50 protein-coding genes (1 of these 50 cut by a window edge) are annotated in these 57,671 nt (G+C 69.0%); 37 read left to right on the forward strand and 13 right to left on the reverse strand.

Annotation, left to right across the window (positions count from 1 at the left end; all coding sequences use genetic code 11):
- The first annotated feature begins 1,260 nt into the window (after positions 1-1,260).
- Positions 1,261-2,664 carry an FAD-binding oxidoreductase gene (locus tag ABD260_RS04230; RefSeq protein ID WP_344231968.1) on the forward strand — a complete coding sequence of 468 codons (1,404 nt, stop codon included), beginning with the start codon at positions 1,261-1,263 and terminating at the stop codon, positions 2,662-2,664.
- Here ABD260_RS04230 and ABD260_RS04235 read toward each other — a convergent pair.
- Entirely contained in the window at positions 2,628-3,896 is a 1,269-nt protein-coding gene (locus tag ABD260_RS04235) for an RNA polymerase sigma factor (protein WP_344231969.1), read from the reverse strand. The two genes, ABD260_RS04230 and ABD260_RS04235, sit on opposite strands and share 37 nt — an antisense overlap.
- Positions 3,893-4,282, reverse strand: coding sequence for a YciI family protein (locus tag ABD260_RS04240; RefSeq protein WP_344231970.1), 390 nt, complete (start codon positions 4,280-4,282; stop codon positions 3,893-3,895). Before ABD260_RS04240 ends, ABD260_RS04235 begins: the two co-directional genes overlap by 4 nt.
- Before the next feature lie 104 nt (positions 4,283-4,386).
- Here ABD260_RS04240 and ABD260_RS04245 point away from each other — a divergent pair, with 104 nt between their 5' ends.
- Positions 4,387-5,166, forward strand: a complete 780-nt coding sequence (locus ABD260_RS04245; RefSeq protein ID WP_344231971.1) for a sulfite exporter TauE/SafE family protein — start codon at positions 4,387-4,389, stop codon at positions 5,164-5,166.
- 116 nt (positions 5,167-5,282) lie between these two features.
- On the forward strand, positions 5,283-6,041 hold the full coding sequence (locus ABD260_RS04250; protein WP_344231972.1) for a class I SAM-dependent methyltransferase: 759 nt from the start codon (positions 5,283-5,285) through the stop codon (positions 6,039-6,041).
- Positions 6,042-6,071: 30 nt separating this feature from the next.
- On the opposite strand, the gene ABD260_RS04255 is transcribed toward ABD260_RS04250, so the two are convergent.
- Positions 6,072-7,232, reverse strand: coding sequence for a cytochrome P450 (locus ABD260_RS04255; RefSeq protein ID WP_344231973.1), 1,161 nt, complete (start codon positions 7,230-7,232; stop codon positions 6,072-6,074).
- A gap of 121 nt (positions 7,233-7,353) precedes the next feature.
- On the opposite strand from ABD260_RS04255, the gene priA reads away from it, so the two are divergent.
- From priA to ABD260_RS04305, 10 genes are all read left to right on the forward strand, one after another.
- Positions 7,354-8,118 carry a bifunctional 1-(5-phosphoribosyl)-5-((5-phosphoribosylamino)methylideneamino)imidazole-4-carboxamide isomerase/phosphoribosylanthranilate isomerase PriA gene (gene priA / locus ABD260_RS04260; protein ID WP_344231974.1) on the forward strand — a complete coding sequence of 255 codons (765 nt, stop codon included), beginning with the start codon at positions 7,354-7,356 and terminating at the stop codon, positions 8,116-8,118.
- The gene (locus tag ABD260_RS04265) at positions 8,115-10,418 is read left to right on the forward strand and encodes an HAD-IB family hydrolase (protein ID WP_344231975.1); all 2,304 of its coding nucleotides are present in this window, start codon (positions 8,115-8,117) and stop codon (positions 10,416-10,418) included. The genes priA and ABD260_RS04265 overlap by 4 nt, the downstream gene beginning before the upstream one ends.
- A complete protein-coding gene (locus ABD260_RS04270) occupies positions 10,415-11,611 on the forward strand; it encodes a zinc-dependent alcohol dehydrogenase (protein ID WP_344231976.1) in 1,197 nt (398 codons plus the stop codon). Before ABD260_RS04265 ends, ABD260_RS04270 begins: the two co-directional genes overlap by 4 nt.
- Before the next feature lie 42 nt (positions 11,612-11,653).
- Positions 11,654-13,234, forward strand: a complete 1,581-nt coding sequence (gene larAH, locus ABD260_RS04275; protein WP_344231977.1) for an NPN-dependent hydroxyacid isomerase, LarAH14/15/16 family — start codon at positions 11,654-11,656, stop codon at positions 13,232-13,234.
- A complete protein-coding gene (locus ABD260_RS04280; protein ID WP_344231978.1) occupies positions 13,234-14,166 on the forward strand; it encodes a lysophospholipid acyltransferase family protein in 933 nt (310 codons plus the stop codon). Before larAH ends, ABD260_RS04280 begins: the two co-directional genes overlap by 1 nt.
- A gap of 97 nt (positions 14,167-14,263) precedes the next feature.
- Entirely contained in the window at positions 14,264-14,821 is a 558-nt protein-coding gene (locus ABD260_RS04285; RefSeq protein WP_344231979.1) for a hypothetical protein, read from the forward strand.
- A gap of 17 nt (positions 14,822-14,838) precedes the next feature.
- Positions 14,839-15,600, forward strand: a complete 762-nt coding sequence (gene hisF, locus ABD260_RS04290; protein ID WP_344231980.1) for an imidazole glycerol phosphate synthase subunit HisF — start codon at positions 14,839-14,841, stop codon at positions 15,598-15,600.
- Complete coding sequence (locus ABD260_RS04295; protein ID WP_344231981.1) at positions 15,597-16,235, forward strand: MarR family winged helix-turn-helix transcriptional regulator; 639 nt, start codon at positions 15,597-15,599, stop codon at positions 16,233-16,235. The genes hisF and ABD260_RS04295 overlap by 4 nt, the downstream gene beginning before the upstream one ends.
- 185 nt (positions 16,236-16,420) lie before the next feature.
- The gene (locus tag ABD260_RS04300) at positions 16,421-16,921 is read left to right on the forward strand and encodes a MarR family winged helix-turn-helix transcriptional regulator (RefSeq protein WP_344231982.1); all 501 of its coding nucleotides are present in this window, start codon (positions 16,421-16,423) and stop codon (positions 16,919-16,921) included.
- Positions 16,921-18,510 carry an MDR family MFS transporter gene (locus ABD260_RS04305; RefSeq protein WP_344231983.1) on the forward strand — a complete coding sequence of 530 codons (1,590 nt, stop codon included), beginning with the start codon at positions 16,921-16,923 and terminating at the stop codon, positions 18,508-18,510. The genes ABD260_RS04300 and ABD260_RS04305 overlap by 1 nt, the downstream gene beginning before the upstream one ends.
- On the opposite strand, the gene ABD260_RS04310 is transcribed toward ABD260_RS04305, so the two are convergent.
- The 5 genes from ABD260_RS04310 to dacB form a co-directional block, all read right to left on the reverse strand.
- A complete protein-coding gene (locus ABD260_RS04310; RefSeq protein WP_344231984.1) occupies positions 18,507-19,754 on the reverse strand; it encodes an MFS transporter in 1,248 nt (415 codons plus the stop codon). The two genes, ABD260_RS04305 and ABD260_RS04310, sit on opposite strands and share 4 nt — an antisense overlap.
- A gap of 9 nt (positions 19,755-19,763) precedes the next feature.
- Complete coding sequence (locus ABD260_RS04315; RefSeq protein ID WP_344231985.1) at positions 19,764-20,351, reverse strand: ArsR family transcriptional regulator; 588 nt, start codon at positions 20,349-20,351, stop codon at positions 19,764-19,766.
- A gap of 468 nt (positions 20,352-20,819) precedes the next feature.
- Positions 20,820-21,743 carry a GNAT family N-acetyltransferase gene (locus ABD260_RS04320; protein WP_344231986.1) on the reverse strand — a complete coding sequence of 308 codons (924 nt, stop codon included), beginning with the start codon at positions 21,741-21,743 and terminating at the stop codon, positions 20,820-20,822.
- A gap of 30 nt (positions 21,744-21,773) precedes the next feature.
- Positions 21,774-22,727, reverse strand: a complete 954-nt coding sequence (locus ABD260_RS04325; RefSeq protein ID WP_344231987.1) for a GNAT family N-acetyltransferase — start codon at positions 22,725-22,727, stop codon at positions 21,774-21,776.
- Between the two features lie 84 nt (positions 22,728-22,811).
- The gene (dacB, locus tag ABD260_RS04330; RefSeq protein ID WP_344231988.1) at positions 22,812-24,407 is read right to left on the reverse strand and encodes a D-alanyl-D-alanine carboxypeptidase/D-alanyl-D-alanine endopeptidase; all 1,596 of its coding nucleotides are present in this window, start codon (positions 24,405-24,407) and stop codon (positions 22,812-22,814) included.
- Positions 24,408-24,562: 155 nt separating this feature from the next.
- Between dacB and ABD260_RS04335 the strand changes: the two genes are divergently transcribed.
- The 4 genes from ABD260_RS04335 (at position 24,563) to ABD260_RS04350 (ending at position 29,429) form a co-directional block, all read left to right on the forward strand.
- Complete coding sequence (locus ABD260_RS04335) at positions 24,563-25,864, forward strand: family 43 glycosylhydrolase (RefSeq protein ID WP_344231989.1); 1,302 nt, start codon at positions 24,563-24,565, stop codon at positions 25,862-25,864.
- A gap of 83 nt (positions 25,865-25,947) precedes the next feature.
- Entirely contained in the window at positions 25,948-28,056 is a 2,109-nt protein-coding gene (locus ABD260_RS04340) for an alkaline phosphatase family protein (protein ID WP_344231990.1), read from the forward strand.
- Positions 28,057-28,059: 3 nt separating this feature from the next.
- Positions 28,060-28,824 (forward strand): MBL fold metallo-hydrolase, encoded by a 765-nt coding sequence (locus ABD260_RS04345; RefSeq protein ID WP_344231991.1) that lies wholly within the window; start codon positions 28,060-28,062, stop codon positions 28,822-28,824.
- Positions 28,821-29,429: a DedA family protein gene (locus tag ABD260_RS04350; protein ID WP_344231992.1), complete on the forward strand. Its 609-nt coding sequence runs from the start codon at positions 28,821-28,823 to the stop codon at positions 29,427-29,429. Before ABD260_RS04345 ends, ABD260_RS04350 begins: the two co-directional genes overlap by 4 nt.
- A gap of 9 nt (positions 29,430-29,438) precedes the next feature.
- Here the strand turns inward: ABD260_RS04350 and ABD260_RS04355 are convergent, their stop codons facing one another.
- The gene (locus ABD260_RS04355; protein WP_344231993.1) at positions 29,439-30,080 is read right to left on the reverse strand and encodes a TIGR03085 family metal-binding protein; all 642 of its coding nucleotides are present in this window, start codon (positions 30,078-30,080) and stop codon (positions 29,439-29,441) included.
- Positions 30,081-30,174: 94 nt separating this feature from the next.
- On the opposite strand from ABD260_RS04355, the gene ABD260_RS04360 reads away from it, so the two are divergent.
- Complete coding sequence (locus ABD260_RS04360; protein WP_344231994.1) at positions 30,175-32,022, forward strand: ABC transporter ATP-binding protein; 1,848 nt, start codon at positions 30,175-30,177, stop codon at positions 32,020-32,022.
- Positions 32,019-33,815 carry an ABC transporter ATP-binding protein gene (locus tag ABD260_RS04365; protein WP_344231995.1) on the forward strand — a complete coding sequence of 599 codons (1,797 nt, stop codon included), beginning with the start codon at positions 32,019-32,021 and terminating at the stop codon, positions 33,813-33,815. The genes ABD260_RS04360 and ABD260_RS04365 overlap by 4 nt, the downstream gene beginning before the upstream one ends.
- Before the next feature lie 141 nt (positions 33,816-33,956).
- Here ABD260_RS04365 and ABD260_RS04370 read toward each other — a convergent pair whose 3' ends face one another.
- Positions 33,957-34,277 carry a Fe-S cluster assembly protein HesB gene (locus ABD260_RS04370; protein WP_134098608.1) on the reverse strand — a complete coding sequence of 107 codons (321 nt, stop codon included), beginning with the start codon at positions 34,275-34,277 and terminating at the stop codon, positions 33,957-33,959.
- A gap of 142 nt (positions 34,278-34,419) precedes the next feature.
- On the opposite strand from ABD260_RS04370, the gene ABD260_RS04375 reads away from it, so the two are divergent.
- Positions 34,420-35,274, forward strand: coding sequence for a GNAT family N-acetyltransferase (locus tag ABD260_RS04375; RefSeq protein WP_344231996.1), 855 nt, complete (start codon positions 34,420-34,422; stop codon positions 35,272-35,274).
- 76 nt (positions 35,275-35,350) lie between these two features.
- Here the strand turns inward: ABD260_RS04375 and ABD260_RS04380 are convergent, their stop codons facing one another.
- Positions 35,351-36,451 carry a dipeptidase gene (locus ABD260_RS04380; protein ID WP_344231997.1) on the reverse strand — a complete coding sequence of 367 codons (1,101 nt, stop codon included), beginning with the start codon at positions 36,449-36,451 and terminating at the stop codon, positions 35,351-35,353.
- Positions 36,452-36,539: 88 nt separating this feature from the next.
- Here ABD260_RS04380 and hisI point away from each other — a divergent pair, with 88 nt between their 5' ends.
- The 12 genes from hisI (at position 36,540) to ABD260_RS04440 (ending at position 45,876) form a co-directional block, all read left to right on the forward strand.
- Complete coding sequence (gene hisI, locus ABD260_RS04385; protein WP_344231998.1) at positions 36,540-36,869, forward strand: phosphoribosyl-AMP cyclohydrolase; 330 nt, start codon at positions 36,540-36,542, stop codon at positions 36,867-36,869.
- Positions 36,866-38,356 carry an anthranilate synthase component I gene (locus tag ABD260_RS04390; protein WP_344231999.1) on the forward strand — a complete coding sequence of 497 codons (1,491 nt, stop codon included), beginning with the start codon at positions 36,866-36,868 and terminating at the stop codon, positions 38,354-38,356. The genes hisI and ABD260_RS04390 overlap by 4 nt, the downstream gene beginning before the upstream one ends.
- Before the next feature lie 7 nt (positions 38,357-38,363).
- Positions 38,364-38,894 carry a Trp biosynthesis-associated membrane protein gene (locus tag ABD260_RS04395; protein WP_344232000.1) on the forward strand — a complete coding sequence of 177 codons (531 nt, stop codon included), beginning with the start codon at positions 38,364-38,366 and terminating at the stop codon, positions 38,892-38,894.
- Positions 38,895-38,948: 54 nt separating this feature from the next.
- The gene (locus ABD260_RS04400; RefSeq protein WP_344232001.1) at positions 38,949-39,206 is read left to right on the forward strand and encodes an HGxxPAAW family protein; all 258 of its coding nucleotides are present in this window, start codon (positions 38,949-38,951) and stop codon (positions 39,204-39,206) included.
- A 13-nt stretch (positions 39,207-39,219) separates the two neighbouring features.
- A complete protein-coding gene (gene trpC / locus ABD260_RS04405; protein WP_184833499.1) occupies positions 39,220-40,026 on the forward strand; it encodes an indole-3-glycerol phosphate synthase TrpC in 807 nt (268 codons plus the stop codon).
- Positions 40,027-40,101: 75 nt separating this feature from the next.
- On the forward strand, positions 40,102-41,310 hold the full coding sequence (gene trpB / locus ABD260_RS04410) for a tryptophan synthase subunit beta (protein WP_344232002.1): 1,209 nt from the start codon (positions 40,102-40,104) through the stop codon (positions 41,308-41,310).
- Complete coding sequence (gene trpA, locus ABD260_RS04415) at positions 41,307-42,128, forward strand: tryptophan synthase subunit alpha (RefSeq protein WP_344232003.1); 822 nt, start codon at positions 41,307-41,309, stop codon at positions 42,126-42,128. The genes trpB and trpA overlap by 4 nt, the downstream gene beginning before the upstream one ends.
- A gap of 7 nt (positions 42,129-42,135) precedes the next feature.
- Positions 42,136-42,792: an SCO family protein gene (locus tag ABD260_RS04420; RefSeq protein ID WP_344232004.1), complete on the forward strand. Its 657-nt coding sequence runs from the start codon at positions 42,136-42,138 to the stop codon at positions 42,790-42,792.
- Positions 42,789-43,274 carry a MauE/DoxX family redox-associated membrane protein gene (locus ABD260_RS04425; protein ID WP_344232005.1) on the forward strand — a complete coding sequence of 162 codons (486 nt, stop codon included), beginning with the start codon at positions 42,789-42,791 and terminating at the stop codon, positions 43,272-43,274. Before ABD260_RS04420 ends, ABD260_RS04425 begins: the two co-directional genes overlap by 4 nt.
- Positions 43,271-43,975, forward strand: a complete 705-nt coding sequence (locus ABD260_RS04430) for a DsbA family protein (protein ID WP_344232006.1) — start codon at positions 43,271-43,273, stop codon at positions 43,973-43,975. The genes ABD260_RS04425 and ABD260_RS04430 overlap by 4 nt, the downstream gene beginning before the upstream one ends.
- Positions 43,976-44,039: 64 nt before the next feature.
- Positions 44,040-45,158 carry a prolipoprotein diacylglyceryl transferase gene (gene lgt, locus ABD260_RS04435; protein ID WP_344232007.1) on the forward strand — a complete coding sequence of 373 codons (1,119 nt, stop codon included), beginning with the start codon at positions 44,040-44,042 and terminating at the stop codon, positions 45,156-45,158.
- Positions 45,151-45,876, forward strand: coding sequence for a VIT1/CCC1 transporter family protein (locus ABD260_RS04440; RefSeq protein WP_344232008.1), 726 nt, complete (start codon positions 45,151-45,153; stop codon positions 45,874-45,876). Before lgt ends, ABD260_RS04440 begins: the two co-directional genes overlap by 8 nt.
- Before the next feature lie 109 nt (positions 45,877-45,985).
- On the opposite strand, the gene ABD260_RS04445 is transcribed toward ABD260_RS04440, so the two are convergent.
- A complete protein-coding gene (locus ABD260_RS04445) occupies positions 45,986-47,014 on the reverse strand; it encodes a 1-aminocyclopropane-1-carboxylate deaminase (protein WP_344232010.1) in 1,029 nt (342 codons plus the stop codon).
- 25 nt (positions 47,015-47,039) lie between these two features.
- On the opposite strand from ABD260_RS04445, the gene ABD260_RS04450 reads away from it, so the two are divergent.
- Entirely contained in the window at positions 47,040-47,402 is a 363-nt protein-coding gene (locus ABD260_RS04450) for a hypothetical protein (RefSeq protein ID WP_344232011.1), read from the forward strand.
- Between the two features lie 169 nt (positions 47,403-47,571).
- On the opposite strand, the gene ABD260_RS04455 is transcribed toward ABD260_RS04450, so the two are convergent.
- Positions 47,572-48,441 carry an aminoglycoside phosphotransferase family protein gene (locus ABD260_RS04455; RefSeq protein WP_344232012.1) on the reverse strand — a complete coding sequence of 290 codons (870 nt, stop codon included), beginning with the start codon at positions 48,439-48,441 and terminating at the stop codon, positions 47,572-47,574.
- 251 nt (positions 48,442-48,692) lie between these two features.
- Between ABD260_RS04455 and gltB the strand changes: the two genes are divergently transcribed.
- The 4 genes from gltB to pyk form a co-directional block, all read left to right on the forward strand.
- The gene (gene gltB, locus ABD260_RS04460) at positions 48,693-53,231 is read left to right on the forward strand and encodes a glutamate synthase large subunit (protein WP_344232013.1); all 4,539 of its coding nucleotides are present in this window, start codon (positions 48,693-48,695) and stop codon (positions 53,229-53,231) included.
- Positions 53,231-54,697: a glutamate synthase subunit beta gene (locus ABD260_RS04465; RefSeq protein WP_344232014.1), complete on the forward strand. Its 1,467-nt coding sequence runs from the start codon at positions 53,231-53,233 to the stop codon at positions 54,695-54,697. The genes gltB and ABD260_RS04465 overlap by 1 nt, the downstream gene beginning before the upstream one ends.
- A 166-nt stretch (positions 54,698-54,863) precedes the next feature.
- Positions 54,864-56,414: a metallophosphoesterase family protein gene (locus tag ABD260_RS04470; protein WP_344232015.1), complete on the forward strand. Its 1,551-nt coding sequence runs from the start codon at positions 54,864-54,866 to the stop codon at positions 56,412-56,414.
- A 99-nt stretch (positions 56,415-56,513) separates the two neighbouring features.
- On the forward strand, positions 56,514-57,671 hold the 5' portion of the coding sequence (gene pyk / locus ABD260_RS04475; protein ID WP_344232016.1) for a pyruvate kinase. The gene runs 294 nt beyond the window's last position; the window shows 1,158 of its 1,452 coding nt (coding positions 1-1,158); its start codon is at positions 56,514-56,516; the stop codon falls past the right edge of the window.

The following is a 57,671-nucleotide window of genomic DNA, read 5'->3' on the forward strand; positions in this document are numbered from 1 at the left end:
TGCTCGCGTCGGGTCCGCTCGTGCCTGCCTGCTCGCGTCGGGTCCGCTCGTGCCTGCCTGCTCGCGTCGGGTCCGCTCGTGCCTGCCTGCTCGCGTCGGGTCCGCCCACGCCGGCCCGCCCGCGCCTATCTGCTCGTGTCGGTCCGCCCGCTCGCGCCCACCTGTTCGCGCCCACCTGTTCGCGCCGGTCCGCCCACGCCCGCCCGACAACCGCCCGCCCAGGCCCGGCCGCTCGCGCCGGTCCGCTCGCGCCGGTCCGCTCGCGTCCGCCCGCGGCCGCGCACCCGCCGGGCCAGTCGTGCTCGGCCGCGCCTTCCAACACGACTGGATATCCACCGGTGTTGAGGGTTCTCCACTGGTGTAACGGTGGAGAACCCTCAACAGGAGTGGAGATCCGGCTCGTGTGACGGAGCCGCGGGTGGCCCGGACATCGGTGGAACCTCGGACATCTGGTGGGGACCTCGGACACTTCACAAGCTGTCCGCGGTCCCCGCGAGGTGTACAGGCCCCGCACCTGACAGCCCTTCGCGACGCCAGCCACCGGCGCGGGCCCACCCGACTGGCCGACGCGTTTCCTCCCCAAACCGGTTTGGGGCAGCTAACCGCCCATACCAGGGGTACAACGCTCCCCACACCACATGCCCGACCACCCCAAACCGGTTTGGGGTGGTCGGCACCCCCGGCCTCCGGCACCCCCGGCCTTCCGCAGCCGCTGGTCGAAAGCCCCCGCGCCCCGAGCCCCGAGAGTGCGAGGCCCGCTGCAGACACCCCTCCGCGGCATCCAGAACACCCCATCCGGGACTGACCGTGTACGCCCATCCGGGACTGACCGTGTACGCCCATCCGGGACCGATCGCGTGCACCGACCCGGGACCGACCGCGTGCACCGACCCGGGACCGACCGCGTACACCGACCCGGGACCGACCGCATGCACCCAACCGGGACCGACCTCGTAAACCGACCCGGGACCGACGTCGAGCACCCAACCGGGACCGACGTCGTACACCTCGTGGGGGCCGTCGACGGCTGGTGCAGTGTCTGCGGGCTTCAGTGGGTGGCCTTGGTTGTTCAGTGGTGGGGGCTCATGCACGGGTCCGTTACGCGTGCCGGGTATCCGCTCGTGTTGACCGGCGCGGATCACCGCCGAGCGCGGGGGGTGTGGGCGGGTTTTGGAGATTGTTCGGGAAGTGTGTCGAGGGGATGGGGGTGGGTTCGATCTTGGGGTGGGTGCTCGTGGGGGTGCCTGGATGGAGGAATGGATGATGCGGGAATCTGTGGTGGCTCGTGGGGATCGGGAGTTGCTGGGGTTGCGTGAGGCTGTGGTGGGGGAGGTGCTTGCGGACGGGGACGCGGGGCACCTGGACGCGGGTCGCGTGATGATGGCGGCGGGGCGGCCGCGTGTGGTGGTGCGGTGTACGGGGGCGGTCGATGTAGTTGCCGCACTGCGGTACGCCGAAGCGCAGGACCTTCCGGTCGCGGTGCGAAGTGGTGGGCATCACGCGGCAGGGCTGGGTACGAACGAGGGCGGCGTAGTGATCGACGTACGCCCGATGGACGAGGTGCGCCTCCTTCCGGACGATGTCGTCCGTGTCGGCACCGGTGCGACCTGGGGTGCGGTCGCCGCGCGGCTCGCGAAGGTGGGGCTGGCGATCTCGTCGGGGGATACGGCGAGTGTCGGCGTCGGTGGATTGATGGCGGGCGGTGGGATCGGGTGGATGGTGCGCAAGCACGGTCTGGCGATCGACAACGTGGTCTCGGCCGAGGTCGTCACCGCGGACGGTTCGGTACGCCGAGTCGATGCGGCCAGCGCACCCGAGCTCTTCTGGGGATTGCGCGGTGCGGCCGGCAGCCTCGGTGTGGTCACGTCGTACGACATCAGCGCCGTACGCCAACCGACCGTGCACTACGGCAGCCTGCTCTATCCGTGGACTCAAGCCGAGCAGGTCTTGGCCGGATGGGCGGCGTACGCGGCCGATGCGCCGGATGACCTGACGTCTTCGTTCCAGCTGGCGCCGACGATGATGGCGGATCGCCAGGTACCGGTGGCGGTGATGGTGTGCGTTGCCGGTGACATCGGCCGGCGGGACGCGATCATCGAACCGCTGCGGCAGCTCGGGTCGTTGCTGACCGACAAAGTGCGGGAGGTGCCGTACCCGGAGGTGTTCGCCGACATGGCGATGCCGGCCGAGTGGCGTCCGAAGATCCGGAACGGGTTCTTCGACGCGATGTCGCCGGAGCTGACCGAGCCGTTGCTGGCGGCGCGGCCGCGGATTCCGGGGATGGCGATCGAGATTCGCGCGCTCGGCGGTACGTTCGGGGCGATGCCCGCGGATGCGACGGCGTTCGCGCACCGGGACGCGAGGTTCCTGGTGAACTCGGTGGTGATGGGTTCGCCCGAACAGCAGGGTTCACAGCCGGAGGACTTCGCCGAGCTGTGGCGGGGCCTGCGGCCGAACGGCGCGTACGTGAACTTCCTGTCCGATCCGACCGAAGCCGATCTCGATGCGTGCTACCCGGAGCCGCACCGCGCTCGGCTGGCCGCGTTGAAGCAGGCAGTTGATCCTGGGCATGTGTTCCGTGGACCGCTGAGTGTCCCGCCACGGCCGGAGTGGGCCGGTGGGCCGCGTCACTTGCTCAGGTGGGCGATGCGGTCGCGCAGGTAGTTCTGTTCGGCGGCGTTGCGGGTTCGCTCGAGTGCGGCGAGGTAGTGCTCGCGCGCGATCTGCGGGCGGCCGGCGAGTTCGTGCAGGTGGCCGAGGACGGACAGGCGGCGGTGGTGGTCGCCGAGGTGCCGGTCCTCGGCCAGCCCTTCGACGATGGCGATGCCGGCCTCCGGTCCGTCGGTCATCGCGATCGCGACCGCTGAGCCGAGCGTCACCATCGGGCTCGGGTCGATCTGCTCGAGGATTCGGTACAGGCCGGCGATCTGCTGCCAGTCGGTTGTCTCGACCGACGTTGCCTCGCTGTGTATGGCGGCGATCGCGGCCTCCAGCTGGTACGGGCCGACCGCACCGGTACGCAAGCTGTCTTCGACCAGGCGCGTGCCCTCGGCGATCTCGTCCGCGTACCAGCGGGACCGGTCCTGGCGGTCAGCCGGAATCAAATCCCCACCCGGCCCGGTCCGCGCATCCCGCCGCGCATGCGTGAGGATCATCAACGCCAGCAACCCACGCACATCCCCAGCCTCCACCCGTTCCCCGGAGCCAGAGCTGGTGAGGGCATGGTGGAGGAGGCGGGTGATGCGGAGGGCTTCTTCTGCCAGGTCTACTCGTTGCAGGGCGTCGCCGGCGCTCGCGGTGTGGCCTTCGTTGAAGATCAGGTAGAGGACGTGCAGTACGGCGCGCAGGCGTACGTCGTACTCGGCTGCTGTTGGTAGTTCGAAGCGTTCGCCCTGGATGGTGCGCTTGGCGCGGCTGATGCGTTGGGCGACGGTGCTCTCGCCGACCAGCAGCGCGGCCGCGACCTCGGCTGTTGTCAGGCCGCCCACCGAACGCAGCGTCAGCGCGATCTGCGAGCCGGGGGTGAGCGCCGGATGACAGCAGAGTACGAGCAACCGGATCGTGTCGTCGGTGTCCTCGTGGTAGTCCTCCGGATCGAACTCGTCGGCCGGTGCGCGGAGGAAGTCGTTCAGCTCGCGTTGCCGGCGGGCGTTGTCGCGCCGCCAGCCGTCCATCAGCCGCCGCGACGCGACGCTGATCAGCCACCCGACCGGATGCTCGGGCACGCCGTTCGCGCGCCACCGCACGAACGCGTCCAGCAGCGCTTCCTGTACGGCGTCCTCGCACTGATCGAACACGTCATACCGCCGAACCAACGCCGCCAACGCCCGCGGCGCCGCCGCCCGAATGGCAACCTCAACCTCACTGGGCGGGAGCTCCGGCGGGGATTTGGTCATGGTTGGCCGAGCTCGGCGAGGAAGGCTTGTTCGTCGAGGGTGATTTCGCGGAGTTCGACTCGGCGGTAGTTGACCAGCGGGATCATCGCCGCGATCTCCAGCGCCCGCTCGATCGACGCGCAGTCGAGCACCATCGCGCCGGCCAGGTACTCCTTCGTCTCCAGCAGTGGCCGGTCCGAGATCACCGGCGTGCCGGCGACGACCTGCACGTCCTTCGTCTCGCCCGGCTCCTTCAGCGCGAGCACCGACAGCAGCTCGCCACTCGCCAGCAAGGTTCGCGCGGTCGCCGCGACGTGCTCGCGCCCACCGGACATCTCGGTCAGCTGCTCCTCGGTCAGACCTTCGAGCGCTTCGGCGTTGTTGTGGATCAGCAGTAGGAACTTCACCGCACCATTGTCCCGGACCGGGTGTCATAGCTCTCACTCGGCGGTGTAAGGGTTGAGCCGTACAATGCCATTACCCGATCATCGGGCCGTGAGGATGTGCGGCTGTGCCTGATGTTTCGTTGCTGACCCTGGTGTTCCTGGTGATCGCCGCTTTCGCGGCCGGCTGGATCGACGCGGTGGTCGGGGGTGGTGGTCTGCTGCAACTGCCCGCGATGCTCCTCGGCCTCCCGAACGCGTCGCCCGCGCAGATCCTGTCCACCAACAAGATCTCGTCGCTGTGCGGTACGACCACCAGCGCGGTCACCTTCGGTGTGAAGGTCCGCCCCGACCGCAAGACCGTACTGCCGCTGGCGATCCTGGCCGGGCTCGGTGCCGCGGCCGGAGCGCTGGTGGCGACGAAGATCCCGATGTCGTGGTTCAAGCCGATCGTGCTCGTACTGCTCGTGGCGGTCGCGATCTACACCGCGCTGAAACCGTCGCTCGGGGCCCGGACCGCGCTGCGATTCGACGGTCGTGATCACTACTTGGCGGCCGGCGCGGTCGGCATCTTGATCGGGTTCTACGACGGCGCGGTCGGTCCGGGGACCGGGTCGTTCCTGATCTTCGCGCTGGTCGGCCTGCTCGGGTACAACTTCCTGCAGGCCAGCGCGAAGGCGAAGATCGCCAACGTGGCCACCAATCTGGGCGCGATCCTGGTCTTCGCCCTGCACGGCGCGCCGCTGTGGCGGCTCGGCCTGATCATGGGTGCCGCCAACATGCTCGGCGGCCTCCTCGGCGCCCGCACCGCCGTCGCCCGCGGCAGCCGCTTCGTCCGCATCATCTTCCTGATCGTCGTCTCGGCACTGATCCTGCGCTTGGCGTACGACGTGTTCCTGGCCGGATGAGGTGCAGAAGGACTGGTAGTACACCCGATGTACGGCGTACGCAACAGGCGGTCCGCGCTCAGGTGTACTAGGTGCTAGATCTATACGTACAGTTCTTCTGCACGTAGTTTGGCCGGATGGTCGACTACGACGGTCGGATGGGCAGTGTGTACGTCGCGGGGCGGGCGATGCCGGCCGAGGTGGTTCGGCAATGGATGGCGGCTTTCGCGGCGCAGGCGCCGGAGCGGCGGCCGCTCGACGTACTTGATCTGGGCAGCGGGACCGGGCGGTTGACGCCTGGGTTGGCGGCTGAGTTTCAGGGGCGGGCGTACGGGGTGGAGCCGGCGGAGCGGATGCGGTTGGCGGCTGAGGAGGCGCCGCACCCGGGGGTGAGCTATCTCAAGGGCAGTGCCGAGGAGATTCCGTTGCCTGAGGCATCGGTCGACGTGGTGCTGATGTTCTTGTCGTTTCATCATTTTCCGGACCCGGTGCGGGCGCTGCGGGAGGTGCGGCGGGTGTTGCGGCCCGGGGGAGTTGCTTTGATGCGGAGTCAGTTTTCGGATTTGATGCCGGACTTGTTTTGGTACGAGTACTTTCCGTCGGCGGCTGTGGCTGATGCTGGGATGTTCAGGTCGTTGGGGGAGGTGCAGGCGGTGGCTCGGGAGGCGGGGCTGGAGCCGGGGGAAGACGTGGTGCGGGTGGTGGCTGGGGTGCCGCGGACGTTGCGGGAGAGCTATGAGCGGCTGCGGTGGCGGGCGTTCTCGACGTTCGAGTATCTGCCGGAGGATGAGGTCGAGGCAGGGTTCGCGAAGTTGGCCGAGGACGCGGAGCGTGATCCGGAGCGGGTGATCCCGGTGGACACGTCGACCATGCTCGTACTCACGCGTCCCGTGTGAGGCCCGCGGTTCCGGGGCGCGCGGGGTCGGTTACGCGTCCCAGGTGACGTGCAAGGCAGTGGGTTTGCGGAAGACGAGGCCGTGTGGGGGTGGGGAGCCGGGGGACAGCTCCAGGCCGGGGAGGTTGAGGACGGCTTCCAGGGCGGTGAGGGTTTCCAGGCGGGTCAGGTGCATGCCGAGGCAGATGTGCGGTCCGCTCGCGAAGGCGAGGTGGCGGCGGGCGTTGGTGCGGCGTACGTCGAAAGTGTCCGGTGCGGGGAAGGTTTCCGGGTCGCGGCCGGCGCCCGCGAGGGAGACCGTGACCATGTCGCCGCGGCGGATCTTCGCGCCGGGGAGCTCGATGTCTCGGGTGGCGTAGCGGTCGACGACGGCGGCGGCTGGTTCGAGGCGGAGGGACTCTTCCATCGCGTTCGGGAGCAGGGTGGGGTCGGCGCGGACCAGGGCGAGCTGGTCGGGGTGGGTGAGGAGGTGCCAGAGGGCGTTGGTGATCATGCCCTCGGTGGTCTCGATGCCGCCGAACATCAGGACGGCGGCGTTCGCGACTACCTCGTCGATGCCGAGGCCGGCGTGCGCCGCGGTGGCGAGCAGCGAGTCGGAGGAGTCGATGCCGGCGGCAACATGTTTGTGCAGCTCGGCGAAGGCGGCGGCACCGTCCGCGGTGGCCCGCTGACCGGCCGAGATCCCGGACACGGAAGCCGAGATCGCCGTGTACCACCCGAGCACGGTGTCAGCCGACGCGGGCGGCAACCCGAGCGAAAGCGCGACAACAGCCACCGACAAAGGTCCAGCGAGCGTGGGGCGCAGGTCCGCCGAAAGCCGGGAAGCGCCGGGCGCGGTCGGGTCGGAGCCGGTTGCTGCGGTCTGCTGGATGGCGTGCATCAGGGTGTTGACGGTTTGCTGGACGGGTTGGGTGAAGCGGCGGCGGGTTTCGGCGAGGGTGAAGGGGGATTCGAAGGGGTCCCGGTGGGTTTTGTGGGGCGTGCCGTCCAGGGACAGCATGGAGGGGCCGACTACCTGGGCGGTGGAGAAGCGGGGGTCGTCGACGGTGAAGGTTTCCGGGTCGCGGAGCACCTGTATCGCGAGCGCTCGCCCGGTGACCACCCAGGCGTCCAGTGCGTCCACCCAGCCGATCGGGCGGATCGCCGCCAACGTCGGGTGCGGATCGGTCTCGAGTTGCGCAACAGTCTCCACGACGCCAGCCTAGTGATCAGACCACTAACCCCCGTGGTATTGCTGAGACAGATTGGATCTCAACGACTCAGCGGGCGTCCGGGTTACGAAACCTTACGGATCGCCCTTTAAGGTGTGGCCCATGGCTCCCCCGGATTCCGTCCTTACTCCACCGCCGAACCTGGTGCTGCTGCCCGCTGTCGATGTCGCGGACGGCCAGGCGGTTCGGCTGGTGCAGGGCGAGGCCGGCAGCGAGACGTCGTACGGTGACCCGCTGGCGGCGGCGATGGCCTGGCAGGACGCGGGCGCGGAGTGGATCCACCTGGTCGACCTGGACGCGGCGTTCGGCCGCGGCAGCAACCGGGAGCTGCTCGCCGAGGTGACCGGCAAGCTGGACGTGCAGGTCGAGCTGTCCGGCGGCATCCGTGACGACGCATCCCTCGAAGCGGCACTGCAGACCGGTGCCCGCCGGGTAAACATCGGCACCGCCGCCCTCGAGGACCCGGAGTGGTGCGACCGGATCATCCAGCAGTACGGCGACCGGGTCGCGATCGGCCTGGATGTCCGCGGCCGGACGCTGGCGGCCCGCGGCTGGACCAAAGAAGGCGGCGACCTGTACGAGGTGCTCGAGCGGCTGGAGTCGGCCGGCTGCGAGCGGTACGTGGTCACCGATGTGACGAAGGACGGCATGCTCCAGGGCCCGAACCTGGACCTGTACCGCGATCTGTGCGCACGCACCGAGAAGCCGATCATCGCTTCGGGTGGCGTCTCCAGCCTCGACGACCTGAAAGCGCTGAGCACGCTGGTCGCCGACGGCGTCGAGGGCGTCATCGTCGGCAAGGCGCTGTATGCCGGTGCGTTCACCCTGACCGAGGCACTCGAGCTCACGCGTGGAGGCGACAAGTGAGTCTGGGCGGCAAGCTCAAGGACAAACTCCAGGACAAGAAGGTCCTGGTCACCGGCGTCACCGGATTCGTCGGTGAGGCCTTGCTGCACCGGATCATCGGCGAACTTCCCGGCACCACCGTGGTCGCGATCATCCGCCCGAAGGGCTCGCTGACCGGTACCGACCGGATGGCGCAGCTGCTCCGCAAGGACATCTTCAAGCCGTTCTACGGCGAAGGCACCGAGCACGCGGACGCCGAGGCGCTGACCGCGGCCCGGATTCAGGTCATCGACGGCGACCTGGCCGACGTACCGGAGTTGCCGAAGGATCTCGACATCGTCGTGCACTGCGCCGGCGACGTCAGCTTCGACCCGCCGATCCACGAGGCGTTCACGACCAACGTGCTCGGTACGAAGAGCCTGCTGGAGCGGATCGTCGAGACCGGGCGGCCGGTGCACTACGTCCACATCTCGACCGCGTACACGGCCGGCCGCCGGCGTGGCGCGATCCCGGAGGCGCCGGTCGAGCACACCGTCGACTGGCGGACCGAGGCCGAGGCCGGGATGGCGATGAAGGCCCGGATCGAGGAGCAGTCCCGGTCGGCCGGGATGCTGGCCAAGTTCCGCAAGGACGCCGAGAAGCTGCACCGCCGGGCCGGTCACCTGACCGCGGCGGCCGACACCGAGCGGCGCCGGATCGAGTGGGTCGCGAAGAAGCTGGTGGAGACCGGCACCGAGCGCGCCCGCAGCCTCGGCTGGACCGACTGCTACACCTTCACCAAGGCGCTCGGCGAGCGGGTCGTGGAGGAGTTCGCGGGCACGTTGCCGACGTCGATCGTCCGGCCCGCCATCATCGAGTCCGCGGTGCAGAGCCCGCACCCGGGCTGGATCGAGGGCTTCAAGATGGCCGAGCCGCTGATCCTGGCGTACGGCCGGGGTGAGCTGCCGGAGTTCCCGGCCTCGCCGGACTCGGTGATCGAGATCATCCCGGTCGACCACGTGGTCGGCGCGATCTGCGCGGTGATGGCGACCGAGCCCGAGCTGAACAAGCCGGAGTACTACCACATCGGCTCCGGCGCCCGGAACCCGTTGACGTTCGAGCAGCTGTACGCGGGCGTGCGCGAGTACTTCTCCAAGCACCCGTTCGACCTGGGTGAGCGCGGCGCCGTCCGGCTGCCGGTGTGGAAGTTCCCCGGCGGCGACTCGGTCGAGACGATGCTCAGGTACGGCGAACGCGCGCACAAGATCGCCGACGCGGTGATCACCCGGGTACCGCGCGGTGAGCGGACCCGGAAGTACGCCCGCGAACTGGACGTGCAGAAGCGCCGGCTGGACTTCCTCCGCCGCTACATGGACCTGTACTCGGAGTACGCGCAGGCCGAGCTGCAGTTCATCGACGACAATGTCCTTGCCCTGCACAACAATCTCGAGGGTGACGACAAGGAGAAGTTCGCCTGCGACACGGCGGTCGTCGACTGGCAGTACTACCTGCAGGAACTGCACTGCCCGAGCGTGACCGAGTCGATGCGCCGCCTGGACGTGGTCCGGAAGAAGCGGAACAAGGCGCTGGCCGAGTCCGCCGGGGTGCTGAAGAAGGTCGAGCCGAACCAGGAAGAGCAGGTGATCGCCGCGTTCGACATGGACGGCACGCTGCTGTCGTCGAACGTGATCGAGACGTACCTGTGGATGCGGCTGCCCGAGCTGGACAGCCCGCAGCGGGTCGGCGAGATCGGCCAGATGCTGCGCCGGCTGCCGAAGCTGATCTCGGCCGAGCGCAAGGACCGCGGCACCTTCCTGCGGACGATCTACCGCCGGTACGAGGGTGCCGATCTCGAAGAGCTGAACCAGATCGTCGACGAGATCCTCGCCGAGCACGTCCTGGAGCGGCTGAGCGGAGCGGCGGTCCGCCGGATCCGTGAGCACCGCGCCGCCGGGCACAAGACGATCCTGATCACCGGCGCGGTCCGCCCGCTGACCCGCCCGCTGGAGCCGTTGTTCGACGAGATCGTCGCGGCCGAGCTGGCGGTCGACGATCGCGGTCGCTGCACCGGGTTCCTGTCCGGTCCGCCGCTGGTCGGTGAGTCCCGGGCCGCGTGGCTCAAGCACCACGCGCGGCAGACGAACATCGACCTGTCGAAGTCGTTCGCGTACGCCGACAGCCACTCGGATCTGCCGATGCTGGCAGCGGTCGGCAACCCGGTCGCGGTCTCGCCGGACGTGTCGCTGTTCCGGGCCGCCCGGGCCGCGCGCTGGCAGATCGTCGACTGGAAGACCCCGTCCACCTCGTCCCGTCTGGAGCTCCCAGGGGTGAACGCCCGATGATGCTTGCTCTCGAGATGTACCGGTCGCCGGCCAAGTACCTGGCGGCCAAGGCGGTCGGCGGCCGGATCCCCGGCGTACTGACCGGACCGGCGGCGCCGCTGCGGCTCGTCACCATCAACGAGCCGAAGGCTGAACGGGCCGGCTGGGCGCGCATCCGCCCGATCCTGTCCGGGATCTGTGGTTCCGACCTCGGCATGGTGACCGGTTCGACCAAGCTGTACTTCTCCGCGATGGTGTCGATGCCGTTCGTCCCCGGCCACGAGGTCGTCGGCGAGCTGATGGACGACTGCGAGGACCTGCCCAAGGGCACCCGCGTGGTGATGGACAGCGTCCTGACGTGCGCGGCCCGCGGGGTCGAGCCGTGCGCGGGCTGCGTGTCCGGGAACACCAACCGCTGCGACCGGATCACGGTCGGCCACGTCGCGCCGGGTCTGCAGACCGGGTTCTGCCAGGACACCGGCGGCGGCTGGGGCAACGTCATGGTCGCCCACCGCAGTCAGCTGTACGCCGTACCCGAGTCGCTCAGCAACGACCGGGCCGTACTGGTCGAGCCGATCGCCTGCGCCGTCCACACTGCGCTGCGGGCGAAGGTCGAGCCGGGCCAGTCGGTGCTGGTCAGTGGCGCGGGCGCGGTCGGTCTGTTCGCGACGCTCGCCCTGCGCGAGCTGACTCAGGCCGGGCGGATCACGGTCGTCGCCAAGCACGCCAAGCAGCGCGAGCTGGCCAGGGCGTTCGGCGCCAGTGACGTGGTCGCGCCGGACGAGGTGTTCCGCGGTGTCCGGCGCTCGACCGGGGCGTTCCGGCTGAAGCCGGAGATGGCCAAGGAGTTCCTGCTCGGCGGGGTGGATGTCGCCGTCGACGCGGTCGGCAGCAAGAACTCGATCGACACCGTGCTGCGGGTCACCAAGGCCGGCGGCCGGGTCGTCCTGTCCGGCATGCCGTCGACCGGCGCCGACCTGTCGCCGGTCTGGTTCCGCGAGCTGGAGCTGACCGGTACGTACGCGTCCGCCCGCGAGGAGCCGAACGACCGCCCCGCCTTCGAGACCGCCCTCGAGCTGGCCGCCAAGGCGTCGCTGGACGGGATCGTCGGGGCGAAGTACCCGCTGTACCGCTGGCGCGAGGCGCTCGACCACGCGCACTCCGCCGGCCGACTGGGAACAGTCAAGGTCGCATTCGATGTGAGGGCCTCATGAGGGCTGTGACGATGCTGAACGTACGACGAGAGAGGTTCTGACATGTCTCGGCCAGGTTTCGTGCTCGAGGTGGACGACCGGACGCCACCCCTGCTCGTGCACAACGGTGAGGGCTTCCTGCTGGAGCGCTTCCCGCAGGGCACCCGGGTGGTGTATCCGCCGGAGGCGCTGCCGCCGGTCCGCGACGTCGACGAGGCGATCCAGAACGCGCTGCTGAACCCGCTCGAGTCCGAGCCGCTGCCGGAGCTGCTGCGCGCCGGGATGCGGCTGACGATCGCGTTCGACGACATCTCGATCCCGCTGCCGCCGATGAAGAAGCCGGACATCCGGCAGCGCATCATCGAGGCGGTGCTGGAAATGGCGGCGTCGGCTGGTGTTGATGATGTCGAGCTGATCTCGGCGAACGCGCTGCACCGCCGGCTGACCCCGAACGAGCTGCGCGACATCGTCGGCGAGCGGGTCTTCCGGTCGTTCTTCCCGGACGGCAAGCTGTACAACTTCGACGCCGAGGACGCCGCGAACCTGACCCACCTCGGTCAGACCAAGCACGGCGAGGACGTCGAGATCTCCAAGCGGGCGGCCGAGTCCGACCTGCTGGTGTACGTGAACGTGAACCTGGTGGCGATGGACGGTGGGCACAAGTCCACGTCCATCGGCCTGGCGTCGTACAAGTCGCTGAAGCACCACCACAACAGCCACACGATGATCCACTCGCGGTCGTTCATGGACCACAAGGCGTCCAAGATGCACCACTCCGCCTGGCGGATGGGCGAGGTGCTGACCCAGCACGTCAAGGTGTTCCAGATCGAGACGACGCTGAACAACGACATCTTCGGCGGGCCGCTGGAGTTCCTGCAGAAGCGCGAGTGGGAGTGGTCGATCAAGGACCAGGCGTCGTTCCTGGCGGCCAAGCGCGGGCTCGCGGCGGCACCGAACAAGCTGCGGCACAAGATCTTCACCGACACCCGCTCGAACTACGGCCTGACCGGTGTGCACGCGGGCAAGATCGAGCCGGTGCACGACAAGACGCTGGAGAACGTGCACCGGCAGCACATGGTCGAGGTACAGGGCCAGTCCGACGTCGCGATCATGGGCGTACCGTTCGTCGGCCCGTACAACGTGAACTCGATCATGAACCCGATCCTGGCCGCTTGCATGGGCCTCGGGTACTACTTCAACTCGTACCGCGGCAACCCGGTCGTCCGGAAGGACGGCGCGGTGATCCTGTACCACCCGGCCGACTACGAGTTCAGCCAGCTGCACCACCCGTCGTACGTGGACTTCTTCGAGGAGGTGCTGTCGGAGAGCACCGATCCGGCCACCATCGAGGCGAAGTTCGAGAAGCAGTACGCCGAGGACCCGTGGTACATCCACCTGTACCGGACCTCGTACGCGTACCACGGCGTGCACCCGTTCTACATGTGGTACTGGATCTCGCACGCGCTGGACCACTGCGGTGACATCGTCTGGGTCGGCGCGAACCGCAAGACCGTCGAGCGGATGGGCTTCCGGTCCGCGTCGACGCTGCAGGACGCGCTCGAGATGGTCAGCCACTCGGTCGGCCGGTCGCCGTCGATCACCTACCTGCACAACCCGCCGCACCTGCTCGCGGACGTGCGCTGATGGGGACCAGCCTGGTGAAGTTCGGCCGGGACACCGCGCGCGACGTGAAGCAGGTCGCGCGCGGGTGGCGCTGGGGCCGGCGGCCGCAGGTGCCGCGGTCGGCCGAGCCGTACGTGATCCCGAAGGAGACCACGGTCTTCCCGACCCGGTGGGCCCGGACGCCGGCCGCGATCGCGATCCGCGACCTGATCCAGAAGGGACCGCTGAACGCGGTGCTCAACTTCGAGGTCAGCCCGCGGGTCAGCGGGCTGGACTCGCTGCTGAAGCTGGACGGCCCGGCGATCATCGTCGCGAACCACTCGTCGCACCTGGACACCCCGTTGCTGCTGCTGTCGCTGCCGGACGCGATCCGGCGCCGGACGGCGTTCGCGGCCGCGGCGGACTACTTCTTCGACACCTGGTGGCGGGCGGCCGGGTCCGCGATCGTGTTCAACACGTTCCCGATCGAGCGTCGCGGCGGCAAGATGAGCTCGACTCCCGGCGACCTGCTCGCCGACGGCTGGAACGTGGTCGTGTTCCCGGAGGGCACCCGGTCGCCGGACGGCTGGATTCAGCGCTTCCGGATGGGCGCGGCGTACCTGGCCGTCGAGCACGACGTACCGATCGTGCCGGTCGGGATCAAGGGTTCGTTCGCCGCGATGCCGCGTGGTCGCGGCTGGCCGGTCCCGGGCCGCCCGGCGGTCACGGTCCGGTACGGTGACCCGCTGTACCCCGCCGAGGGTGAGAGCGCCCGCGACTTCGCGCCGCGGATCGCGGCCGCGGTGTCCGCGCTGCTCGACGAGGAGTCGACCACCTGGTACGAGTCCCGTCGGCGTGCCGCGATCGGCGCGTCCCCGTCCCAGACCGGCCCGGACGCCGCCCGCTGGCGCCGGGTCTGGGAAACCACCCGCCCCATGAAGTCCACCGACGGCCGCCGCCGCGCCTGGAAGTAGCTTCGAGCGGCCTGGTGGTTCGCCGGCGGCGGCGCGATTCCTGTCATAGCAGTGTTCTGGCGGCCCGGAGATCCTCCGGGCCGCTAGCGTTTCACCGATGGCCGACCTCAAGCCCCGCCGGATCTCCGCGCCCGTTCGCTACGCCATCGCCGCCGGCTTCGTGGCGGTGGCCTGCGTGCTGATGATCGTGATGCTCCGCGCCGAGTACACCGCGGTCGTGGTCGTGATGGGCTCAGTGGGCCTGCTGTGGATCAGTCTGCTGCTCGGCAACTACGGGTACCGGCCGCGGATCCAGGGGCAGTACCTCGAGGTGACGACGGCTGTCGGGCGCCAGTCGCTGGACCTGGCCGCGCTGTCCGGCGCCAGCTGGGAGCGCGGCCGGAGCGGGTCGGTGTCTGTGCGGTTGCAGGACGACCTCACGGCTGTGAGGGTGAGCATTCCGGTTCCGCCGCAGGTGCATCCGCATCTGAAGGACGCGCTGTACGCGGCGGCAACCCGGGGCGTGCTGGTGCCGCAGCGCGTTACGCGGTTGTTCAATCTGCCTGACATCCCCGGTGCGCCACGGACCGGTGCGAGCTGGGTGCCGGTGATTGTTGGTGTTCTGGCCGGTGCACTGGTGGTTGGCGTGGTCGCGGGGCTGTTGGCTTCGGCTTGACCGCTACGCTTGGCCACGTGAGCCTCGCCGTACGAGTGATTCCCTGTCTGGACGTCGACGCCGGGCGCGTGGTCAAAGGCGTCAACTTCGCCGACCTGCGCGACGCCGGCGACCCGGTCGAGATGGCGCAGGTGTACGACGCCGAGGGCGCGGACGAGCTGACCTTCCTGGACATCACCGCGTCGTCGGGCTCCCGCGAGACGACGTACGACGTGGTCGGCCGGACCGCGGAGCAGGTGTTCATTCCGCTGACGGTCGGCGGTGGCGTACGCGAGGCCGCCGACGTGGACCGGCTGCTCCGGGCCGGCGCGGACAAGGTCGGGATCAACACCGGCGCGATCGCCCGGCCGGAGGTGATCCGCGAGATCGCGCACCGGTTCGGCAACCAGGTGCTGGTGCTTTCGCTCGACGTCCGCCGGGCTGCTGACCAGCCGAGTGGGTTCGAGGTGACTACGCACGGTGGCCGGAAGTCGGCCGGGCTGGACGCGATCGAGTGGGCGCAGCGCGGGTGCGAGCTGGGCGCGGGCGAGATCCTGCTGAACTCGATGGACGCGGACGGTACCAAGCAGGGCTTCGACCTCGAGCTGATCAAGGCAGTACGGGCGGTGGTCGACGTACCGCTGATCGCCAGCGGGGGAGCGGGCGCGCCGGAGCACTTCCCGCCCGCCGTACACGCCGGCGCCGATGCCGTACTGGCCGCCAGCGTCTTTCACTTCGGCGATTTCCGCATCGCCGACGTGAAGAAGGCGCTCCGCGACGCCGGAATCGTGGTCCGATGACCACACCGGCCCACGCGCCCACAGACTCCAAGCCGGCACCAACCGAGCACCCCGAGCACCCCGAGCACCCCGAGCACCCCGAGCACCCCGAGCACCCCGAGCACTCCGAGCACTCCGAGCACTCCGAGCTGGCCCACCCGCCGAGCGAGCACACCGAGCACTCCGAGCCGGCGCACGGGCCGATCGAGGACTCCGAGTTGCGGGTCGCGGCGATCGAGCAGGAGTTGTCGGCGCTCTTCCGCCGTTCCCGCTCGGCGTCGCTCCGGCTGGCCCGGCGGGTGCACCCCGACATGGACGCCGCTGGGTACGCTCTGATCTCCCAAATCGAGCTCGGCACCGGGACGAACGGCGCCGGTACCCGCGCGTCCGACGTCGCGCAGGTCCTCGGCCTGGACAAGTCGACCGTCAGCCGCGGCATCACCCAGCTCGAGAACCTCGGCCTGATCGAACGCGTCGGCGACCCCGACGACGGCCGCGCCCGCCTGCTCCGCCTCACCAGCACCGGCGCCGAACGGTACGAGGCCATGCGCACCCAGCGCCAAACCGAGTTCCGCGCCATCCTGGACCGCTGGAACCCCACCGACCTCGCGGACCTGGCCCGCCTGCTGGCCCGCCTGAACACCGACCTCGGCTAGGGCCAGCCCCCCGCCGCCGGACCTCGTACACCTCACGGGGCCGTAACACCTGCCCGCCGGCGGACCTCACGGGGGCCCCGTGAACACCTGACCCGGTGTTCACGGCCCCGTTGACTGTCCGAGGTCGGGCAATCACCTGTCGCGCATATGGTTGCAGAAACCAACTATCGATGTATAGTTGGGTTATGCAACTAGCTCGGGAGGCCCCGGAGGTGGGGCGGGATGCGGCCGCGCAGGAGCTGCTCGAAGGGGTGAGTTCCCTGGTGCGGGCGGTGCGGTGTATCGAGCATCGGCAGCTGGCGGGGGTCGGCGGTTTGCGCCGGTCGGACGCGAGCGTGCTCAAGGTGCTGATGAAGGACGGTGAGCAGCGCGGCGGTGAGATCGCGGCGAAGCTCGGTGTCGACGCGTCCGTGGTGAGCCGGCAGGTGACCGCGCTGGAGGCCGACGGACTGGTGAGCCGTCGGCCCGATCCGGCCGACGCACGGGTCGGGCTGGTCAGCCTGTCACCCCGGGGCAAGGCCCAGCTGGAGGCCCTGTACTCGTCCTACACCCAGCAGCTCAGAGCCGCCCTGGCGGACCTCGACGACGACGCGATGGTCGCGGCCGCTGCCACCATGCAGCGGGTCGCGCACGCGATCGTCGAGGCGAACCAGGTCGTGAGGCGAAACCCCAAGACTGGAGAGTAATGACTGTCACCGAGACCCGGCGCCAACAGCCCAGCGCGCCGGAACTCACCCACCGCGAGATCCTCGAGATCCTGATCGGCCTGCTCGCCGCGCTGTTCACGGCGATGCTGAGTTCGACCATCGTCAGCAACGCCCTGCCGACGATCATCGCGGACCTGGAGGGTTCCCAGACGCAGTACACCTGGGTCCTCACCGCGAGCCTGCTGGCCACCACGGTGTCCACCCCGATCTGGGGCAAGCTCTCGGACCTGGTGAGCAAAAAACTGCTGGTCCAGCTGGCGATCACGGTCTTCGTGATCGGGTCCGCGCTGGCCGGCCTGGCCCACAACGTGACGTTCCTGATCGGTGCGCGAGTGCTGCAGGGGCTCGCGATGGGCGGTCTGATGGCGCTCGCGCAGGCGATCATCGGCGCCGCGATTCCGCCCCGGTCGCGGGGCCGGTACTCCGGGTACATGGGTGCCGTGATGGCCGTCGCGACGGTCAGCGGCCCGCTGATCGGTGGCGTCATCGTCGACACCCCATGGCTCGGCTGGCGCTGGTGCTTCTACGTCTGCGTACCGCTGGCCGTGGTCAGCTTGGTGATCCTGCAGAAGTACCTGCGGCTGCCCGTACTGAAGCGCAAGGTCCAGATCGACTACGTCGGCGCCGTCCTGATCAGCATCGCGGCCAGCCTGCCGCTGCTCTGGGTCACCTTCGCCGGCTCGGACTTCGCCTGGGTGTCCTGGCAGTCCGCACTGTTCGTCGGCGGCACGCTGCTCGTCGGTTTCATCGCCGTCCTGGTCGAGAACCGGGTGGCCGAGCCGCTGGTCCCGCTGAAGGTCGTACGCGAACGCACCACCGCACTGGCGATCGTGGCCAGCCTTGCGGTCGGTGTCGCGATGTTCGGCAGCGCGCTGTTCCTCGGGCAGTACTTCCAGATCGCCCGCGGCTACAGCCCGACCCAGGCCGGTCTGCTGACGATCCCGATGATGCTCGGTTCGTTCATCGGTTCGGCGGGGTCGGGGCAGCTGATCACTCGCTACGGCAAGTGGAAGCGGTACCTGGTCTCCGGTGGCGTACTGCTCCTTGTCGGTCTGCTGATCCTCGGCACGATCGACCACACCTCGCCGTACTGGTTCGTCGGGCTCGGAATGCTGTCGATGGGTCTCGGCATGGGTATGACGATGCAGAACTTGGTCCTCGCCGTACAGAACACCGTCGACGTGACTCAGATCGGCGCATCGTCCGCGACCGTCGCGTTCTTCCGCAGCCTCGGTGGTGCGGTCGGCGTCTCGGCGCTGGGAGCGGTGCTCGCGGTGCGGGTCAAGGACCTGATCGTGTCCGGCCTGCTGGCCGGCCCGAACGGCGCCGAGGCCGCCCGCAAGCTGCAGGAGGGCGGAGGCGGGACCAGTCTGCTCGACGTCAACCACCTGCCGCCGCAGCTGGCGGAGCTGGTACGGCACGCGTACGGCGACGCGACCGGACGGATCTTCTTGATCGCCGCCGCTTGTGCGCTGGTCAGCTTGATCGCGGTGATCTTCATCAAGGAGGTCCCGCTGCGCAAGACGGTCGCGAAGGTCGACCCGGTCGAGGAGCTCGTCGAGGACTAATCAGGTGGTTTCAGGCCGGTCAGTTCGCGGGTGCGGATGATCGGTGACCCGACCAGCCAGAGTACGGACAGCAGGCCGCCGGCCGCGGAGATCAGGAGGGTTTCCCGGACACCGATCCAGGTGCCGAGGAACCCTCCGGCGATCGCGCCGAGCGGCCTGATCCCGTAGTTGATGCTGCTGAACGCACCCGCGACCCGGCTGCGCATGTGGTCGTGCACCACGGCCGCCTGCAAGGAGTTCAGCGGTACGTCGAAACACATCACCGCGAACGCCCCGACGAACTCAGCCGCCGCCAGCGCACCCGCCTTGACCCAGGTCGGCCCATCGGCCAGCGCGGCGATCGCGATCGAGCTCGGGAACACGATGGCCCCGGCCGCGATCACCGGACCGGCACCGAAGCGACGGCTCAGTGGTGACGCGGCGACCGCACCGAGCAGTCCGCCGGAGGCGCCGACGCCGAAGGCCAGTCCGATCGTCCCCGCGGACAGTCCGAGGCTCCGGCTCGCGAACAGTACGAGTAGCGCCGTACTCATCAGGTTGAAGAAGTTCACGGTGGTCGCGCAGGCCAGGCTGCGGCTGAGGTACGGATGCTTGAGCACGTACTTCATGCCCGCGGCGGCACGGTGCAACAGCGGCTCGGCCGACTCCTCGGATTCCGCCGGAGTGACCTTGAGCCGGCTGAGCTGTACGGCCGAGAAGACGAAGGTCAGCGCGTCCGCGACGATCGCCACCGGCGCGGTCAGGACCTGGACGAGCAGGCCGCCGACCGCCGGACCGCCCATGTACGAGATCGATCGCGTTGCCGACAGCTTGCTGTTCGCCTCGAGGAACTGCTCACGATCGACGAGCCGGACGAAGAACGACGCGTACGCGGTGTTGAAGACGACATGCGCCGTACCGGCCAGGATCGCGATCGCGTACAGATGTCCAAGGGCGAGCGCGCCGAACCAGTACGCGATCGGAAGCGAGAGCAGCAGGACGGTACGCGTGAGGTCGGCCGCGATCATCAGTGGGCGTTTGTCGCGGCGGTGGTCGACCCAGGTACCGATGAACAGGGATGCGAGGTTCGGCAACCAGACCGCGGCGGTCAGGAAGCCGACCTGGCTGGGGGAGGCGTCGAGCAGGGTGACCGCGATCAGTGGCAGCCCGAGCTCGGTGATCCGGTCGCCGAACTCGGAGACCGTTTGCGCGGACCAGAAGGTACGGAAGGTGCGGTCGCGCCAAAGACCGGCGGAGGTCTTCACGGGCGCGCCTCAGTCCGTTGCTTCGGGCAAGGAGATGCGCAGGTACCGGACCGAGCGCGCGTCGTCCGGTGACTCGCCGGCGTCGCGGCGCTGGATGTACGGCGCGAACAGTTGCTCGATCGCGGCCTCGAGTGCCTCCGCCTCGGCCGGGGTGACGACCAGCTGCGTGTTGGCCGATCCGGCCAGCCGGCTCCACTCCGGCTTCAGGTTCGGCTCGGTCTCGACCAGCCATTGCTGGGCCGACTCGAGCGCCTGGTTCATCAGCTCGGCACGCAGCAGCCGCGCGGCCTCGGCGCCGTCCGGGGTGTCCGGCATCTCGAACCGGAACCCGCGCGCGACCGCGTGCCACCAGCGCTGCCGCCGGTCCGACCCGCTCGGCGGCGGCCCGTCCGCGACCAGTCCGAACCCGGCCAGATGCCGCAGATGCCAGCTCGTCACCGACGGCGAGGCGCCGACGTACTCGGACAGCTGAGTCGCCGTCGCCGGTCCGTTTTTCTGCAGGTAACTGAGCGCGGCCAACCGCACCGGATGCGCCAACGCCCGCATCGCCTGCGGATCGGTGACCTCGAAATCACCGTACGGATTCCTGAGAGACATGTTTCGAGAGTAATCTCTCAGATCTCCGAACAGCAAGCTCTGGGTACCGAATAGGCCGCTCGGTGCCCGGGGGCGTCCCCGTGGGTTTGGTCAAGCGGATGTTGGGGTGCCCCAAACCGGTTTGGGGCTGGTTGTGTACGTGGAGTGGGGCGGGTTGTACTCCCGGGATAGGCGGTTAGGCGCCCCAAACCGGTTTTGGGGGCGTCCGGTGCTTGTGACTGATCCGTGGGTGGGTTCGGCGTGGCTGAGCGGCCGCGCGGCCGGTTGGACACGGAGCGCTCAACCCGCTCCCGCCATCCCCGGCACACCGCCAGCCCGAGGGACGTCGCTAGGTGTGCGCTGCGCGGCATAGGTGCTGCGTGGGGTAAGCGGTGCGGGGATATCTGCTCGCGTTGTGGGTTCTCCACCCGCGTACCGGTGGAGGACCCACAACAGCAGTGGATATCCACCGGTGTGGGGGTGGAGGGTTCAGACGGTGCGGAGCCAGATGTTGGTGGTCAGGTCCGGGTGCATGCCGACGGCGGTGTAGAGGGCCAGTGCTGGTGTCGGGTTGTGGGTGTCGACGTGGAGGATGGTGCCGGCGCGGCCGGCGGTGGCGTCGGTGGCGAAGGCGGTGCGGAGGAGGAACTTGGCCAGGCCGCGGCCGCGGGCGGACGGTACGACGGCGAGGCGGCCGACATACCCGCAGTTGTCGGTGCTGACGAAGTTGTCGTTGCACTCGGTGACGCCGACCGGTTGCCCGTCGAGCTCGGCGATCGTCACCTGCGACCAGTCGAAGGTCGAGCGGCTCTCCCGCGACGCCACCCATTCTTCGTACTGTCGCGGCAGCGCGGTCGGTTGTTCCGCGAAGGCTTCCATCAGTACGGCGTGTGCTGCCCGGCGACTCGCTTCATCGAGAGCGCCGCGCCGTACGACGACCTCGTCCGGCGCGGCAGGTGCCGGCACCGCGCCCTCGAAGGTGATCCGCATCCGCTGCACCGCGGTGTCGACCGCATACCCCCGCCCAGCAACCACTTCCGCCAGCCGCTCGTCCTCCTGCACCACGCCAACCCGAACCACAACACCCCGCCCACGACCTGCCTTTTGTTCGGCTTGGTGGAGTAGCCAGTTGAGGATGAGAGGGGTGTCGCTCAGGATGTCGACGTTGATGAGGGACGCGTCGGAGTTGGCGACCGCAGTAGCCGATCCGGCGAACTCGCCCGCCGCGTCGAGGACGACCCAGCCGTCGGTGGCGAGGTTGATGGCGGGGTCGCGGAGGTAGTTCGCGACGTCCTCCGCGCTGTGCTTGGCGAAACCGAGCAGGGCGGTGGTGTACGCGGCGGACCGCTCCGCGACCAGCGCTGCATCCGTCAGCCGCATCGGTCGCGCGGTGTACCCGTCCGGCAGCTTCATCCGACCACCAGCGTCATCCGACGACCAACCTCATCCGACGGGCAGTTCGCGGCGCCAGACTTCCATGACCAGGACGGGCTGCATGCCGACGGAGGTGTAGACGCCGAGGGCCGGGGTGGGGTTGTTGGTGTCCACGTGGAGGATGGTGCCGGTACGCCCGGCCGCCGCGTCCAGGGCGAACTGGTCGCGGAGCAGGTACTTGGCGAGCCCCTTCCCGCGAGCCTTCTCCAGTACGGCGAGCCGACCGATGTACCCACAGTTCTCGTCCTCGACGAACTGATCCGTGACGGTCCGCATCGCAACGGGCTCGCCGTCTTGCTCCAGGATGGTCAGCTGGGACCAGTCGAACGCCGAGAAGTTCTCCTGCGCCGCCTGCCATTCCTCGAACGGTCGCGGCGTGAACCCGAACTGCCCGTCGAAGGCAGCATTCAGTACGGCATGCCCGACCCGCTGACTCGCCTCGTCCGGAGCGCCGCGCCGTACCGTGATCCCGGCCGGAACCTCCGGTGCCGCGACCGCGCCGGCATGGTCGATCCGCATCCGGTGGAAGACCGTCCCGCGCACGAACCCGTACCCCGCGAACCGATCCTGCCGCGGCGCGTCGGCCTGGTACACGACGACGTCCAACTGCACCGACGCCTGGCCGTACGTACGCCCGAGCTCGCCCGAACGCTCGACGAGCCGGTCCAGCAGCCAGCGCTCGACGGCCACATCATCGGTGAGTACGTCCAGCTCCAGCTGCCGGCGATCGCCCTTGCCGAACAGCCAGCCGAATCCAACCAGGCGGTCGCCCGCGTGTACGAGCCAGCCGTCCTGCGCCGGATCGAAGTCCGGGTCGGTCAAGGCGTCCGTGACGTCGTCGAGGGTCCAGTCGGCGATGCCGATCACGGAGATGTTGTACGCCGACGCGAGATCGAGGATCGCCTGCGCGTCCTCCTTGGTCGGCGGCCGGACGGTCAGGCCTTCAGGCAGTACGGCGGTCATCCACGCATCGTCCTGGACAACCGCCGCACGGGCCAACTGATTAACGCCCACCAGCCAACCGGCCAAGCCGCACGAGCCGGCCGATCAACAGGCCTTGTCCCACTCCGATTCACACGCGGGCGCGGCCTGCCGGAGCGTGGTGACGGCGGCCGGCGGCGCCTGGTCGGACCAGGACGCGAGGGTGATGCCGACGGCGTCCTCGACCGAGCGTGGGCTGTCCAGGTAGTTGTTGCTGATCATCGAGAACACCAGCTTGCGGCCGTCCTTCGTGCTGACGTAACCGGACAGCGACGTGACGCCGGTGAGCGAGCCGGTCTTGGCGTGCAGGTTGTTCACGGCCGGTGTGTTCAGCATCCGGCTGCGCAGCGAGCCGCCGACCATGCGGTTCGGGTTGCCGGCGATCGGCAGCGCGTCGTACCACTGCTTCCACCAGGACTCCTTCTGCGCTCCGATCAGGATGTCCGTGATCGAGTCAGCGGTGACATTCACCTTGCGGGACAGGCCGGAGCCGTCGGAGAGGCGGATGCGGTCGGTGTCGACGCCGAGGCTCTTCGCGTAGTTCGTCACCACGTCCAGCCCCGCCGGCCAGCTGCCGTCGGCTTCGGCGACCGCGCCCATCGTCTTGACCAGGGTCTCGGCGTGCATGTTGTTCGACAGTTTCAGGAACGGTGTCATCAGTTCGCCGACGGTCATCGACTCGTCCCGGGCCAGCCGGGTCGCGCCGGCCGGGGTGCCCGCGTTCCGGATTCGGCCGCTGACCGAGATGCCCTGCGCGGCCAGCGCGCGGCGGAACACATCGGCGGCGTACAGCTCGGGCTCCCAGACCGTCACCCATTCCTGGTCGACCGATGCGCCGAGCGGCAGCGAGCCGCTCACCCGGACGACGTTCGTGCCGTGATCGCGCTCGACGCTCAGGGTGTTGGACGATCCGGCCGCGCCGGTGGTCGCGGTGTTGACGAGCTTCAGCGCGCCGGTCGCCGGGACCAGGTTGAGCTTGAGCGGTGCGCCGGCGGCGGCTCCGGGGCGGCTTTCGACGATTGCCGTACCGGAGTCGTAGTCGGTGTTCGGCGCGAGCGTCAGCGCGGAGATCTGCGCGCTGTAGTAGTACGTCTCGTCGTCCCAGGACCAGGTGTCGCCGAGGCGTACGTGGTCGAAGTACGTATCGTCCGCGATCAGGTTGCCGTCGACGCGGCGTACGCCCGCGGCCTTGAGCTGCCTGGCCAGGCCGATGTAGTCCGATTCGAGAGCGGTCGGGTCGCCGTACCCCTTCAGGTAGAGGTCACCGCGCAGCTTCCCACCGCGGACGGGTGCGGTGGCGAGTACGTCGGTGTGGAACCGGTACGACGGGCCGAGCGTGTGCATCGCGGCTGTCGACGTGAAGAGCTTGGTGTTCGACGCGGGCAGCAGGCGTTCGCCGCCGTTCCGGTCGTACAGGGTCTCGCCGGTGGTCGCGTCCCGGACCACGAGGGCGACCTGCGAGCCGTCGTACCGGCGGTCGTTCAGCAACCCGTCCAGGCGTTGCTGCAAAGCGGTCTGTGCGGCGGCGGTCTGCTTGACGGCGGTCTGCTTAACGGCGGTCGGGGCGGCGACCGACTGACCGACCACGCCACCGGCCACGGCCGCGACCGCGGTCACGGCGGCGATCATCCCGCGCCCCGACACTCTCGGTAAATGACTCACGAGACACTCCCTCAATCCAGGCGGAAAACAACTAGCGGGAGTCTCCACCTCCAGGCGCCGCCGGTCCAGGGATTGGCGCGATCGAACTCTCGCGTTTCAGGTGAATCGATGGAAAAGTTGGTCGAACAGGTACCGCCCCGACCTGAGGAGTCCTAGTGATCCGACGCCTGCTAGCGGCCATTACGGCCGTACTCAGCCTCGCAACCGTCCTGTCCGTACCGGCACACGCCGCGGCCGCCGGAGCGGTCTTCCCGAGCGAGATCATCGGCGAGGACTTCCCCGATCCGGATGTCTTCCAGCAGAACGGCACCTGGTACGCGTACTCGACCAACAACGGCCGCGGCACCGTACCGGTCGCGACTGCCCCGAGTGCCAACGGCCCGTGGACGATCCGCGGTGACGCGATGCCGGGCGGTCCGTCCGCGGCGTGGGCGCAGCCGGGCCGCACCTGGGCGCCGGACGTCTACCCGAACTCCGACGGCACGTACACGCTCACTTACACCGCCTGGCACAAGGCGTCCGGCCGGCAGTGCATCGGCGTCGCGACCGCAACCTCGCCGCTCGGTCCGTTCCAGCCGGTCGGTACGGCGCCACTGATCTGCCCGCTCGATCAGGGCGGCGCGATCGACCCGAACACGTTCGTCGCGAACGACGGCACCCGGTACCTGGTCTGGAAGAACGACGGCAACGCGGTCAGCAAACCGTCCACGCTGTGGCTCACCCAGACCACGAACAACGGCAAGACGCTGGTCGGCGGCAACACCGCGATGCTCACGTCGAGCGGCATCATCGAGGCGCCGGATCTGGTCCAGCGGGGGAGTCGGTACGTGCTGTTCTTCTCCGGTGGCGGGTACAACGACTGCAACTACCTCACGTCGTACGCCACCTCTAAGAGCCTGACCGGGCCCTGGACGACCGCATACCGGCCGTTGATGACAACCGCGACCTTTGACAACCACGTCTGCGGACCTGGTGGCGCGGACTTCGTTGGTGACAAGGTGTTTGTGCACGGCTGGGTCAACGGTTCGCGGCACTTGTACGTCGCGGATGTCGGCTGGGCCAACGATTATCCGGTCGTCCGTGGCAGCCGGGTCCGCACCGAAGCTGAGCGCGGGACGCTCAACCACTGCGTCGTACGCGCCAACGCCGCCGGTGCTTCGGACGGCAAGGTGGTCGCGTACATCGACTACGCCGACTCCTGGGTGCAAAGCTCGGTGTACGCACCGGTCGCGGGCGGTTACACGCTGCACGTCGGGTACGCCAACGGGTCGGCGTCGACCGCCAGCCACGGTCTAGTTGTCAACGGCAACAACGCCGGCTCGGTCAGCTACCCGGTCACCGGCTGGGACAACTGGCATGAGAGTTCCGTACCGGTCACGCTCAACGCCGGCTGGAACACGATCCGGCTGACAAAGGGCACCTTGTACGCGGAGGTCGACTACCTCGAACTGCAGTAGCCCGGAATAGCCGGGGAACTGTCCGCACGACCCCGTACTCTCGTACTGCACCAGCAGGACGGACGGGGAGCACGAAACAGGCAATGGCGAAACCACCAGAACAGATATCCGGCGACCGGCGGCGACGACCGGTGTGGCTGGACCTGCGCCGTACCGGTCGCGGCCTGCAGGCGATGCTGTACGGCGGTCTCGCGTCGCTGATCTCGCTCGTGGTGACGTTCTGGCTGCTCCCGCAGGTCAGCAGTGACGGCCGGCTGCCGATCTTCCGGCTGGTCGTCCTGCTCGCGGTGTTCTCGGTGCTGATGCGCTGGGTGCTGGCCGGCGTCGCGGTGCTGATCGGTTCGGTCGGCGTACTGGTCGGCGGGCTGCTCTCCCAGTTCGCGGTCGTCTACCTGGGCATCACCGTCGATCCGGGCGTCCGGCTGCACGGCGGGGTCGAGACGCCCTTGCTGGTCTCGATCGTGATGTCGTCGGTCAGCGCCTTCGTCGGCTGGATCGCGTACGCGGGCAGTGACGATGCGTACGTGGCCGAGGTGATGCGCGTGGTGCACCGCCGGGCCCGCCGGATCCAGGCGGCGCCGAAGACCGGGATGCTGATCATCCAGATCGACGGCCTGTCCGCTCCGCTGCTGAACTGGATGGTCCTGGCCGGCAACCTGCCCAATCTCGGCGGCTGGATCCGTGACGGCAAGCACTCGATGCTGTCCTGGCACACCGGCGTGCCGGCCACGACCCCGGCCAGCCAGGCAGGCATCCTGCACGGCGGCTCGAAGCACATTCCGGCCTTCCGGTGGTACGAGAAATCGACCGGCCGGGTGATGGTGACGAACCGGGGCCGCGACGCCGCGGAGATCGAGGCGCGGATGTCGACCGGCCGCGGTCTGCTCGCGGACGGCGGCGTCAGCATCAGCAACAACTGGTCCGGCGACGCCGACAAGTGCGAGCTGGTCTTCAGCCGGGCGTCCCTGCCGAACAGTCGCAGCCGTGGGTACGTCCGGTTCTTCTCCAGCCCGCAAGGTGCCGCGCGCGGGCTGGTGCTGTGCGTCGCGGAGATGATCAAGGAACTGCACCAGGCCCGTCGGCAGCGCGTCCGGCACCTGGTACCGCGGGTGAAGCGCGGCGGCGCGTACATCTTCCTGCGCGCGATCACCAACGTCCTGCTCCGCGACCTGAACGTCTCGCTGATCACCGACGAGCTGGTGAAGGGCACGCCGGTGATCTACTGCGACTTCGTGGACTACGACGAGGTCGCGCACCATGCCGGGCCGACCCGCGCCGAGTCACTGCAGACGCTCGAGGGGCTGGATCGCGTCCTCGGCGCGTTGCAGCGGATCATCGACATCCTCCCGCACTCGTACGAGATCGTCGTGCTGTCCGACCACGGCCAGAGCCAGGGATCGACGTTCCTGCAGCGGTACGGGCGGACGCTCGCCGAGGTGGTCGACGACCTGGTCGACACCACCAAGGAGCCGGTACAGGCGGTCGGCAAGTCGGAGGGCTGGGGACCGGTGAACGCGTTCCTGACCGAGCTGAGCATGCGCCGCAGCGTGGCCGGCTCGGTCACCCGGAAGGCGCTGCACGGCAAGGCGCGCGACGGCGAGGTCGAGCTCGGACCGAAGGACTGCGAGCCGACGGTCGCGCCCGACGAGCAAATGGTCGTCACCTCGTCCGGCAACCTGGCGCTGATCTACCTCGCGACGACGCCCGGCCGGGTGCCGCTGGAAGAGATCGAGTCGATGCACCCGAAGCTCATCCCGGGCCTGGCGACCCATCCCGGGATCGGTTTCGTCGTGGTCGACTCGCTGGCCGAAGGACCCGTGGCAATTGGGCGGGCCGGCGTACACGTCTTGCGGACCGGCCGGGTGGAAGGTGAGGACCCGCTCACGCCGTACGGCGAGCATGCGACCGCATCGATGCTCCGGCAGGCGCAGATGCCGCACAACGGGGACCTGGTCGTGGTCAGCCGGCTGGACGAGTACACGCATGAGGTGGCGGCGTTCGAGGAGCTGGTCGGGTGCCACGGCGGCATCGGCGGCTGGCAGACCGATGCGGTCCTGGTGCACCCGAGCCGTTGGGTGCTGAACGAGGCTCCCGTAGGCTCCGACGCGGTCCACCAAGTGCTGATCGGCTGGCTGGAGAAGCTCGGCCACCGCAAGGGCCTGCAGGATCCGGTCGAGAAAGTGGAGGTCTGACGCGTGCGAGTCACCTGGTGGGGGCACGCCACCTCCACAATCGAGGCGGACGGTACGCGGCTCCTCACCGACCCGGTGCTGACCTCGCGGATCGCGCACCTGCGCCGGCGCCGCGGCCCGGCGCCCCGGCCGGAGGCGGGTGACTGCGACGCGGTGCTGGTTTCGCATTTGCATGCCGATCATCTGCACTTGTCCTCGCTGCCGTTCATCTCGCCGGAGGCCGCGCTGGTCGTGCCGCGTGGCGCCGCGAAGCTGATCCACGCCGACAGTGGATCGCAGTACTCGGACCGCTGCATCGAAGTTGCTCCGGGCAACCAGCTTCGGATCGGCTCGCTGGACATCACCGTCGTCACGGCGCACCACGACGGGCGGCGGCTGCCGTGGTCGGCGTACGAAGGTCCGGCGGTGGGGTATCGGGTCGACGGTGCGCCGAGCGTGTGGTTCGCCGGAGACACGGATCTGTACGACGGGCTGGCCGCGGAGGCCGGTGCGGTCGACCTCGCGCTCGTGCCAGTGGGTGGCTGGGGGCCGTCGCTCGGTCCCGGTCATCTGGATCCCGTGCGCGCGGCGGAAGCCGTACGCCGGGTGGGCGCGTCGACCGCGGTGCCGGTGCACTTCGGGACGTTCTGGCCGATCGGTTGCGACTGGCTCAAACCGGAGTTGTTCCTGCCACCGGGGGACAGGTTCCGGACCGCGATGGCCGAGGTGGACCCGGCGGTGAAGGTGGAACTTTTGACACCCGGCGAGTCGATCGAGGTGGCTGCGTGAGCGGCGACGCAAAATTCGATCTGTGGTACTTGTTCGCGTTGGCCGGGGCGGTGTTGATCGGGGCCGTGCTTCCGGTGCTGCCGACCGGCGCGGCCGTTTCCGCGGGGGCGGTGCTCGCATCGCACAGCAATCCGATCGGGCTGGTCGGCGTGCTGATCGCGGGCGCGGCCGGGGCGTACGTCGGTGATCTGATCGTGTACGCCGGATGCCGTTTCGGCGGGGAGCGACTGGCCCAGCGGATCGGGTGGTTGCGTGACAACGCCTCGCTTGACGCGCTCCGGGTCCGACTGGCCGAACATGAAATCACCGTGCTGCTGACCTCCCGGTTGATCCCCGGTGGCCGGGTGCCGGTCTTGCTGGCCGCCGGCCTGGCCGGGTACCGGTGGGAGCGGTTCGCGCTGGTCGACCTCGCCGCGTCGTCGTTGTGGGCGGGTGTCTACATGGCGATCGGTCTACTCGGCTACGCGCTGTTCGACGAGCCGTGGCAGGGCGTGGTGGCGGCGATCGTGCTGGTCATCCTGACCACCGCGGTCAGCTCGCTGATCCAGCGCGCCCGCCGCAAGCGATCCGAGGCGCGGGCAGCCGCGGAGTCACACGCCGAGTAAGCCGCGGAGTCACACGCCGAATGGTGCGTTGCGGAGGAGCTCGACTGCCTCTGCCTCGCCTTCCAGTTGTACGTCGGCGACCTGCTGCCGGCCGAAGCAGAACAGCACCAGCTCAGCCGGTTCGCCGACCACGGTGACGGAGCCGTTCTCATTCGGCCGCTTCGCGACGGCCGCGGTGCCGTCCGGGCGCGCGACGACCAGGCCGGTCGGTGACTTGCGGGTCATCGTCTTCGCGGCCAGCCGGATCGCTTTCCACAGGCCGTCCTGCTGCTCATCGGGCAGGGTCCGGACGTCGTACGTGGGCTGGGCGCGCCGTACGTCCTCGTGGTGAACGAAGTACTCGGTCGTGTTCAGTTGGTGACCGAGCTTCGGCAGCGCGTAGATCGAGACCGGCGGGGGACCGTTGCGCACTTTGTCCACCACCTCGGCGTAGCTGAACCGTTCCTTGATCCGCTTCATCCGCCGCTCGGTGGTGTCCGCGAGCGCCGGAATCATGATCCCCGGCCCGGCGACTGGGTCGGCCTCGCGTACGTACAGATGAACCGCCAGGTCGTAGGCGTCCCAGCCATCACAGAGCGTCGGCGCCGCGGGCCCGACCTCGTCAAACAAGTCACACAGTGCGAGTCGCTCTACCCGGCTGTAGTCGGTCACATTCTCGATCGTAGTTGTCGGAGGGGAATGGCAGAATGTCAATCGTTGTCATGCCTGTGTCCCACGTATGCACCTGACCTGCCTGGAGTGTGTCTTGCCTGTCCCGAAAGTCCCCGACAAGGGCAGCGTCACCCGGCGGGGGTTCGGGGTGCTGCGGGTCGCGATCTGGGAGGAGCCGGGCATCTTCGCGCTGGCCGCGCTCGCCAGCATGCTGTACGGCGCGATGACGGTGGCCGGCGGCTGGGCGCTCGGCTGGTCCACCGACCACCTGATCCGGCCCGCGTTCGAGCGCGGCGAGACCACCACCGGCGCGCTGATCGGGCTGATCTCGCTCTTCATGGGGATCGCGATCCTGAACGCGATCGGCGTGGTCGGGCGGCGGCTCGGTGCCGGCATCATGCAGTTCCGGTTGCAGGCGACGTACCGGCAGCGGGTCACCCGGCAGTACCTGAAACTCCCGCTCGAGTGGCACCACCAGCACTCGACCGGGATGCTGCTGTCGAATGCGAACGCCGACGTCGAGTCGACCTGGTTCGTGATCGCGCCGCTGCCGATGGCGATCGGCGTGGTCGCGATGCTGGTGTTCGCGACGATCGCGATGTTCGCGGCCGACGTCTGGCTGGCGCTGGTCGGCTGCCTGGTGTTCCCGCTGGTCTTCATCGTGAACGTGATCTTCCAGCGCTACCTGCAGCCGCTCGCGACCCGGGCGCAGCAGCTGCGGGCGGACGTGTCCGAGGTGGCGCACGAGTCGTTCGACGGCGCGCTGGTGGTGAAGACACTCGGCCGGGAGGCCGCCGAGACAGAGCGGTTCCGCGCGCCGACGTACGCGCTCCGGGACGCGAACATCGCGGTGAACAAGGCCCGCGGCCTGTTCGACCCGGTGATCGACGGCCTGCCGCGACTCGGGGTGCTGGCGGTGCTGCTGGTCGGCGTCGGCCGGGTCCGGTCCGGCGGCGCGGACGCGGGCGACGTGGTCCAGGTGGCGTTCCTGTTCACGCTGATCGGCTTCCCGATCCGGGCCCTCGGCTGGGTGCTCGGTGAACTGCCCCGATCCGTCGTCGGCTGGGACCGGGTGCAGCGGGTGCTGACCGCGAAGGGCGGGATGGAGTACGGCGAGGCGCGGCTGACCTCGGCGAAGGCGGCCCGGCTGCAGGTCGCGGGCGTCCGCTTCGGGTACTTGCCCGACCGCGACGTACTGGCCGGCGTCGACTTCGCGATCGAGCCCGGCCGGACGGTCGCGGTGGTCGGTCCGACCGGCGCGGGCAAGTCCACGCTGACCACGATGCTGACCCGGCTGGTCGACCCGGAGCAGGGCGCGGTGAAGATCGACGGCATCGACCTGCGGGAGCTGGCCCGCGACGAGCTGGCCGGTTCGGTCGCGCTGGTGGCGCAGACCGCGTTCCTGTTCGACGACACGATCCGCGGCAACATCACGCTCGGCGGTTCGTACACCGACGACGAGGTCTGGGCCGCGTTGCGGATCGCGCAGGGCGAGTCGTTCGTGCGGGCGCTGCCGGAGGGCCTGGACACGAAGGTCGGTGAGCGGGGTACGACGCTGTCCGGCGGGCAACGACAGCGGATCGCGCTCGCGCGGGCGCTGGTGCGCAAGCCGCGGCTGCTGATCCTGGACGACGCGACCAGTGCGGTCGATCCGCAGGTCGAGGCGCGGATCCTGGCCGGGCTGCGGACCGCCGTTCAGGACGATTCCGGTGCCGCGACGACAGTGCTGGTGATCGCGTACCGGAAGGCGACGATCTCGCTCGCGGACGAGGTGCTGTTCCTCGACGAAGGGCGGATTCAGGCGCACGGTACGCACGCCGAGCTGCAGGCGGCCACGCCCGCGTACCGGGATCTGGTCGACGCGTACGAGCAGGACGCCGAGCGGCGTGAAGAAGAAGCGGCTGAAGAGCGGGATCTGGACGCGGAAGGGGCGACGGCGTGAGCGCCGCGGAGGCAAGCCGGCTGGACCACGGTGACAACGCGGGTGGTCTGCAGACGCTCAAGGACGGGCTGAAGGTCTCGCCGGAGCTCGCGCGCGGGTGGTGGCTGACCGGCATCCTCGCGCTGACCATGACCGCCGGGCGGATCGTCGTCCCGATCGCGGTGCAGCAGACGATCGACAAGGGCCTGTCCGGGCCGGGCGGTCCGAACATGTCGTACGTCGCCTGGATGTGCCTGGTCTGCGCGGTCGGCGTGATCCTGACGGCCGGAGCGTCGTACCTGACCACTGTGCGGCTGGCGATCAACTCCGAGTACGGGCTGGCGACGATGCGGATCAAGGCGTTCCGCCACGTCCACGACCTGCCGGTGCTGACGCAGAGCACCGAGCGGCGTGGCGCACTGGTCAGCCGGGTCACGTCCGATGTGGACACGGTGTCGCAGTTCCTTCAGTTCGGTGGGTTCATCTTCCTGGTCAGTCTTGGGCAGATGCTGCTCGCGACGATCGTGATGTTCTTCTACTCGTGGCAGCTCGCCCTGGTCGTACTGATCTGCTTCTTGCCGCTGTTCGGCAGTTTGAAGTACCTGCAGCGGGCGATGTCGGCGGCGTACGGGACCGTCCGGGCGAAGGTCGGCGAGATGCTGTCCGCGATCGCGGAGCCGGTGGTCGGGGCGCAGGTGGTCCGCTCGTACGCGATCGAGCAGCGTACGCAGGACCGGATCGACGGGTCGATCGAGGCGTACCGGAAGACGTCGACGAAGGCGCAGGCGCTGACCGGCGTGACGTTCTCGATCGGTGGCCTGGCGGCCGGTCTCGCGAACGCGGGCGTGCTGACCGTCGGCGTGTTGCTCGGTGTGGACAAGCAGGCGACGCTCGGTGAGCTGCTCGCGTTCATGTTCCTGGTCGCACTGTTCTCGGACCCGGTGCAGATCGCGACACAGGTGCTGACGGATGCGCAGAGCGCGTTTGCCGGTTGGCGGCGCGTACTCGGCGTGATCGCGACTCCGGCGGACGTGGTGGACCCGGGCGAGACGGGTGTGAAGCAGGCTCGGGGGCCGATCACGGTCGAGTTCGCGGACGTGGATTTCGCTTATCCGGAAGGGGATCTGGTCCTGCGGGACGTCGACGTACGGATCGAACCGCACCGGCGGGTCGCGGTCGTCGGCGAGACCGGGTCGGGGAAGACGACCTTCGCGAAGTTGTTGACGCGGTTGATGGACCCGACGTCCGGCGCGGTCCGGCTGGACGGAGTGGACGCCCGGGAGATCTCGTTCGGCTCGCTGCGCGAGCGGGTCGTGATGGTGCCGCAGGACGGGTACTTGTTCGACGCGTCGCTGGCCGAGAACGTACGCTTCGGCCGGCCCGAGGTGACGGACGCGGAGCTGGTCACGGCCTTCGACTCGCTCGGTCTGACCGACTGGCTGGAGTCATTGCCTGACGGGTTGAACTCGCCGGTCGGCCAGCGGGGCGAGTCGTTGTCGGCGGGGGAGCGGCAGCTGGTCGCACTCGTCCGCGCGAACATCGCGGACCCGGATCTGCTGGTCCTGGACGAGGCGACTTCGGCGGTCGACCCCGGTACCGAAGTACGCGTCAACGCGGCGCTTGAACGGTTGATGGCCGGGCGTACGTCGGTGACGATCGCGCACCGCCTTTCGACCGCGGAGGCGGCTGACGAGGTGCTGGTCTTCGACGACGGCGAGGTGGTCGAGCGCGGCCCGCACGCCGAGCTGGTCGGTGCCGGCGGCGTCTACACCCGCCTGCACGACAGCTGGATCGCCCAACGCTCCGCCCTCTGACCACCGCACCGCCCTGACCACGGCACCGCCCTGACCACGCGCTGCGCTCTGACTGTGCCAGCGGGTTGGTCATGAAAGTGGGGAGGCCTGCACCCCGGTAGCGGGTTGCAGGCCTCCCCAGTTCGCCCCAGCTCCGGGGTGTTACGGGGTCGGGGCGGCGCCGTTCTCGTGACCGGCACCCGGCTGGGGTACCAGCAGGAACTCGACACCGCCCTTGTCGTCGACCGCGGCGTCCAGGATCTTGTCATCCAGGGCGTTCGCGGCGTTGTGCTCGAGGAACACCCGCGCGCCGGCCTCCTCGACCACCTGGTCACCCGGTTGCGGTGCCTCGGTCGTGGTCACCGCGAGCGCCGGATCCGCCGGATTCTCCTGCGAGATCCGTACCCCGGCCCCCTCCGGCGCACCCTCGACCCCGGTGATGCTCTTGATCACCAGCGTCGCGTTCTCAGTCAGGGTCAACACAGCCCACTCCATCCGTCGGTTATCACTAGCCCCCGCCCCGTGCCCCCCTCCCCAAACCCCAAACCCCACCCATCCCCGCCACTTCCCAGTGGTCCCGGAAACTGGGGGATGGATGGTGTGGGATGGGGGGATGGTGATTGGGATGAGTGTGGTGGGTGTGGGGGAGTTGGGTGAGGTTGTCGAGGTGTTGCGGGGGTGGCAGGCCGAGGGGTTGCCGTTGCAGTTGCATCCGGGGGATTTGGGGTGGTTCTGGCGGTTCGGGGGTGAGCGGACGGCGGCGGCGACGCGGGTTTGGCGGCGGGGCGGGGAGATTGTCGCGGTCGGGATGCTGGACGAGCCGGACTGGGTACGGATGGCGATCGCGCCGGATGCGCAGCGTGATGAAGAGCTCGCGGAGCGGATTGCCGCTGATGTGGCGGATCCGGCGAAGGGCGTACTGATCGAGGGGAAGGTTTTCGTCGAGACGCCGATGGGGGCGCTGGTTCAGGAGCTGCTCTTCAAGGAGGGGTGGAACGCCGATCAGCCGTGGATTCCGCTCCGTCGGGACCTGACCGATCCGGTGCCGGACCCGGGCGTACGCGTGGATGTGATCGGGGCGGAGGAAGCGCACGAGCGGGCCGGCGTGCAGCGGGCGTCGTTCGACGGGTCGACGTTCACGAACGATCGCTGGTTCGCGATGGCGGACGGTTTGCCGTACGAGGACGCGCGGTGTCTCGTGGTGCGGAACGAGCTCGGAGAGTCGGTTGCGGCCGCAACGGTGTGGTCGGCGGGCGCGGGGCGGCCGGGGTACATCGAGCCGATGGGGGTGCACCGGATGCACCGCGGGCGCGGGTACGGGACCGCGATGGTGCGGGCGTGCGCAGTGGCGCTGCGGGAGCTGGGCGCGTCGAGTGTGTACACGTGTACGCCGGCGTTCAACGACGGCGCGATCGCCACGTACGAGGCCGGCGGGATGACGCAACTACCGGAAATCCGCGCCCAGTACCGCAGCGCCTGAACCGACGTGCACGAGCCGGCGCGCCTGAACCGGCGCGCCGGAACCGTCCGGCCTCGCGACGCGTGCGCCGGGCCGGCTAGCTCGCCGCCTCGTCGGCGGCCCGGAGGACGCGCAGGATGTTGCCGTTGGCAAGTTTTCCGAGGTCGGTCCGGCTCCAGCCGCGGTCGGCCAGGGCCTGGAACAGCACCGGGTACGACGCCACGTCCGGCAGCTCGACCGGGAACTCCGGGCAGCCGTCGTAATCCCCGCCGATCCCGACGTGATCGATCCCGGCCACCTCGCGGACGTGTTCGACGTGTTCGACCACGTCCGCGAGCGTCGCCTCCGGCCGCGGCCGCCCGACCAGCGCTTCCACCTCGGCCCGATTCTCCGGACCGTGCAGCAGCAGCCCGGCCTCCTTAGCCTTGGCCACCGCCTCGTCCACCCACTCGGCGTACGCGACCGAAACGAACGCCGGTACGAACGTGACCATGCATACGCCGTCGTTCCGAGCGAGCGTCTCAAGCACGTCATCCGGCGCATTCCGCGGTACGTCACACACCGCTCGCGCCGACGAATGACTGAAGATCACCGGCGTACTGGTGACGCGCAGCGCGTGCCGCATCGTGTCCGCGGAGACGTGCGAAAGATCGACCAGCATGCCGATCCGATTCATCTCCCGGACCACGTCCTCACCGAACGAGTTCAGCCCGCCGAGCACCGGCTCATCGGTCGCCGAGTCCGCCCAGGACACGTTGTGGTTGTGCGTCAGCGTCATGTACCGGACGCCGAGCGCGCGCATCACCCGCAGTACGCCGAGGGACTCGCCGATCGAATGGCCGCCCTCCATACCCATCAGCGACGCGACGCGGCCGGCCTTCATCGCGGCCTCCACCTGGTCGGCTGTGGAGGCCAGCTCCAGATCCGCGGGGAACCGCTCGACCAGCCGCCGGACGAAGTCGAGCTGCTCGAACGTACGGCGGACGGCGTGCTCGTCCTGCGGCACCCACAACGACCAGAACTGGCCGCCGACCTGCCCGGCCCGCAGCCGCGGCAGGTCGGTGTTCAGCGTCGGCACCGGCCCGGCCAGATCATGCGCGTCCAGGTCGTACTGGCAGAGCTCGTAGAACGCGATCGGCAGGTCGTTGTGCCCGTCGATCACCGGATACTCCCGCAAGACTTCCTCGCTCCGCGTCATCCGGTCATCTTCGCAGTTCGAGACCGCGTTCGAGACAGTGGTCGGGACCGTGGTCGGACCGCTGCCCCGGATCGGCGACAATGGGTGGGTGACTATCGACGAGCTGACGTTCGATGCGGCCGGGCTGATCCCGGCCGTGGTGCAGCAGTACGACACCCGCGAGGTCCTGATGATGGCTTGGATGGACGCCGAGGCGGTGCGCCGGACGGCGGCGACCGGGCGGGGCACGTTCTGGTCGCGGAGCCGGCAGCAGTACTGGGTCAAGGGTGAGACCAGCGGCCATCGTCAGCACGTCAAGCAGATCCTCGTCGACTGCGACGCCGACACCCTGCTGCTGCTCGTCGACCAGGAAGGCCCGGCCTGTCACACGGGTACCCGCAGCTGCTTCGAGCACGGCGAGTTCGAGGTGAAGGCGTGAACACACCGGACCTCGAGACCTTCCGCGAGTACGCCAAGGACCGGCGGGTCATCCCGGTCACCCGGCGCGTGCTGGGCGACGCCGAGACCCCGATCGGCGTGTACGGGAAGCTGGCCGCCGAGCGTGCAGGCACGTTCTTGCTGGAGTCGGCGGAGAACGGTGGCGTCTGGTCGCGGTACTCGTTCATCGGCGTACGCTCCGCCGCGACGCTGACCGAGCGGAACGGCGAGGCGATCTGGACCGGCAACCCACCGGTCGGCCTGCCGCAGAGCGGTGACCCACTGCAGGTGCTCCGCGAGACGCTGGAGATCCTGCACACCCCCCGGCTGCCGGACCTGCCCCCGCTGACCGGCGGCATGGTCGGCTTCCTCGGGTACGACGCCGTGCGCCGGATCGAACGGTTGCCGGACACAACCACCGACGATCTGGGCCTGCCCGAGCTGACGTTCCTGTTCGCCACCGACCTGGCCGCGCTCGACCACGAGACCGGCGAGATCTGGCTGATCGCGAACGCGGTGAACTGGGACGACTCCGACGAACGCGTCGACGAGGCGTACGCGGATGCCGTCCGCCGCCTGGACGCGATGGAGCGCGACCTGGCCCAGCCGACGCCGTCTTACGTGGTTCGGGCCGACCGCTTGGCCGAGCCGGACCCACATCGGCAGCGCTCCAGCGCCGAGTACCGGGAGGCGGTCGAGCACGCCAAGGAGGAGATCCGGGCGGGCGAGGCGTTCCAAATCGTCGTTTCGCAGCGGTTCGAGCTGCAGACGACCGCGTCGGCGCTCGACATCTACCGGGTGCTCCGCCGGTCGAACCCCAGCCCGTACATGTATCTGGTCCGCCTGGACGGGTTCGACATCGTCGGTTCCAGCCCGGAGGCGCTGGTCAAGGTCACCGAGAACAAGGTGATCCTGCACCCGATCGCCGGCACCCGCCGCCGCGGCGCGACACCTGAGGAGGACCACGCGCTCGAGGTGGAGCTGCGCGCGGACGTGAAGGAGCGGGCCGAGCACCTGATGCTGGTCGACCTCGGCCGCAACGACGTCGGCAAGGTCTGCGCGCCCGGCACCGTCGAGGTGATCGACTTCATGGACGTCCGCCGCTACAGCCACGTGATGCACCTGGAGTCGACGGTCACCGGTCAGCTGGCGGCCGGCCGGACCGCGTTCGACGCGCTCACCGCCGCGTTCCCGGCCGGAACGTTGTCCGGGGCACCGAAACCGCGGGCGATGGAGATCATCGACAAGCTCGAGATCACCCGGCGCGGCGTGTACGGCGGCGTGGTCGGCTACCTGGACTTCGCCGGTGACGCCGACACCGCGATCGCGATCCGGACCGCGGTGCTGCGCGGCGGCACGGCGTACGTGCAGGCCGGGGCCGGGATCGTCGCGGACTCGGATCCGGCTGCGGAGGACGCCGAGTGCCGGACCAAGGCGGCCGCCGTACTGAACGCGATCGCGGTCGCGGGAACCTTCAGCGACATATGAGGGACGTATGAAACCCCAACGGATAGTGGACCTGCTCGCCCTGGTGGCGCTGGTGCTGCTCGGCCTGTCCGGGTATCTCACGTGGGTCTCGGCGGACCCGGGCAACGGCCGCCCGGCGATCACCTTCAACGGCTACACGATCACCAAGGCGCCGGTCACGTTCGCGCTCGCCGGGGTGGTCGCGATCGTGGTGACCAAACTCGCCGGTACGGCGTTGCGCCGCGTACTGGGCGGTCTGGTCGCACTTCTCGGCGCCGGTGCGGTCGTGGTGGCGCTGACGGTACGCCCCGGTGGTCCCGAGCTCAGCCGGCTGCGGCCCGCGCTGAGTGACGTGGTCGCCGACCAGGTGACCCAAACGACCGGTCCGGCGCCGTGGTTCGCGCTGGCCGGTGGGCTGGCGCTGGCCGGAGCGGGGCTGATCACCTTGCTGACGGCGCATCGCTGGCGGCGTGCCACCGCCCGGTACGAGCGGGATCCGGCCGCCGCGCCGGCTGATCAGTGGAAGGCGATCGACGCCGGAGAGGACCCGACTCTCTGATCGCGGCGGGCTACCGCCACAATAGGACGGGACGACGAGGAGGAGTGGCGCCATATGAACAATACGGTGGCGAATCAAGGGGCGGACCGGATCGACGAGGAGGTCCCGCACGACCTGCACGGCAACAGCCCGGCGGCCTGGACCGCGGTGGCGATCGTGCTGCTCGCGTTCACGGTCGGAGCCATCGCGATGGTGCTCGGCCCGAACTGGGTGCTGTTCTGGATCTCCGTCGGCATCGCCGTGCTGGGTGCGCTGGCCGGCAAAGTGCTGGCGCTGCTGGGCTTCGGGGTTCCGGCCGACGGCGAGCACTGAGGAGCGGACTGACATGACTGTGCTTGACGACATTCTCGCCGGGGTCCGGGAGGACCTCGCGGAGCGCCAGGCGCGGGTCAGCCTGGACGATCTGAAGCTGGAGGCCCAGCGGAAGCCGGACGCCAAGGACCCGATGCCGGTGTTCCGCGGCGACGGGATCGCGGTGATCGCCGAGGTGAAGCGGTCCAGCCCGTCCAAGGGCGAGCTGGCCGAGATCACCGATCCGGCCGCGCTGGCCGGGGAGTACGAGCTGGGCGGTGCCGCGGCGATCTCGGTGCTGACCGAGGAGCGCCGGTTCAACGGCAGCCTGGACGATCTGCGCGCGGTCCGTGGCCGGGTCGACGTCCCGGTGCTGCGCAAGGACTTCGTGGTCTCGTCGTACCAGCTATGGGAGGCGCGCGCCGCCGGTGCCGACATGGTGCTGCTGATCGCCGCCGCGCTGGAGCAGGAGGCGCTGGTCTCGCTGATCGAGCGGGCCCAGTCGATCGGCCTGTGCCCGCTGGTCGAGGTGCACGACGAGGAGGAGACCCGGCGTGCGGTGGACGCCGGAGCTCAGCTGATCGGCGTGAACAACCGGAACCTGAAGACCCTCGAGGTCGACCGGGACACCTTCGCCCGGGTCGCGCCGACGATCCCGACCGAGCTGGTCCGGGTGGCGGAGTCGGGCGTCCGGGGCCCGCATGATGTAATCGAATTCGCGCGCGCCGGGGCCGATGTCGTCCTCGTCGGTGAAACCCTGGTGACCGGCCGCGATCCTCGCGCCTCGGTCGCCGACCTCGTCGCCGCCGGATCGCATCCCGCCATCCAGCAGCGGCACTGACACTCCCGCCCGGTCCAAACGGTGCGGGGCCGTAACTCTCCCGCGCCGTAGGGCCGGGCCGGAAGGTTTTGTCGGATGAGTACTGTGCTGCCCGACCAGTTTGGGCACTTCGGCCGTTTCGGCGGCAGGTTCATGCCGGAGGCGCTGATCGCGCCGCTCGACGAACTCACCCAGGCCTGGCGGGACGCCATGGCCGACCGGGAGTTCACCGACGAGTTCGAGCGGATGCTGCGCGAGTACATCGGCGCTCCGAGCCTGCTGTACGACGCGACCCGGCTGTCGGACCTGGCCGGCGCACGGATCCTGCTGAAGCGCGAGGACCTGAACCACACCGGCGCGCACAAGATCCGCAACGCCATCGGGCAGGCCCTGCTGACCAAGCGGATGGGCAAGCCACGGGTGATCGCCGAGACCGGCGCCGGCCAGCACGGCGTCGCGACGGCCACCGCGTGCGCGTACCTCGGCCTCGAGTGCGTGGTCTACATGGGCGAGGTCGACACCGAACGCCAGGCCCTGAACGTGGCCCGGATGAAGTTGCTCGGCGCCGAGGTGATCTCGGTCAAGACCGGCAGCCGTACGCTCAAGGACGCGATCAACGAGGCCCTGCGGGACTGGGTCGCGAGCGTCGACAAGACCCACTACATCCTCGGTACGGCGGCCGGCTCGCACCCGTTCCCGGCGATGGTCCGTGACTTCGTCCGCGGTATCGGCGACGAGGCCCGTGAGCAGTCCCTGGCGCTGCTCGGCAAACTGCCGGACGCCGCGGTCGCGTCGGTCGGCGGTGGGTCGAACGCGATCGGCCTGTTCACGGCGTTCATCGGCGACGAGGACGTCAAGCTATACGGGATCGAGCCGGGCGGCGACGGATTCGAGACCGGGCGGCACGCGGCGACAATCAGCGCGGGCCAGGTCGGCGTACTGCACGGTGCCCGGTCGTTCCTGCTGCAGGACGAGGACGGGCAGACGATCGAGTCGCACTCGATCTCCGCCGGGCTGGACTACCCGGGCGTCGGGCCGGAGCACGCGTGGCTGGCCGAGACCGGCCGGGCGACGTACCGGCCGATCACCGACGCCGAGGCGATGGAGGCGTTCCGGCAGCTGTCCCGGACCGAGGGCATCATCCCGGCGATCGAGTCCGCGCACGCGGTCGCCGGCGCGCTCGACATCGCCCGCGAGTTGGGGCCGGAGGCAACGATTCTGGTGAACCTGTCCGGCCGGGGCGACAAGGACATGGACACCGCCGCGACCTGGTTCGGTCTGAACGAGAAGGGATCGGACCGATGACTGAAGTTGCCCTGGGCAACGCCGGCGCCGCGATCCGGAAGGCCAACAGCGAGGGCCGGAAGGCCTTCATCGGGTACCTGCCGGCCGGCTACCCGACGTACGATGGCGCGATCGACGGCGTCAAGGCGCTCGTCGACGGCGGCGCCGATGTGGTCGAGCTCGGCCTGCCGTACAGCGACCCGGTGATGGACGGCATCACCATCCAGCGCGCGACCGAAACCGCGCTCGCCGGTGGGCTGCGCACCCGCGACGTCCTCAGTACGGTCGAGAAGATCGCGGCGTACTCGGACGTACCGGTGCTGGTGATGACGTACTGGAACCCGATCGAGCGGTACGGCGTGGATCGCTTCGCGGCGGACTTCGCCGGTGCCGGGGGAGCGGGCTTGATCACGCCGGACCTGATCCCGGACGAGGGCGCCGAGTGGATCGCGGCTGCCGACAAGCACGACCTGGACAAGGTGTTCCTGGTCTCGCCGTCGTCGACCGACGCCCGGATCAAGATGACGACCGCGGCCTGTCGCGGCTTCGTCTACGCGACCGCGGTGATGGGCGTCACGGGCGCGCGGGACACTCCGTCCGAGCTGGCGGCGCCGCTGGTTGCTCGTACGCACGCGGTGACCGGTCTGCCGGTCGGTGTCGGCCTCGGGATCTCGAACGGGGACCAGGCGGCCGGGGTGGCGGCGTTCGCGGACGCGGTGATCGTCGGCGCGGCGCTGGTCAAGGCGCTCGGCGACGGCGGCCCGGCCGGGGTTCGTACGCTCGCGGAGGACCTGTCAGCGGGCGTGCGCCGGGAACCCGGCGCGGCCGCCGATCGTTAGTACGGCCGTGAGTCGAACCAGGAACGCCGCTGTTCTGCTCGCGGCGGTGGCTCTGCTCGCCCTCGTGGGCTGCAGCGGCAAGGAACAGAAGGCGGACAATCCCGGCGGCGCGATCATCCGCAGCAGCCAGGACCCGAACGGGTTGCGTGGCGCGACACTCGACCGGCCGTACTCGATGCCCGCGACCACGCTGACCGACACCAGCGGGAACCCGTTCAACCTGGTCACCTCGACCAAGAAGCCGGTCACGCTGGTGTTCTTCGGGTACACGAACTGTCCCGATGTCTGCCCGACCGTGCTGGCCGACGTGGCGTCCGCGCTGACCAAGGTCGATCAGCACACCCGCGATCAGGTGCAGCTGCTGTTCATCACGACTGATCCGGCGCGGGACACCGGGCCGGTGATGCGGAAGTACCTGGACCGGTTCGATCCGTCGTTCGCCGGCCTGACCGGTTCGCTGACCACGATCAAGAATGTCGCGAAAGCCGTCGGCGTACCGGTCGAAGGCATGCAGAAACTCCCCTCCGGTGGGTACGAGGTCGGTCACGGAGCGCAGGTGATCGGCTTCGGCAAGGACGACAAGGCGCACGTACTGTGGCTGTCGAACGCCGCCATCGGCGACCTGGCGCACGACTTCGGGAAGCTGGTGGAGGAAAACCAGTGAAGCGCCGACCTTGGTTCGCCTGGGCGTCGCTGGTCGCCCGGCTGGTGCTCGGCGGCGTGATGCTGGTCGCCGGTGCGCTGAAAGTGACCGATCCGGAGACCGCGGCGCAGGCGGTTCGCGCGTACGAGCTGCTGCCGTCGTCGCTGGCTGCGCCGGTCGGGTGGGGACTGCCCTTCCTGGAAGTGGCGATCGGGCTGTTGCTGATCGTCGGGTTCGGGGTGCGTGCCTCCGCCGTCGCCGCGGGGGTCTTCATGCTCGCGTTCATCATCGCGGTCGCGTCCGCTTGGGCGCGCGGGCTGTCGATCGACTGCGGCTGCTTCGGCGGCGGCGGTCAGGTCGCGCCGGGCCAGACCAAGTACCTGCAGGAAATCCTCCGGGACATCGGGCTGCTGGCGCTGGCCGGCTGGCTGTGGCGGTTCCCGGTCAGCAAGTTCGCCGTCGCATCCGAAACCCCATCGCCGACAGGAGTCACCGCGTCGTGAGCAACAAAACCCCCGCGAATCCGCTGCTGCAGCAGAACAAGCGCCGGATCTCGCCCGGGATCATCGTGGTGGCCGTCCTGCTGCTGGCGCTCGGCGCCGGGGTGGGCGTGCAGTACTGGCGCGGTCACTCGAAGGTCGAGGTCAGCGCGAACGGGCGGCCGGAGCCCGCGGTCATCACCGGCCCGGGGACGACCGGCAAGGGCGTCATGGTCGGCAAGTCCGGTGCGAAGGTGAACATCGACCTGTACCTGGACTTCCGCTGCCCGCACTGCGCCGAGTTCGAGGACGCGACCGGCGCGACGATCGACAAGCTCGTCCAGGACGGTACGGCCACGCTGACGTACTGGCCGATGCAGTTCGTGAACCCTGATGCCTCGCCGCGACTGGCCAACGCGTTCGCCGCGGCGGCCGCGAACGGGAAGGCGCTCAGCTTCGCCGACCAGCTGTACGGTGACTTCTCCAAGTCCTGGACCACCGGGCAGCTGCTCGACCTGGGCAACCAGCTCGGCGTCGGCGACGACAAGTTCCAGCAGGCGATCCAGAACAACACGTACGCGGGCTGGCTGGAGTCCGTTTCCAAGGCGGCCGACGAGCGGGGCGTGACGGGTACGCCGGCGGTCTATGTGAACGGCAAGCAGTTGCCGGCCGATCAGCTGAACGCCGACGGGCTGCAGCAGGCCGTCGATGCGATCGCGAGCTGAGTCCCCATCGTGACCCTCCGTTTCTGGCCGTGCCTTGCCGGGTCGAGTAGCGTTCCCCCTTGCCATGTCTAGTTTGATTGCTGCCGTGATGGTTCCGGAGTTCATTCCCAGCCCAAGCCAGGGTGTCTGGCACGTCCTCGGCCTGCCGATCCGCGCGTACGCGCTGTGCATCCTGGCCGGCATCTTCGCCGGGTACTGGCTCGGCCGGCGCCGGTGGATCGCGCGCGGCGGCTCGGCGCCCGTACTGGCCGACATCATGTTCTGGGCGATCCCGTTCGGGCTGGTCGGGGCGCGGATCTACCACGTCGTCACCGACAACGAGCTGTACTTCGGCGACGGCCGGAACCCGATCGACGCGCTGAAGATCTGGCACGGCGGGCTGGGCATTTGGGGTGCGGTCGGTTTCGGGGCTTTGGGCGCCTGGATCGCTTGCCGGCGGGCCAAGGTGCCGTTCCTGGCGGTCGCGGACGCGATCGCGCCCGGGATCGCGCTGGCGCAGATCTTCGGGCGGTTCGGCAACTACTTCAACCAGGAACTCTTCGGCCGTCCGACGACGAAGCCGTGGGGCTTGGAGATCTCGCCCGAACACCGGCCGGACGGGTACGCGAACTTCGCCACCTTCCAGCCGACGTTCCTTTACGAGGCTGTTTGGAACCTGGGTGTGGTCGGTCTGGTACTCCTCGCCGACCGCCGCTTCAAACTGGGCCACGGCCGTGCGTTCTTCCTGTACGTAGCCGGCTACACGGCCGGCCGCGCTTGGATCGAGAACCTCCGCATCGACACCGTCAACCACATCTTCGGCCTCCGCCTGAACGTGTGGACAGCCCTCATCCTGTTCGTCCTCGCGGTAGCCGCCTTCATCCTCAGCGCCCGCAAACACCCCGGCCAAGAAGACATCTCCACCGGCCCAGCCGCCGGCAAACCCACCCCCACCTCAGCGGACGGAACTCCCGCCGACGGAACCGCCGCCCCGACCGACGGCGCTCCATCAACCGACGACCCCACTGCTGCCGACAGCACATCGGACAACGCCGCCTCGACCACTGGCAACAGTCCGACTACTAGCACCTCCGCCTCGGCAGAGCCGGCCGGAGGACCGGCTGCCGAGGCGACCCCGGCGCGAACAGCAACCACCGGCGACAGCTCCGGCGTGGACACCTCGGCGAACGGGTCGCGTGACTGAGTTTCCGCAGGTGTCGGCGGAGCATCACGGGGATCACACGCACCGTGATGTCACCGGCGGCTGGCTCCGGCCGGCGGTGTTCGGCGCCATGGACGGCCTCGTCTCCAACTTCGCCCTGATCGCCGGCATGGACGGCGGCACCAACTCCGGCTCCAAACTGATCGTGCTCGCCGGCCTCGCAGGTCTAGCAGCAGGTGCGTTCTCGATGGCCGCCGGCGAGTACACCTCAGTCGCCTCCCAGCGCGAGCTCGCCCACGCCGAGATCGAGGTCGAACGCGGCGAGATCAAGAAACACCCCCTCGACGAGGAGATCGAGCTCGCCGAAACGTACCGCGCCAAAGGCCTGGACCCGGATCTCGCCAGCAAGGTCGCCAAACAGTTCCACGCCGACCCCGACCAGGCCCTGGAAGAACACGTCCGCGAAGAGCTCGGCATCGACCCCACCGACCTCCCCAACCCGGTAGTCGCCGCCGCCTCGTCCTTCATCTGCTTCGCCATCGGCGCCTTCATCCCGCTGGCCCCGTACCTCTTCGGCGCCGGCAACGTCCTGCCGTCCCTGATCCTCTCCCTAACCGCCCTCTTCGCCTGCGGAGCCGTAGTCTCCCGCGTAACCTCCCGCTCCTGGTGGTACTCGGGCCTACGCCAACTCCTCCTAGGCGCCGCAGCCGCCGCCCTCACCTATTCCGTTGGCACCCTCGTCGGCCCAGGCATCGGATAGCGCCCGCGCCACCTGCGGGGACGCGCCGGCGTGATACGCCGCGTGGGTTCGCCTAGCCTGTGCGCATCAACTACCCGGCCTCGAAGCGTTCTTCGACGGAGGCTGGTGATCAGTCGGCGAGCGGTCGCGGCTGGGTGAACAGGCTGCTGTAGGCGTTCAGGGCGGGTTGGCCGCCGAGGTGGGCGTACAGGACGGTGGAGTCCTTGGGGATTTCGCCGGTGCGGATCAGGTCGATCAGGCCGGCCATGGACTTTCCTTCGTACACGGGGTCGATGATCATGCCTTCGAGGGCGCCGGTGAGGTGGATCGCGTCCAAGGTGGATTGCACGGGTACGCCGTACTCGTCTCCGGCCCAGCCCTCGAGCACGGTGATTTCGTCCGCGCGGAGGTCGCGGCCGAGGCCGATCAGGGCGGCGGTGGCGCGGGCGATGCGTTCGACCTGGTCGCGAGTTTCCTGGAGCTTGGCGCTGGCGTCGATGCCGATCACCCGGCGCAGCCGGTCCTGGCCGGCGAAACCGGCGATCATCCCGGCGTGCGTGGAGCCGGTCACGGAGCAGACCACGATGGTGTCGAAGAAGATCCCGAGTTCGCGTTCCTGCTGCTGGACCTCGTACGCCCAGTTGGCGAACCCGAGCCCGCCGAGCTTGTGGTCCGAGGCACCGGCCGGGATCGCGTACGGGGTGCTGCCGCGCGCTTCCACGTCCGCGAGCGCCTGTTTCCAGCTGTCCTTGAACCCGATCCCGAACCCGGCCGGATCCAGCCGCACCTCGGCACCCATGATCCGGCTGAGCATGATGTTCCCGACCCGGTCGTTGAGCGCGTCCGGCCAGTTCACCCAATTCTCCTGGACCAGGACCGCCTTCATCCCGACTTTGGCGGCGACGGCGGCGACCTGACGGGTGTGGTTCGACTGATACCCGCCAATCGAAACCAACGTGTCGGCCCCTTGCCGGAGCGCGTCCGGGATCAAGTACTCGAGCTTCCGCGTCTTGTTCCCGCCGTACGCGAGCCCCGAGTTGCAGTCCTCCCGCTTGGCCCACACCTTCGCCCCACCCAAGTACCCCGACAACCGCTCCAACGGATGCACCGGACTAACCCCGAACAACAACGGATACCGCTCAAAGTCCCCAAGCCCCATCAGAACCTCCACTAGAGTCCGCAGGATGTTCCCCGGCAAGATCGACGTCAGCCCGCCCGCGTACCTGACCCGGTTGGGAACCATCTTCACCCGTTTCACCACCCAGGACTCCGGAAACGTCTCGTACGGCGTCCAGGCCCCCACCACGCGCTACTTCGTAGAAACCGCCGGCAACCCCACCGCGACCACCGAACACCTCGACTTCGACGCCCGGGTAGCCCTCCTGCGCAACGCCGCCGCCCTCGCCCGATCGGTCAAGCACCACGCGCTGCCAGCCCTCCACGCCGTGATCGAGTCCCCAGCCGGCCCACTCCTCGTGTACGACTGGCGCGCCGCGCCGCCCAGATCCTGCTCCCCAGACCCCCACCGTCCGTCCACCAGGTCCTGATCGAAGCCACCACAACCCGCTTTCCGAACTACAGCGCCTTCCACCAAGCCTGGCTGGAACAGGTACCGAAGCACGGGTAGTGGTAGGTGCTGGCGGCCGGCTCGGTCGTGGTCGTGTGCTTGAGGCGGACCCGTGCAGCGGGACCACTACCCGTTGTTCGGTGCCTGGATTAGATGTAGGTGGGGGCGTTGGCGATGAGGGTGGACAGGGTGGTGAGGCGGTGTAGGTGGTCGCCGGGGTTGGGTTGGGTCAGGGACCAGGCGGCGCGGGAGATCGCGGTGTAGGCGGCTACCAGCGTGGCGCCCCTGAGCAGGTCGCCGGAGTTGCCCGAGTCGGCGTAGGTGGCCCCGCGTATGTCGGTAGCGGTGGTCTCGCCGTGGGCGGCGGCTAGGGCTTGTAGGGGGACGTCGACGGCCAGCGCCAGGTAGGCGAGGTCGAAGCCGGTGGGACCTAAGCCGAACTGTTCCCAGTCGATGGCGATGACGTCGGCGCCGTCGCGGCCGGGGAGGTTGGCGGGGTGGGCGTCGCCGTGGGTTGGGACCTTGGGGAGGGCGTCCAGGGTCGCGAGGGCGGCTTCGCGGTGATGCCAGAGTTCGGGTACGGCGGGTGGTGCCAGGCCGGCGTGGATCAGGGGAGCCCAGCCGCCACGTTGCTCCACGGTGCGTAGGCGGTCTCGGAGAATGTTTCGGGCACCCCACGACGGCTCAACCAGCCCCGACGCCGCGAACCGCCCCAGAGCTTCGGCCAGCGCTTCGGGGGACCACTCGGCAGGAGGTGTGTACGCGGTCCGCAGTGTGATGCCCTCGTCGTCACGCTCCACGCCCAAGCACTCGGGGGCATGTAGTCCAGGGGTACGCGCCACGATGCCCGACTCGGCGACGAGTGCCTGACGTTCCCAGTACGCGTGGTGCCGCGGCGCCCGTACGCCGGGAATCAGCCGTTTCACGACCGTGCCGTCGGGCGTACGCCACACGCCGCCGTTTGCCTGGCCGGTGCCGTTGGTGAGCCCTTTCCAGGCGGGGGAGGGCTGCCAGTTCATCGCATCGGACTATCAGCAACCCACCCGCCGGCGCAGGTGAATTTCCGGTGGATTGGTGGCCGCGGACGCCACCGGGCTGAGAAGATGAGGGCTGGTAGTGAGCGCTTGCTTACTGAACGTCATGGTGGCGTTGCGCTGTGGACGGGAAGTCCAGTTGGTGGGCGTGATGAGGTAGTCTCGGGATACCCGGCTTGGGCCAGTGTTGTCCCGCGGCCAGTTGTATTTGACCGTAGGACGACGGGAGCTCCTGGATGTTTGGTAGCCCGCCTCTTTTCAGCCGGCACCGCCCGAGCGAGGGTTTGTACGACGGAAAGCACGAGCACGACGCGTGCGGTGTGGCTTTCGTTGCGACCCTGACCGGTGAACCGAGCCACGACATCGTGGCCAAAGCTTTGACCGCCCTGCGGAATCTCGAGCATCGTGGTGCGTCCGGCGCCGAGCCCGATTCGGGTGACGGTGCCGGCATCCTGATTCAGGTCCCGGACGCGTACTACCGCAAGGTGTGCGAGTTCGAGCTGCCGGTGCCGCACAGCTACGCGACCGGGATCGCGTTCCTCCCGGCCGACCCGGACGACGCCGCGAAGGCGACGCAGCGGATCGAGGAGCTCGCCGCCGAGGAGCAGCTGTCGGTGGTCGGCTGGCGGGACGTCCCGACCACCCCCGAGCTGCTCGGCTCGACCGCGCGTTCGGTGATGCCGACCTTCAAGCAGCTGTTCGTGGCCGCCAAGTCGGGTCGCGTACTCGGCCTGGCCTTGGAGCGGATGGCCTTCCGGCTGCGGAAGCGCGCCGAGAAGGACACGGCGACGTACTTCCCGTCGCTGTCCAGCCGGACCATCACCTACAAGGGGATGCTGACCACCGACCAGCTGGACAAGTTCTTCCCCGAGCTGACCGACCCGGATCTCGCCTCGGCGATCGGCGTCGTGCACAGCCGGTTCTCGACGAACACGTTCCCGTCCTGGCCGCTCGCGCACCCGTACCGGTACATCGCGCACAACGGCGAGATCAACACCGTCCAGGGCAACCGGAACTGGATGCGGGCCCGCGAGGCGCTGCTGGCCAGTGACGTGATCCCGGGTGACCTGGAGCAGCTCTACCCGATCTGTACGCCGGGTGCTTCGGACTCGGCGTCCTTCGACGAGGTGCTGGAGTTGCTGCACCTCGGCGGCCGTTCGCTGCCGCACGCGATGCTGATGATGATCCCGGAGGCGTGGGAGAACGCCGCCACGATGGACCCGAAGCGGCGTGCGTTCTACGAGTTCCACTCGACGGTGATGGAGCCGTGGGACGGCCCGGCGTCGGTCGTGTTCTCCGACGGCACCAAGGTCGGCGCGGTCCTGGACCGCAACGGCCTGCGCCCGTCGCGCTACTGGGTCACCGACGACGGCCTGGTCGTCCTGGCTTCCGAGGCCGGCGTGCTCGACATCGACCCGGCGACCGTGACCGAGAAGGGCCGCCTGGAGCCGGGCCGGATCTTCCTGGTCGACACCGGCGCGCACCGGATCATCACCGATGCCGAGGTGAAGAACGCGCTCGCCACCGAGCACCCGTACGACGAATGGCTGCACGCCGGCCTGATCCGCTTCGAGGACCTGCACGAGCGGGAGCACGTGGTGCACAGCCACGCGTCCGTGACCCGCCGGCAGCAGGTCTTCGGGTACACGGAGGAGGAGCTTCGGGTCATCCTCACGCCGATGGCGAAGTCCGCCGCGGAGCCGATCGGTTCGATGGGTACGGACACGCCGATCGCCGTGCTGAGCGATCGCCCGCGACTGCTGTTCGACTACTTCGCGCAGCTGTTCGCCCAGGTCACGAACCCGCCGCTGGACGCGATCCGCGAGGAGCTGGTGACCTCGCTGTCGTCCAGCCTCGGCCCGGAGTCGAACCTGCTGAACCCGAGCCCGGCGTCCTGCCGCCAGGTGGTGATCCCGTTCCCGGTGATCACCAACGACGAGCTGGCCAAGCTCCGGCACATCAACCTCGACGGCGACATGCCCGGCCTGGCCACCACGGTCCTGCGCGGCGTGTACGACGTCGAGGGCGGTGGCGATGCGCTGAAGGCACGGCTCGACGAGCTGTGCGCCGAGGCGAGCGCCGCGATCCAGGACGGTGCCCGCATCCTGGTGCTGTCCGACCGGCACTCGAACGCGGACCACGCGCCGATTCCGTCGCTGCTGCTGACCGCCGCGATCCACCACCACCTGGTCCGCGAGAAGACGCGGACGCAGGTCGGGCTGGTGGTCGAGGCCGGTGACGTCCGCGAGGTGCACCATGTCGCGTTGCTGATGGGGTACGGCGCGGCAGCCATCAACCCGTACCTGGCGCTGGAATCGGTCGAGGACCTGTGCCGTCAGGGCACGTACCTGCCGGGCATCGAGCCGGAGCAGGCCGTCCGCAACGTGGTGAAGTCGCTCGGCAAGGGCGTCCTCAAGGTGATGTCGAAGATGGGTGTGTCGACGGTCGCGTCGTACACGGGAGCCCAGATCTTCGAGGCGAACGGGCTGGCCCCGGAGCTGGTCGAGCAGTACTTCACCGGTACGTCGTCGAAGCTCGGCGGGATCGGCCTGGACACCCTCGCCGAGGAGGTCCGCCGGCGGCACCTGCGCGCGTACCCGGCCGATGGCATCTTGCCGGCGCACCGCAAGCTCGAGATCGGCGGCGAGTACCAGTGGCGCCGTGAGGGCGAGCCGCACTTGTTCGACCCGGACACGGTGTTCCGGCTGCAGCACAGCACCCGCACCGGGCGGTACGACATCTTCAAGCAGTACACGGCGAAGGTCGACGAGCAGTCCGAGCGGCTGATGACGCTCCGCGGCCTGTTCGGGTTCAAGAGCGACCGGGCACCGATCTCGATCGACGAGGTCGAGCCGGTCAGCGCGATCGTGAAGCGGTTCTCCACCGGTGCGATGAGCTACGGCTCGATCAGCGCCGAGGCGCACACCACGCTGGCGATCGCGATGAACCGGCTCGGCGGCAAGTCGAACACCGGCGAGGGCGGCGAGGACGCCGACCGGCTGTACGACCCGGAGCGGCGCAGTTCGATCAAGCAGGTCGCGTCCGGGCGCTTCGGCGTCACCGCCGAGTACTTGACGAACTCCGACGACATCCAGATCAAGATGGCGCAGGGCGCGAAGCCCGGCGAGGGCGGGCAGTTGCCCGGCCCGAAGGTGTACCCGTGGGTGGCGAGCACCCGGCACTCGACGCCCGGCGTCGGCCTGATCTCGCCGCCGCCGCACCACGACATCTACTCGATCGAGGACCTGGCGCAGCTGATCCACGACCTGAAGAACGCCAACCCTGCCGCTCGCATCCATGTGAAGCTGGTGTCGGAGGTCGGCGTCGGGACGATCGCCGCGGGGGTCTCCAAGGCGCACGCGGACGTCGTACTGATCTCCGGCCACGACGGCGGCACCGGCGCGGCGCCGCTGACCTCGCTGAAGCACGCCGGTGGTCCGTGGGAGCTCGGCCTGGCCGAAACCCAGCAAACCCTGCTGCTGAACGGATTGCGGGACCGGATCGTCGTCCAGACCGACGGCCAGCTGAAGACCGGCCGGGACGTCGTCATCGCCGCCCTGCTCGGCGCCGAGGAGTACGGTTTCGCGACCGCTCCGCTGGTGGTGTCGGGCTGCATCATGATGCGGGTCTGCCACCTGGACACCTGCCCGGTCGGCGTCGCCACCCAGAACCCGGTGCTCCGTGAGCGGTTCAGCGGGAAGCCGGAGTTCGTGGTGAACTTCTTCGAGTTCATCGCCGAGGAGGTCCGCGAGTACCTGGCGGAGCTCGGTTTCCGGACCCTGGACGAGGCGATCGGGCACGCCGAGGTGCTGGACATCGAGCGCGCGGTCGACCACTGGAAGGCCGACGGTCTCGACCTGACGCCGATCCTGCACGTCCCGGCGCTGCCCGAGGGCGCGTCCCGGCACCAGACCGTCGAGCAGAACCACGGCCTGGACAAGGCGCTCGACAACGAGCTGATCCGGATCTGCGCGCCCGCGCTGGAGAACGGCGAACCGGTCCGGGCCCAGCTCGCGATCCGGAACGTCAACCGGACCGTCGGCACCATGCTCGGCCACGAGATCACCAAGCGGTACCGCGCGGCCGGGCTGGCCGACGGCACCATCGACCTGACCTTCACCGGGTCGGCGGGCAATTCGTTCGCTGCTTTCGTACCGCGCGGAGTCACGCTCCGGCTCGAGGGTGACGCCAACGACTACGTCGGCAAGGGCCTGTCCGGTGGCCGGGTGGTGATCCGTCCGGACCGGCACGCCCGGTTCGACGCGGCCGACCAGATCATCGCCGGCAACGTGATCGCGTACGGCGCCACCTCCGGCGAACTGTTCATCTCCGGCGGCGCGGGACAGCGGTTCTGCGTACGCAACTCGGGCGCGACCGCGGTTGTCGAAGCAGTCGGCGACCACGCGTGCGAGTACATGACCGGTGGGCGCGTCGTCGTACTCGGCGCCGTCGGCCGGAACTTCGCGGCCGGCATGTCGGGCGGCGTGGCCCACGTGATCGACCTGGACCCGGCGTTGGTGAACCCCGAGCTGGTGGACCTGCACGCGGTCACCACCGACGAGTCCGAACTGCTGCACGACCTGGTCCGCAGGCACTTCGAGGAGACCGGATCGGAACGGGCCGCCAAGCTGCTCGCCGACTGGGAAGCGGCAGGTTCGCGGTTTACGACAGTGATGCCCCGCGACTACGCCCGGGTGCTGGCGGCCAAGGCGGCCGCCGAACGCGACGGGCTGGACGAGGACGCCACCACGCGAGCGATGATGGAGGCCATCTGATGGCTGACCCGAAGGGATTCCTGACCACCGGCCGGGAGGTCGCCGAGCGGCGGCCGGTCGGCGAGCGCGTCCAGGACTGGAAAGAGGTCTACCCCGGCGGGCCGGGCAAGGCGCTGCTGCCGATCATCACCAAGCAGGCCGGGCGCTGTATGGACTGCGGCATCCCGTTCTGCCACAACGGCTGCCCGCTGGGCAACCTGATCCCGGAGTGGAACGACCTGGTCTGGCGGGACGACTGGTCCAGCGCGATCGAGCGGCTGCACGCGACCAACAACTTCCCGGAGTTCACCGGCCGGCTCTGCCCGGCGCCGTGCGAGACCGCCTGCGTACTCGGCATCAACCAGGACCCGGTGACGATCAAGAACGTCGAGGTCGCGATCATCGACAAGGCCTGGGAGACCGGTGACGTCAAGCCGCAGCCGCCGGAATGGCTGACCGGTAAGACGATCGCCGTCGTCGGCTCCGGCCCGGCCGGCCTGGCCGCCGCGCAGCAGCTGACCCGCGCGGGTCACACGGTCGCGGTGTACGAGCGCGCCGACGCCCCGGGCGGGCTGCTGCGCTACGGCATCCCCGAGTTCAAGATGGAAAAGGAACAGGTCGACCGCCGGATCCAGCAGATGAAGGAGGAGGGCACCGTCTTCCGTTCCGGCGTCAACGTCGGCGTGGACGTGACCGGTACCCAGCTCAAGCAGCGGTACGACGCGGTGGTGATCGCGACCGGCTCGACGGCGGCGCGTGATCTACCGGTGCCGGGTCGCGAGTACGGCGGAATCCACCAGGCGATGGAGTACCTGCCGCAGGCGAACCGGACCGCGCTCGGCCGGACCGTCGAGGACCAGATCGTTGCCACCGACAAGGACGTGGTGATCATCGGCGGCGGCGACACCGGCGCGGACTGCCTCGGGACGGCGCACCGGCAGGGCGCCCGTTCGGTGACCCAGCTGGAGATCATGCCGCGGCCGGGTGACGACCGCCCGGGCAATCAGCCGTGGCCGACGTACCCGATGATCTACCGGGTCGCGTCCGCGCACGAAGAGGGCGGCGAGCGGGTGTACGCCGTCTCGACCGTGAACTTCGAAGCCGATGCCGACGGCAACGTTGCCGGACTGAACCTGGTCGAGGTCGAGTTCAAGGACGGCAAGTTCAACCCGGTGGAAGGCAGCGAGCGGACGATTCCGGCGCAGCTCGTACTGCTGGCGATGGGCTTTGTCGGGCCGGAGCGCGAGGGTTTCCTCGAGCAGCTCGGGGTCGAGCTGGACGAGCGCGGCAACGTGCGGCGGGACAACCAGTACCAGACCTCGGTCGAGGGTGTCTTCGCTTGCGGTGACGCCGGCCGCGGTCAGTCGCTGATCGTCTGGGCCATCGCCGAAGGCCGTTCCTGCGCCAACGGCGTGGACACCCTCCTCACCGGCTCGTCCACACTGCCCACCCCCATCCCGCCCACCGCCCGCCCCCTGGCCGTCTGAGCCCTGCGCCACTTCAGTGGTGAACCCCCGAGAGTGCCTGTTCACGCGCCGCATGCGACGCGTGAACGGGCACCTTCGCACGTTAACCGCTGAAATGGTGTGGGGGACGGGCACGTCGTCGGCGGTGCGAGGTGCGTGCGGTTGATCGGCCCAATACGGTGGAACGGTGGTTAAGCGGCTGGTGACTAAGGCGCGACTCAGGGCGATTGCTCCCTGGGCCGCGCTGAGCGTGGTGTTCGTGTCGACTTCGGTGCTGATCGGACTGCTCGCGTTCGTGAACGACTCGCAGCGGGTGACAATCGGTGCGCACGCGGCGACCGTCTCGCCGACGTTCGACGGGCACGCGACGGTGGATCTCGGCGCGGTGCTGCCTCGATTGCGGCTCGCCAGCAACGTTCCGTTCGGGATGGGCGTCAACATCGACGTCCAGGAGACCAACGCCAGCAACCTCACCGACCTGATCAACCGGGACGCCCTGATCGCCGCCCAGCCCGAGGGTGAGATCGCGCGGATCCAGCAGGCCATCCAGGAGATGGCGGTCGACGACGCGCTGGCCGGCGCGGGCTCCGGTCTGCTCGTCACGGTCGTGGTCGCGACGGTGTGGGCGATGATCGGGTACCGGCGCCGCCGCGAACTGTGGCATCTCGTGCACCGGCACGAGCGGCGCGTGGAGCACCGCGCGATCGTCGTACTGGTCGCGATGCTGATCACGATCGCGTCCATCTTCGGGCCGGGCCGGATGCGCCGGGTCGAGGCGCCGCCGACCGAGTGGACGCCGCTCGCCAAGCTGCTGCCCGAGCTCGATCTGGACGCCCGGCTGCAGAGCGTTGAGGTTGCCTCCGGCTTCTCCACCACCGGCGGGGTCGGTGTGATCAAGACCGCGGTCGAGACGTACCAGCGATCCACCCGGTTCTACGGTCAGCTCACGGACAAGGTCAGCGGCGTCAGCAGCCAGATCCATCAACCGAGCAAGGACGAAACCGTCGCGATCCAGGTCAACGACCGGCACGACAACATCGGGATGGACCCGTTCGCCGCCGCGGTGGCGAAGGCGGCCGGCGCGAAGCTGCTGATCGACGCCGGTGACGACACGTCCTCGGGGCAGGAGTGGGAGCTGTTCAGCATCAACTCGCTGCGGCAGCACTTCAAGGACTTCAAGGTGGTCGCGGTGGCCGGCAATCACGACGCCGGTGGGCATGTGAAGGACGCGATGCGGAAGAGCGGGTTCACCGTACTCGACAGTAAACCCGTCGAGGTGGACGGGATTCGCTTCCTCGGCGACAGCGACCCGACCAAGACCGGCCTGGGCAGCGCCGATCAGCCCGGTGACGAGACCGTCGACCACCAGTCCAAGCGGCTCGCCGACATCGCCTGCTCCCAGCCCGAGAACAAGCGGATCTCGACCATGGTCGTCCACGACCCGTCGTCGTTCGCCGCCACCGCCGAACGCGGCTGCGCGACCCTGCTGCTGTCCGGGCACCTGCACCGGCAGGTGGGGCCGGAGACCAAGGTGGTGGACGGGCGGCCGGTCACCACGTACACGAACGGGACGACCGGGGGAGCGGCGTACGCGTTCGCGCTCGGCTACACCCTGCGCCGGCCGGGTGAGGTCACCCTGATCACTTACCTGAAAGGTCAGCCGGTCGGCCTGCAGACCGTCACCGCCGAGCTCACCGGCGACGTCACCGTCGGGGCCTACACCCCCTTGTCCAATTGACGATTCGGCCGCCGCGGCGGTCCGGCACCGAGTGTTCACCGGCCGGTAAGGGGGGCGGACCAGCGGGACCAGTGGTTTGCAGGAGTAGGGTTGTGTGACGTGCGTCGCGCTAAGATCGTTTGTACGCTCGGCCCGGCTACGGCCGCCCCGGAGCGCATCATGGAACTTGTCCAAGCCGGTATGGATGTCGCCAGGCTCAATCTGAGCCACGGCGCCCACGCCGAGCACGAGCGCATCTACCAGCGGATCCGGACCGCCGCCGCGGAGACCGGCAGCAACGTCGGCATCCTGGTCGACCTGCAGGGCCCGAAGATCCGGCTGGCGGAGTTCGCCGAAGGCAAGGCCACCCTGACCTACGGCGAGCGCTTCACGATCACCACCCGGGAGGTGCCGGGTGACCAGACCATCTGCGGTACGACGTACGACGGCCTGCCGGGAGACGTGAACCCGGGAGACCAGCTGCTCATCGACGACGGCCGGATCGCGCTCGTCGCCGAGGAGGTGACCGAGACCGACGTGGTCTGCCGGGTCACCGTCGGCGGGCCGGTGTCCAACCACAAGGGCATCAACCTGCCGGGTGTGTCGGTCAGCGTGCCCGCGCTGTCCGAGAAGGACGCCGAGGACCTGCGCTGGGCGCTGCACCTGCCGGCCGACATGATCGCGCTGTCGTTCGTCCGGGACGCCGCGGACATCCAGCTCGTGCACAAGATCATGGACGAGGAAGGGCTGCGGATCCCGGTCGTCGCCAAGATCGAGAAGCCGCAGGCGGTCGCGAACCTGGACGAGATCATCGAGGCGTTCGACGGGTTCATGGTGGCCCGTGGCGACCTCGGCGTGGAGCTCCCGCTGGAGGAGGTCCCGCTGGTCCAGAAGCTGATCATCGACCAGGCCCGGCTGAACGCGAAGCCGGTCATCGTCGCCACCCAGATGCTCGAGTCGATGATCTCCGCGCCACGGCCGACCCGGGCCGAGGCGTCCGACGTCGCGAACGCGGTGCTCGACGGCGCCGACGCGGTGATGCTGTCCGGTGAGACCAGCGTCGGCCGGTTCCCGATCGAGACCGTCAAGACGATGGCGCGGATCGTGGAGTCCACCGAGGAGCACGGTCTCGGCCGCGTCCAGGAGATCGAGTGGGAGCCGAAGACCAAGGGCGGCGTGATCGCCCGGGCCGCCGCTGACGTGGCGGAGCGGCTGGAGGCGAAGTACCTGATCGCGTTCACCCAGTCCGGCGACACCGCGCTGCGTCTCGCTCGGTAC

This window comes from Kribbella hippodromi, from assembly GCF_039531045.1.
In the GTDB taxonomy this organism is placed as follows: domain Bacteria; phylum Actinomycetota; class Actinomycetes; order Propionibacteriales; family Kribbellaceae; genus Kribbella; species Kribbella hippodromi.

What these genes read in the sequence shown, in the direction of transcription:
- ABD260_RS04395 (WP_344232000.1), top strand. Translation starts at nt 38,364, where the DNA reads ATGAAACCCCAACGGATAGTGGACCTGCTCGCCCTGGTGGCGCTGGTG.
- priA (WP_344231974.1), top strand. Translation starts at nt 7,354, where the DNA reads ATGGCTCCCCCGGATTCCGTCCTTACTCCACCGCCGAACCTGGTGCTG.
- lgt (WP_344232007.1), top strand. Translation starts at nt 44,040, where the DNA reads ATGTCTAGTTTGATTGCTGCCGTGATGGTTCCGGAGTTCATTCCCAGC.
- ABD260_RS04305 (WP_344231983.1), top strand. Translation starts at nt 16,921, where the DNA reads ATGACTGTCACCGAGACCCGGCGCCAACAGCCCAGCGCGCCGGAACTC.
- ABD260_RS04235 (WP_344231969.1), bottom strand. Translation starts at nt 3,896, where the DNA reads ATGACCAAATCCCCGCCGGAGCTCCCGCCCAGTGAGGTTGAGGTTGCC.
- ABD260_RS04375 (WP_344231996.1), top strand. Translation starts at nt 34,420, where the DNA reads ATGAGTGTGGTGGGTGTGGGGGAGTTGGGTGAGGTTGTCGAGGTGTTG.
- ABD260_RS04295 (WP_344231981.1), top strand. Translation starts at nt 15,597, where the DNA reads ATGACCACACCGGCCCACGCGCCCACAGACTCCAAGCCGGCACCAACC.
- ABD260_RS04445 (WP_344232010.1), bottom strand. Translation starts at nt 47,014, where the DNA reads ATGGGGCTTGGGGACTTTGAGCGGTATCCGTTGTTGTTCGGGGTTAGT.
- ABD260_RS04380 (WP_344231997.1), bottom strand. Translation starts at nt 36,451, where the DNA reads ATGACGCGGAGCGAGGAAGTCTTGCGGGAGTATCCGGTGATCGACGGG.
- trpC (WP_184833499.1), top strand. Translation starts at nt 39,220, where the DNA reads ATGACTGTGCTTGACGACATTCTCGCCGGGGTCCGGGAGGACCTCGCG.
- ABD260_RS04300 (WP_344231982.1), top strand. Translation starts at nt 16,421, where the DNA reads ATGCAACTAGCTCGGGAGGCCCCGGAGGTGGGGCGGGATGCGGCCGCG.
- ABD260_RS04465 (WP_344232014.1), top strand. Translation starts at nt 53,231, where the DNA reads ATGGCTGACCCGAAGGGATTCCTGACCACCGGCCGGGAGGTCGCCGAG.
- ABD260_RS04325 (WP_344231987.1), bottom strand. Translation starts at nt 22,727, where the DNA reads ATGACCGCCGTACTGCCTGAAGGCCTGACCGTCCGGCCGCCGACCAAG.
- ABD260_RS04400 (WP_344232001.1), top strand. Translation starts at nt 38,949, where the DNA reads ATGAACAATACGGTGGCGAATCAAGGGGCGGACCGGATCGACGAGGAG.
- ABD260_RS04285 (WP_344231979.1), top strand. Translation starts at nt 14,264, where the DNA reads ATGGCCGACCTCAAGCCCCGCCGGATCTCCGCGCCCGTTCGCTACGCC.
- ABD260_RS04230 (WP_344231968.1), top strand. Translation starts at nt 1,261, where the DNA reads ATGATGCGGGAATCTGTGGTGGCTCGTGGGGATCGGGAGTTGCTGGGG.
- ABD260_RS04270 (WP_344231976.1), top strand. Translation starts at nt 10,415, where the DNA reads ATGATGCTTGCTCTCGAGATGTACCGGTCGCCGGCCAAGTACCTGGCG.
- ABD260_RS04450 (WP_344232011.1), top strand. Translation starts at nt 47,040, where the DNA reads ATGTTCCCCGGCAAGATCGACGTCAGCCCGCCCGCGTACCTGACCCGG.
- ABD260_RS04455 (WP_344232012.1), bottom strand. Translation starts at nt 48,441, where the DNA reads ATGAACTGGCAGCCCTCCCCCGCCTGGAAAGGGCTCACCAACGGCACC.
- ABD260_RS04320 (WP_344231986.1), bottom strand. Translation starts at nt 21,743, where the DNA reads ATGAAGCTGCCGGACGGGTACACCGCGCGACCGATGCGGCTGACGGAT.
- ABD260_RS04340 (WP_344231990.1), top strand. Translation starts at nt 25,948, where the DNA reads ATGGCGAAACCACCAGAACAGATATCCGGCGACCGGCGGCGACGACCG.
- trpA (WP_344232003.1), top strand. Translation starts at nt 41,307, where the DNA reads ATGACTGAAGTTGCCCTGGGCAACGCCGGCGCCGCGATCCGGAAGGCC.
- ABD260_RS04315 (WP_344231985.1), bottom strand. Translation starts at nt 20,351, where the DNA reads ATGTCTCTCAGGAATCCGTACGGTGATTTCGAGGTCACCGATCCGCAG.
- trpB (WP_344232002.1), top strand. Translation starts at nt 40,102, where the DNA reads ATGAGTACTGTGCTGCCCGACCAGTTTGGGCACTTCGGCCGTTTCGGC.
- larAH (WP_344231977.1), top strand. Translation starts at nt 11,654, where the DNA reads ATGTCTCGGCCAGGTTTCGTGCTCGAGGTGGACGACCGGACGCCACCC.
- gltB (WP_344232013.1), top strand. Translation starts at nt 48,693, where the DNA reads ATGTTTGGTAGCCCGCCTCTTTTCAGCCGGCACCGCCCGAGCGAGGGT.
- ABD260_RS04280 (WP_344231978.1), top strand. Translation starts at nt 13,234, where the DNA reads ATGGGGACCAGCCTGGTGAAGTTCGGCCGGGACACCGCGCGCGACGTG.
- ABD260_RS04250 (WP_344231972.1), top strand. Translation starts at nt 5,283, where the DNA reads ATGGTCGACTACGACGGTCGGATGGGCAGTGTGTACGTCGCGGGGCGG.